Source organism: Empedobacter sp. UBA7620, assembly GCF_002484185.1.
Classification (GTDB): domain Bacteria; phylum Bacteroidota; class Bacteroidia; order Flavobacteriales; family Weeksellaceae; genus Empedobacter; species Empedobacter falsenii_C.
On record NZ_DLJI01000002.1, the window covers coordinates 1 to 57671 of the forward strand.

50 protein-coding genes (1 of these 50 running past the window's edge) are annotated in these 57671 nt (G+C 31.7%); 24 read left to right on the forward strand and 26 right to left on the reverse strand.

Annotated elements, in window-relative coordinates; all coding sequences use genetic code 11:
• Window positions 1-174 precede the first annotated feature (174 nt).
• From B2217_RS00040 to proS, 5 genes are all read right to left on the reverse strand, one after another.
• On the reverse strand, window positions 175-540 hold the full coding sequence (locus B2217_RS00040; protein WP_280052132.1) for a hypothetical protein: 366 nt from the start codon (window positions 538-540) through the stop codon (window positions 175-177).
• Between the two features lie 9 nt (window positions 541-549).
• Window positions 550-3978: a DUF6443 domain-containing protein gene (locus B2217_RS00045; RefSeq protein ID WP_291121915.1), complete on the reverse strand. Its 3429-nt coding sequence runs from the start codon at window positions 3976-3978 to the stop codon at window positions 550-552.
• Window positions 3979-3989: 11 nt separating this feature from the next.
• Window positions 3990-7274, reverse strand: coding sequence for a hypothetical protein (locus B2217_RS00050; RefSeq protein WP_291121918.1), 3285 nt, complete (start codon window positions 7272-7274; stop codon window positions 3990-3992).
• Window positions 7275-7276: 2 nt separating this feature from the next.
• Window positions 7277-8791 carry a T9SS type A sorting domain-containing protein gene (locus B2217_RS00055; RefSeq protein WP_291121920.1) on the reverse strand — a complete coding sequence of 505 codons (1515 nt, stop codon included), beginning with the start codon at window positions 8789-8791 and terminating at the stop codon, window positions 7277-7279.
• Window positions 8792-9085: 294 nt separating this feature from the next.
• Complete coding sequence (gene proS / locus B2217_RS00060; RefSeq protein WP_291121922.1) at window positions 9086-10564, reverse strand: proline--tRNA ligase; 1479 nt, start codon at window positions 10562-10564, stop codon at window positions 9086-9088.
• A gap of 103 nt (window positions 10565-10667) precedes the next feature.
• Between proS and B2217_RS00065 the strand changes: the two genes are divergently transcribed.
• Together B2217_RS00065 and B2217_RS00070 are read left to right on the forward strand one after the other, a co-directional pair.
• Window positions 10668-11987 carry a hypothetical protein gene (locus B2217_RS00065; RefSeq protein WP_291121924.1) on the forward strand — a complete coding sequence of 440 codons (1320 nt, stop codon included), beginning with the start codon at window positions 10668-10670 and terminating at the stop codon, window positions 11985-11987.
• A 21-nt stretch (window positions 11988-12008) separates the two neighbouring features.
• Window positions 12009-13403: an OmpP1/FadL family transporter gene (locus B2217_RS00070; RefSeq protein WP_180905178.1), complete on the forward strand. Its 1395-nt coding sequence runs from the start codon at window positions 12009-12011 to the stop codon at window positions 13401-13403.
• Window positions 13404-13498: 95 nt separating this feature from the next.
• On the opposite strand, the gene B2217_RS00075 is transcribed toward B2217_RS00070, so the two are convergent.
• Window positions 13499-14254 (reverse strand): head GIN domain-containing protein, encoded by a 756-nt coding sequence (locus B2217_RS00075; protein ID WP_286484956.1) that lies wholly within the window; start codon window positions 14252-14254, stop codon window positions 13499-13501.
• Between the two features lie 113 nt (window positions 14255-14367).
• Between B2217_RS00075 and B2217_RS00080 the strand changes: the two genes are divergently transcribed.
• The 3 genes from B2217_RS00080 to B2217_RS00090 all read left to right on the forward strand — a co-directional run bounded on the left by B2217_RS00080 (window position 14368) and on the right by B2217_RS00090 (window position 16230).
• Window positions 14368-15132: an exodeoxyribonuclease III gene (locus B2217_RS00080; RefSeq protein ID WP_291121926.1), complete on the forward strand. Its 765-nt coding sequence runs from the start codon at window positions 14368-14370 to the stop codon at window positions 15130-15132.
• A 10-nt stretch (window positions 15133-15142) separates the two neighbouring features.
• Window positions 15143-15676 carry a hypothetical protein gene (locus B2217_RS00085; protein ID WP_038332722.1) on the forward strand — a complete coding sequence of 178 codons (534 nt, stop codon included), beginning with the start codon at window positions 15143-15145 and terminating at the stop codon, window positions 15674-15676.
• Between the two features lie 80 nt (window positions 15677-15756).
• Entirely contained in the window at window positions 15757-16230 is a 474-nt protein-coding gene (locus tag B2217_RS00090) for a GNAT family N-acetyltransferase (protein ID WP_291074118.1), read from the forward strand.
• Window positions 16231-16269: 39 nt separating this feature from the next.
• Here B2217_RS00090 and B2217_RS00095 read toward each other — a convergent pair whose 3' ends face one another.
• From B2217_RS00095 to kdsB, 11 genes are all read right to left on the reverse strand, one after another.
• Window positions 16270-16842: a hypothetical protein gene (locus tag B2217_RS00095; RefSeq protein WP_291121928.1), complete on the reverse strand. Its 573-nt coding sequence runs from the start codon at window positions 16840-16842 to the stop codon at window positions 16270-16272.
• Between the two features lie 180 nt (window positions 16843-17022).
• Window positions 17023-17547: a DUF4136 domain-containing protein gene (locus B2217_RS00100; protein WP_291121930.1), complete on the reverse strand. Its 525-nt coding sequence runs from the start codon at window positions 17545-17547 to the stop codon at window positions 17023-17025.
• Window positions 17548-17558: 11 nt separating this feature from the next.
• Window positions 17559-18098 carry a GNAT family N-acetyltransferase gene (locus tag B2217_RS00105; RefSeq protein WP_180905184.1) on the reverse strand — a complete coding sequence of 180 codons (540 nt, stop codon included), beginning with the start codon at window positions 18096-18098 and terminating at the stop codon, window positions 17559-17561.
• A gap of 2 nt (window positions 18099-18100) precedes the next feature.
• Window positions 18101-18613 carry an NUDIX hydrolase gene (locus tag B2217_RS00110; RefSeq protein ID WP_180905185.1) on the reverse strand — a complete coding sequence of 171 codons (513 nt, stop codon included), beginning with the start codon at window positions 18611-18613 and terminating at the stop codon, window positions 18101-18103.
• A gap of 181 nt (window positions 18614-18794) precedes the next feature.
• Entirely contained in the window at window positions 18795-19682 is an 888-nt protein-coding gene (xerD, locus tag B2217_RS00115; RefSeq protein ID WP_038332712.1) for a site-specific tyrosine recombinase XerD, read from the reverse strand.
• Window positions 19683-21266 carry a S41 family peptidase gene (locus tag B2217_RS00120; protein ID WP_291121932.1) on the reverse strand — a complete coding sequence of 528 codons (1584 nt, stop codon included), beginning with the start codon at window positions 21264-21266 and terminating at the stop codon, window positions 19683-19685.
• 7 nt (window positions 21267-21273) lie between these two features.
• Entirely contained in the window at window positions 21274-21717 is a 444-nt protein-coding gene (locus tag B2217_RS00125) for a deoxycytidylate deaminase (RefSeq protein WP_180905188.1), read from the reverse strand.
• 6 nt (window positions 21718-21723) lie between these two features.
• The gene (locus B2217_RS00130) at window positions 21724-23685 is read right to left on the reverse strand and encodes a site-specific recombinase Gcr (RefSeq protein ID WP_280035452.1); all 1962 of its coding nucleotides are present in this window, start codon (window positions 23683-23685) and stop codon (window positions 21724-21726) included.
• Between the two features lie 108 nt (window positions 23686-23793).
• A complete protein-coding gene (locus B2217_RS00135) occupies window positions 23794-24462 on the reverse strand; it encodes a LolA family protein (protein ID WP_260392500.1) in 669 nt (222 codons plus the stop codon).
• Between the two features lie 79 nt (window positions 24463-24541).
• The gene (locus B2217_RS00140) at window positions 24542-25093 is read right to left on the reverse strand and encodes an HNH endonuclease (protein WP_038332702.1); all 552 of its coding nucleotides are present in this window, start codon (window positions 25091-25093) and stop codon (window positions 24542-24544) included.
• Window positions 25094-25237: 144 nt separating this feature from the next.
• Window positions 25238-25981: a 3-deoxy-manno-octulosonate cytidylyltransferase gene (gene kdsB, locus B2217_RS00145; protein WP_180905190.1), complete on the reverse strand. Its 744-nt coding sequence runs from the start codon at window positions 25979-25981 to the stop codon at window positions 25238-25240.
• Window positions 25982-26181: 200 nt separating this feature from the next.
• Between kdsB and B2217_RS00150 the strand changes: the two genes are divergently transcribed.
• The 4 genes from B2217_RS00150 to B2217_RS00165 all read left to right on the forward strand — a co-directional run bounded on the left by B2217_RS00150 (window position 26182) and on the right by B2217_RS00165 (window position 30401).
• Complete coding sequence (locus B2217_RS00150; RefSeq protein ID WP_180905191.1) at window positions 26182-26973, forward strand: DUF3822 family protein; 792 nt, start codon at window positions 26182-26184, stop codon at window positions 26971-26973.
• Window positions 26949-27491, forward strand: a complete 543-nt coding sequence (gene rsmD, locus B2217_RS00155) for a 16S rRNA (guanine(966)-N(2))-methyltransferase RsmD (RefSeq protein ID WP_180905192.1) — start codon at window positions 26949-26951, stop codon at window positions 27489-27491. Before B2217_RS00150 ends, rsmD begins: the two co-directional genes overlap by 25 nt.
• A 134-nt stretch (window positions 27492-27625) precedes the next feature.
• Window positions 27626-29794 (forward strand): TonB-dependent siderophore receptor, encoded by a 2169-nt coding sequence (locus B2217_RS00160; RefSeq protein ID WP_125349772.1) that lies wholly within the window; start codon window positions 27626-27628, stop codon window positions 29792-29794.
• 118 nt (window positions 29795-29912) lie between these two features.
• Window positions 29913-30401 (forward strand): TlpA family protein disulfide reductase, encoded by a 489-nt coding sequence (locus tag B2217_RS00165; RefSeq protein WP_180905193.1) that lies wholly within the window; start codon window positions 29913-29915, stop codon window positions 30399-30401.
• A 68-nt stretch (window positions 30402-30469) separates the two neighbouring features.
• Here the strand turns inward: B2217_RS00165 and B2217_RS00170 are convergent, their stop codons facing one another.
• The 3 genes from B2217_RS00170 to dnaX form a co-directional block, all read right to left on the reverse strand.
• Window positions 30470-31420 carry an FKBP-type peptidyl-prolyl cis-trans isomerase gene (locus B2217_RS00170; protein ID WP_038332691.1) on the reverse strand — a complete coding sequence of 317 codons (951 nt, stop codon included), beginning with the start codon at window positions 31418-31420 and terminating at the stop codon, window positions 30470-30472.
• A 41-nt stretch (window positions 31421-31461) separates the two neighbouring features.
• Window positions 31462-31893, reverse strand: a complete 432-nt coding sequence (locus B2217_RS00175) for a hypothetical protein (RefSeq protein ID WP_115001825.1) — start codon at window positions 31891-31893, stop codon at window positions 31462-31464.
• Window positions 31894-32102: 209 nt separating this feature from the next.
• Window positions 32103-33191 (reverse strand): DNA polymerase III subunit gamma/tau, encoded by a 1089-nt coding sequence (gene dnaX, locus B2217_RS00180; RefSeq protein ID WP_180905194.1) that lies wholly within the window; start codon window positions 33189-33191, stop codon window positions 32103-32105.
• 146 nt (window positions 33192-33337) lie between these two features.
• Between dnaX and B2217_RS00185 the strand changes: the two genes are divergently transcribed.
• Window positions 33338-34198, forward strand: a complete 861-nt coding sequence (locus tag B2217_RS00185; RefSeq protein WP_180905195.1) for a helix-turn-helix domain-containing protein — start codon at window positions 33338-33340, stop codon at window positions 34196-34198.
• Between the two features lie 22 nt (window positions 34199-34220).
• Here B2217_RS00185 and B2217_RS00190 read toward each other — a convergent pair whose 3' ends face one another.
• Window positions 34221-34724, reverse strand: coding sequence for a hypothetical protein (locus B2217_RS00190; RefSeq protein WP_180905196.1), 504 nt, complete (start codon window positions 34722-34724; stop codon window positions 34221-34223).
• Window positions 34725-34873: 149 nt separating this feature from the next.
• Between B2217_RS00190 and B2217_RS00195 the strand changes: the two genes are divergently transcribed.
• From B2217_RS00195 to B2217_RS00235, 9 genes are all read left to right on the forward strand, one after another.
• Window positions 34874-36202, forward strand: a complete 1329-nt coding sequence (locus B2217_RS00195; RefSeq protein ID WP_038332683.1) for an amidohydrolase — start codon at window positions 34874-34876, stop codon at window positions 36200-36202.
• A gap of 43 nt (window positions 36203-36245) precedes the next feature.
• Entirely contained in the window at window positions 36246-36917 is a 672-nt protein-coding gene (locus B2217_RS00200) for an ankyrin repeat domain-containing protein (protein ID WP_038332680.1), read from the forward strand.
• Between the two features lie 6 nt (window positions 36918-36923).
• Window positions 36924-38168 (forward strand): amidohydrolase, encoded by a 1245-nt coding sequence (locus B2217_RS00205; RefSeq protein ID WP_115001831.1) that lies wholly within the window; start codon window positions 36924-36926, stop codon window positions 38166-38168.
• A gap of 64 nt (window positions 38169-38232) precedes the next feature.
• The gene (locus B2217_RS00210) at window positions 38233-38697 is read left to right on the forward strand and encodes a hypothetical protein (RefSeq protein WP_115001833.1); all 465 of its coding nucleotides are present in this window, start codon (window positions 38233-38235) and stop codon (window positions 38695-38697) included.
• A 216-nt stretch (window positions 38698-38913) separates the two neighbouring features.
• Window positions 38914-41487: an FtsK/SpoIIIE family DNA translocase gene (locus B2217_RS00215; RefSeq protein WP_180905197.1), complete on the forward strand. Its 2574-nt coding sequence runs from the start codon at window positions 38914-38916 to the stop codon at window positions 41485-41487.
• Between the two features lie 32 nt (window positions 41488-41519).
• Entirely contained in the window at window positions 41520-42149 is a 630-nt protein-coding gene (locus tag B2217_RS00220) for a LolA family protein (RefSeq protein WP_115001837.1), read from the forward strand.
• Between the two features lie 3 nt (window positions 42150-42152).
• Window positions 42153-43613 carry an LptF/LptG family permease gene (locus B2217_RS00225; protein WP_038332671.1) on the forward strand — a complete coding sequence of 487 codons (1461 nt, stop codon included), beginning with the start codon at window positions 42153-42155 and terminating at the stop codon, window positions 43611-43613.
• 9 nt (window positions 43614-43622) lie between these two features.
• Entirely contained in the window at window positions 43623-44747 is a 1125-nt protein-coding gene (gene ribB, locus B2217_RS00230; protein ID WP_180905198.1) for a 3,4-dihydroxy-2-butanone-4-phosphate synthase, read from the forward strand.
• Between the two features lie 107 nt (window positions 44748-44854).
• The gene (locus B2217_RS00235; protein ID WP_180905199.1) at window positions 44855-46168 is read left to right on the forward strand and encodes an Ig-like domain-containing protein; all 1314 of its coding nucleotides are present in this window, start codon (window positions 44855-44857) and stop codon (window positions 46166-46168) included.
• A gap of 57 nt (window positions 46169-46225) precedes the next feature.
• Here B2217_RS00235 and B2217_RS00240 read toward each other — a convergent pair whose 3' ends face one another.
• The 3 genes from B2217_RS00240 to rpsA all read right to left on the reverse strand — a co-directional run bounded on the left by B2217_RS00240 (window position 46226) and on the right by rpsA (window position 49739).
• Window positions 46226-47233, reverse strand: coding sequence for an EamA family transporter (locus B2217_RS00240; RefSeq protein ID WP_180905200.1), 1008 nt, complete (start codon window positions 47231-47233; stop codon window positions 46226-46228).
• A 14-nt stretch (window positions 47234-47247) separates the two neighbouring features.
• A complete protein-coding gene (locus B2217_RS00245) occupies window positions 47248-47724 on the reverse strand; it encodes an Lrp/AsnC family transcriptional regulator (RefSeq protein WP_038332665.1) in 477 nt (158 codons plus the stop codon).
• Between the two features lie 188 nt (window positions 47725-47912).
• A complete protein-coding gene (gene rpsA / locus B2217_RS00250) occupies window positions 47913-49739 on the reverse strand; it encodes a 30S ribosomal protein S1 (protein WP_180905201.1) in 1827 nt (608 codons plus the stop codon).
• 241 nt (window positions 49740-49980) lie between these two features.
• Here rpsA and B2217_RS00255 point away from each other — a divergent pair, with 241 nt between their 5' ends.
• Complete coding sequence (locus B2217_RS00255) at window positions 49981-51612, forward strand: ABC1 kinase family protein (RefSeq protein WP_180905202.1); 1632 nt, start codon at window positions 49981-49983, stop codon at window positions 51610-51612.
• Window positions 51613-51689: 77 nt separating this feature from the next.
• Here B2217_RS00255 and B2217_RS00260 read toward each other — a convergent pair whose 3' ends face one another.
• Both B2217_RS00260 and smpB read right to left on the reverse strand, forming a co-directional pair.
• Complete coding sequence (locus B2217_RS00260) at window positions 51690-53192, reverse strand: OmpA family protein (RefSeq protein ID WP_180905203.1); 1503 nt, start codon at window positions 53190-53192, stop codon at window positions 51690-51692.
• 65 nt (window positions 53193-53257) lie between these two features.
• Window positions 53258-53710, reverse strand: a complete 453-nt coding sequence (gene smpB / locus B2217_RS00265) for an SsrA-binding protein SmpB (RefSeq protein ID WP_038332657.1) — start codon at window positions 53708-53710, stop codon at window positions 53258-53260.
• 66 nt (window positions 53711-53776) lie between these two features.
• Between smpB and B2217_RS00270 the strand changes: the two genes are divergently transcribed.
• From B2217_RS00270 to B2217_RS00285, 4 genes are all read left to right on the forward strand, one after another.
• Window positions 53777-55399, forward strand: coding sequence for an ABC-F family ATP-binding cassette domain-containing protein (locus B2217_RS00270; RefSeq protein ID WP_115002136.1), 1623 nt, complete (start codon window positions 53777-53779; stop codon window positions 55397-55399).
• 159 nt (window positions 55400-55558) lie between these two features.
• Window positions 55559-56254: a sensor histidine kinase gene (locus B2217_RS00275; protein ID WP_084106856.1), complete on the forward strand. Its 696-nt coding sequence runs from the start codon at window positions 55559-55561 to the stop codon at window positions 56252-56254.
• Between the two features lie 31 nt (window positions 56255-56285).
• A complete protein-coding gene (locus tag B2217_RS00280; protein ID WP_244957972.1) occupies window positions 56286-56945 on the forward strand; it encodes a LytR/AlgR family response regulator transcription factor in 660 nt (219 codons plus the stop codon).
• Between the two features lie 98 nt (window positions 56946-57043).
• A protein-coding gene (locus B2217_RS00285; RefSeq protein WP_291121936.1) for a cation:proton antiporter crosses the window boundary here: on the forward strand, window positions 57044-57671 show its start. The gene runs 1649 nt beyond the window's last position; only the first 628 of its 2277 coding nucleotides appear in the window; the start codon lies at window positions 57044-57046; the stop codon falls past the right edge of the window.

A 57671-nucleotide genomic window follows, 5' to 3' on the forward strand; every position in this document is an offset into this window, starting at 1 on the left:
AGTGGAGCAAAATACTGTAACTATTCATTCTGCTTTTGGGCATTATTTATAAAATAACAAAAGGCAAACCTGAGTTTGCCTTTTTCTTTATTGTGAATTTTTATTTGTAATTAATGTATTATGAAATAACAACACTTTTTATACACTACCCATTTTTAAATAATATCCTTGATTCTATCTTTTTAAAACTTCTATCATTTCTCCATTTGTATTAATTTTAGAATTTATTTTTAAAATATTATTTTTCTTTTTTATTAAAAAAAAATTCGCTCCTTTTACTTTATAAAGAGTATCACCTTTTTCAATAGAATCACTTACGTTAGAAAACCATCTGCCATCCTCAAACGTATCAATTTTATTTGTATCGGGATTTTTTCCGATAATTGTGAAAAAAGCTGATTTAATTCTATCTTCTTTATAACTTTTATTCGAAATAATGTTTACTGAATAATCTAATTCGTATTGTTCTTGTCCATTGGTAAAATCAATTTTACATGAATTAAGAAAAAAAAATAGAGTAAAAATAATAAGGTTTCTCATAATCAAAGTTTAATTATATACTTTACCTGTTATTATAGAAAATGTGTAAGATTTAGATACAGAGGCTCCTGCTCCAATACCTAAAAATTTACCGTCTCCTAATGTTAATGTGTTACTTATAGTTCCTTTATTATCTATACCACCTTTTTCATTTAAACTGTGACCAATAGTGTATCCCATAATTGAGCCATCAATAGTTGCAGAAGCAGAAGTACCAGCTATATTTTTAAGCATATCTCTTTCTATATTATTTTCTCTTCGATCATGAAACCCTACATTTAAACCAGGAACGCCTATTCCAGGTGTTGTCCCAACTCCCATTCCAGAATTAAAATATAATCCTATATCGCCAGGAGCAAAAATAACTCCAGCTTCAAATGTATAACTAGTCCCTTTATTCCCAGTAATAGTTATTCCTGTTCCCATAGTAACAGCGTCAGGATTATACGGACTATAATCAGGATTATAACTTTTGTCATATGCTCTTAAAGCTGAAGCTGTAAAGCCTTCAGTTTTTGCCGATACTACCGCTGTTTCTAGACTTATTTCTCCAGAGTCATAAAAACCTTCAAACTCCCCGTTAACATAACGACTATGTAATTGATTTTGTTCATTATATACGTACTTTCCTGTTTCATCTTCCCAATCGCTTGCCCATCCTGTTGGCGGTTCCGCCATCATCCCATCAGGGTCTATGAAGAAAACAGGATTATTAAACGCGTAGTTGTAAGGCGAGTGTCGTCTCATTTGTTCTGCCAACGGGTCAACATTAAACCAACGTCCAATAGCAGGGTCGTAGTTTCGTGCGCCGTAGTCGTAAAGATTGATGTCTAAGTCTGTTTGTAGTTCTTTACCATTGTATTTGTACTTATAGTTAGTATTTGCAAGATTAGTATTGTTGTATCCCTTATGCTTTAACCCAAACGGATAGTAATTGTTTTCTTCTAATACTTTTAGCGTACCATTTGCTTCTTTTTGGTAACTCAATCGTACATTTCCAAGATGATCAGTGTAATTGTAAACATAATTAAAAGTTGTACCTCCAGTTACATTCACATACCCCTCAGCTGTTGGAAAAAACTGTAAACTGTTATTTACGTACTGAAAACCTCCTAAATAATCGGTTGTGGTTACTGTAGCTCCATCTGTTACGACTTTTCTTAACTTAACTCCACTTGCATCGTACGTGTAATTAATCTTTTTAGATGCATTCCAAAGAACTTCTGTTGGTAAATTTAAGTAATTATACGTAATTGCTGTTATTTCTTTGTTTAAATCTTTGGTAAGATTACCATTAAGATCATATTTGTAATCATTTTTAGGATCTTCAATTGTTGTTCCGCTGTATTTATTCTTATCAGCGAAACCATCTTCTGTTCTGTTGTCAGAAACATTAAGAAGTTTATTCGAATTAGCTTGATAATCGTATGTTAAATCATCGATTGTAAATAGATTATTGTTCAATAAGTTTCCATTACGTGTAAAACCTTTTATATTCCCATTATAATCGTAGCCTTTTACATATTCATTATAAGCACCAACATTGGTAGAACCTCCTATAAAACCAGTTTGTATTACAGCAAAATCTGCCGTTAACAGTCGATTTAATCCATCATAATCAAATCTATAGGTTTTATATGAATCTTGTTCATTGGTTTTCCAAGAAACTCCAGATATATTTCCATTGAAATGAGAACCGTAGTTGATATTAAATGAAAATAATTTTGGTCTAATAGCTTGTTCTACATCGTTTATATCTGTTAACCAACCTCTAATATTATACTTATAATCTACCGTTTGTAATGGATTAGAAGCAACCGTGTTTCCAACTTTCTTACTCGTCAACTGATTGATTTCGTTGTACGAATTTTGAACAATGTATTCTATTGCACCATTATTAATTTGGTGTGTTTGATACTTTAATAATTCATTCTCATAATATTCAAAACCTTCATTGATTGTTATTTCTGCTCCTATATCCGTTGGTTTGTGCTTGGTAACTGTATGCTTAACCTTTCCTCTAAAATCTAAAATAGATGCGGTTGTTTGATATCCTTTCAAATAATTATCTAAGTGAGAAGCTACTGGACGAATATATTTCGAATCATAATATGTATACGCTTTGTTCCACGTTGCAGTACCTAATACATTGGTATAACTTGCAACAGCTAAACCTTTGGTTTTTGTATCATCAACCCCAACAACTTTTTGATTATCTATAGACGAAGGTGTAACACCTAAATTTTGATAATGATCGTAATAATTAACAGATTGAACGGTTAAGCTTCCGTTAGGAAATTGCGCATTGGTATAGAAAATATTTTGTCCATTATTAGCAAATACAGTTGGTACTCTTTCTTCATTATTAGCCGTTTTTTTATTGTTCAAAGCGGTTTGCATTGAACCTCGTGTCGCTGTATTTTTAAAGAAACCTGAATACACCATTCTTCCAAATTTATCGTATTTAAAGAAAGTCCATCCTTTTTCAACTGCCGTTCGTTGATTGATATCTTGTTGTAAGGTTAAACGATCTTGGTTATCATACACCATAAATTCACGTCCTTTTCCAGGAAGTTGTTTTTCAACTAACCTGTTCTTTTCATCATAAAAATATTGATAACCTAATTCGGCAAGATTATTTCTGTAAGAATTGATATTTCCATAATCGGTATTTATTAATTGTGGTGGAAGAACAAAGGTTAAATTACCATAAATATCGTACACGTAATACGTATCATGATTACCAGACGAATTTAAAGGAGCTACTGTTTTTGATTCGATGTGAATTCTTTTCAGAACAACTCTCCCTTCTTTGTCTTTAAATTCCTCAATAGGTTGACCATTCTCATCTGTTGTAATCGTTTTATATAAAGCTCCTCCTGAATATGTTATAGAATTACTTAACGTTAAAGTTGGATTGGTAGTAGGATCTGCTACGCCAAAATTAAAAACTTCTCCATCTGAATTTGTTGCATATTGAAATCCTATCTCATGACCTGCTCCTTTCATCCAGTCTCTTCCTGGAGCAGCCTGAAATAACACTCGGTTTAAAGGTGAATTCTCAAATGTTTTTTCTGAATAAGGAATATAGTCTCCTGTCGTTTCTAAGTAAAAAGTATCTCCTGTTGCTCCAGTATTTAGTTGATTACTTGCTCCAGAAATAGGAAAAGGCAAATATTCTTTGGCTTGACGCCCAAAACCATCATATTCAAATGGTGTTACAATCGTATTACCTGTAGGTGAAGCACCTACTTGCAAGGCTTGTTTTTCACGTCCTAGACCATCAAAATAAACAACAGTTTCTTTCTTTTCAGAACAATCGGCTTTTAAACATTCGACTGTTTTAATGTAATTCTCCGTAGAGGTTTGTGCATATACACTACCACTTCCTAAAGTCAGAAGCGTACCGTATATAAAATTTTTATAAAAGTGTTTCATCTCGCTATAGCTTAAGGTTGTTTGTAGTTGTACTCAAAGGTTTTTAATACTTCTTGTTTATCATTTACGATAGATTGCAAACGGTTAGCTGCATCATAGTTGTAATATTCTGTTTGTCCGTTTGGCCCTGTAATACTCGTGACACCAACAAGAGGTTGATAGATATAAGAAGTGATCATAGCTTGAGGTAATGCTGTTCGTAAACTAGCAAAAGAATCTTTCGTTAAAGTACCATTGTTGCTTGCTATTTCTAAATTTTGAATAAAACTACTAACCTCTGATAAAGAAGCTCCTTCTATTTTAGCGATAGGATATTGACCGCCATATCCCCAAATAATAGAAACAGGAATTCCATTTTCTAAAGTATATTGTGTAAGATTACCTTTAGCATCATAACTGGTGTAAGTTATTTTTCGGTCGGCTGTAGTTTTAATATTGACACCATTTCCTTTCTTTTGATGAACAGCAGCTTTCTGAACGATTCCATTGAATAAATTATATTGATTATGAACTTCAGAAATATATACGCCATCAACACTTTGTTTGACAACAACTGGCTCTGCAATGCGGTTAGCATCGGTTAGTTCTTTCATGTAATCTTCTTGTCCAACTAAATCAGGTGGATATTGGTATTCCGTAGTTAATGTTTCGTTTTTGCTGTTTTTGGTTGTTACACTTGCTGGATACAAATGTTTATAAGTAGGTGAATAGTGATTTTCTGTTGTTATCACTATACTATCATTTGGAAAAAAATCAGTTGTTGTTGTTCTAATATTTTGTATCCATGCATTATCTATTGAAAAAGGAGCATATTCAAATTTAGCAAAAACAAAACCATTCTCATCTTGTACTTTTGTAATATCTAAACCATATTCTATTCCAGAATGATTTGGAAGTGCACTTGATGAAAATCTATTTAAAAATCTATCTTCATTGTAATCAAATATAGTTTTTTTTACTATTGTATTCTCATTATCTTTTAAAACCTCCTCTTTAACTTTTCCTTGTAAAAAAGCTTCATTACATATAGGATATATAAAATTTGATGTTCCATAACCATCAAAACGCGTAGAACATCCGCTATTATTATACATTGTCAGTTTTGTGTAATTTTCACTTTCCTTTTTTAAATTTTTATACGTTTCAGTTACGTATTTATATAATACAGATTTTCCATTTATTGTATTAATTTGCCACCCAGGATTGTTTGTTATTATCCTTTGTTTTCCAGCTAATTTAGTATCTCCTTTAGTAAAATTTGAGGTATAAAAAGTTCTGAATTGATTTTCACCATATAAGGTTCCACTTTCTTTTGTTGTTTCTGGAATCGCATAAGTATAATCTCTAGTAATCGTATTATTATTGTTATCATCAAGAGTAATGTTTTTAACTCTTATAGTTCCTATAGATTCATTATGTTCAGGTACAATAAAAGTTTCTCTTTCAATCCATGATAATGTTGCGTAACAATCAATAGATTTTTCAGTTAAATGATCATAACCTTTTTCAATAGACATTTTAAAACTTTTACCTTCAATATCTGATGCTTTGTAAGGCGTTCCATTTCCCAATGTATATTGATAAGGATTTTTTATTATGTTTTGATTAGTAGATTTATTTAGAACGGATAAATAACAATTTCCAACTGTTTCTACTCCTGAACCATTATCATTATCTCCTGTGAAATTTAGTTTAACATCATATATTCGTATATTATTTCCTTTTCTCGCCTCAAAATCTAAATAATCATATGTAGACCTAGTATTATAAGTTTTTTCTACATGATAAGTAATAGAATCAACACTTTCTTTCTTAAAATATTGATCAGCTTCATATTTAATAGTTAAACTTCCTTTTGTTGGGTATATAATCTTTTTTAGATTTCCTATGATTCCATATTCAAGATTAGGTTTTTTATCAGCTCCTCCATAAAAAGATGTATTCCCTTTAAAGTTAGTTATGGTAGCTGCTGGGATAGAAGACATCTGTCCGCTTTTACCATTATAAACCCCCCAATAATCTTGCGCAAAAGAGAAACGATTAATTAATGGTTTTTCTTCATAATATTCTAATCTATATTTTTGATTAGAAAATATCTCTTCAATCTCTTCTAATTTTAATCGTTTATCAATACCTTTAATTAATCTACTATCAATTAAGTTCATTTGCCTTGTTAAATCTTGATGAATATCAAGCGAAGGAGAAACAAAATAATTTGCGGTTTGGTTTAACTTAAATTTTTTAATAGGTTTACCATTATAGTCTATTACAATAATTTCTTCTAAAAAAACTTCTCCTGGTAAATCTTGTCGTTCTTTTTTACTATTATTTACATTATAATTAAATTCAATTGCATTATTCTCATACTTTATCCTTTTTAATACAGGTTCATTTGAAGATGAATAATACAAGCAAAAAGGCGATATATTAGGACCTGAACCTTGCGAATCATCATTAAAATAATTAACTGCTTTTATTTCATCAACTTTTTTTTGTTCTGAAAAACCAGTAGCAAACATGGTATGCGCAGGATGTTCATATTCATATTTAATTATTTTTTTATTTTTGGTTAAAATTTTTTCTAATATATATGTAGAATTTGAAGCTTCGGCCAAAACTGAGGCACAAGTGTTATAGTTATAACTTGACATTGGACTTGAAAAGAAAAATTCATTTCCTTGATCATCTATAATTATTATTGTACCATCTTGCTTTTTAATTTCAATAGGATAATATGGGATAGTAATTCCTTTTGAATTTTTAGAATCAATAATAAATTTCCCTGAATAGTTTCCAATACTATAAGAATAAATATCTGGTTTATATTCTTCTATTGGTTCCATCCCATTTCCTACTGCGGCCATTGCAATCTGATAAGAAGGATTGTCTGCACTTGTAACATCATTAGGATAAAATGTTCCTGGATCAAATATTTCTCTTGTATTATAGTAATCTTTGGCTCCTACAACTTGCATTGTCAATGATGGACCTGCATTAAGATTCCAACCTAAACCTACTCTTGAAGCTATTTCATCTACTTTAACACCTGCTGTTGAGTAATCTAACTGTATAGGTATAGTTAATCCATCAACCTGAATTGTGTAAATAGGGATATTAAAGTTTGCTACACCTGTATAACTACCTGCAGGAATATCAACGAATTTTGCAAATGCATATGCTTCAGGTGTTTTAGGATATAAATCTATATTATAATTATTACTATTTTCTCCTATACTCACCTGTCCAAAAACATTTCCTACAGCTAATAAAATAAATAGCACTATTTTTTTCTTCATAATTACTTTTTAATAATTTTAATAGATTCGGTTTGGTTGTCGGTTTTGATTTTTAGGATGTAAACACCAGCTGGATAATTCCCTAACGAAATTGGTGTTGAACGATACTTCACCTCTTTAGTTTGCAAATGTTGACCGGTTAAATTATAAACTTCAATTATTGCTTTTTCAAACTCTTTGTTGATTAAAACATTTACAAAATCACGTGTAGGATTTGGGTAAGTTTCAACGTATACTCGTTTGATATCATCTTCTTCTTTTCCGAGTTTCACTAAATAAAAATCCGATTGACCTTTGTTTCCTTTAGCTTGTTGAGTAGAATTTCCAAATAGAATGATTGAGCCATCACGAGTGGTGATTGCTTTTTCGAGATAATTGAAACCTTTTCCTCCAAATTTCTTGTTCCAAATCTCTGAACCATTTTGATCAAAAGATAGCGTGATGTAGTAACTCTCGATAGAATGATTGTTACTTTTTAATTGATCTAAAGAGGTAATTTGATTGGCTGTAAGAAGAAATTTATTATCAATTAATTTAACTTCTGTGATGGCTAAATTATCCTTAATATCTAATTCTGTCGTTTTTTGAACTCTTAAATCAAAATCAGTCTGAATCACTTTTGGTTTAAATATTTTTTCAGTCTTTTCATTCACAGAAAAAATGAAATTATGTTCATTTTCTTGAAATGAAATCAATTGATTTTCTGAATTTAAACCAAGGTTATTCTCTGAAATAATTTCACCTTTTTGATCTACCTGAATAATCCAAGTAGCATTTGATGTTTGATCGGTTGATTTATTTCCTGAAGCAGGTGAATTAGAATTTCCAATTAAAAGAAAACTAGATTTTGTTTCAACAACAGATTTGATTTTATCATCAAAAATTCCTCCATACGATTTTTCCCATTGTAGTTCTCCCTTTTCATTTAGCTTGATAATGTAGTAATCATTTCCTCCAAAATTTTCAGATTTTTTGAATATAGATGGAATAGAATTGGAATTGGAAGCAATCAGATAACCACCATCTTTTGTTCGAATAATATCGACTGGAATATCATTTCCATTTCCACCGAAAGCTTGTTGCCACTGAAGTTTACCTTGTGCATCAAGTTTTATAATCCAAATATCTTCGTTACCTTGATTATCACTTGTTTTATCTCCTGATTTAGAAGAAGTAGAAGCTCCAGCAAAAATGTATCCACCATCAGCAGTAGGTTTAGCCGAATACAAGAAATCAGAACCGTTTCCACCAAAAGAATTTTGCCATTCTTGCTTCCCATTTTCATCCATTTTCCAGATAAAATAATCTAAACTACCTTGGTTTTTCTTTTGTATATCACCTGTTGCATCAGAAGCAGAACTACCCAAGATCAAAAAGCCATAATCAGGAGTAGGAATAGCATTGTAAAGATATTCTGCAAATTCACCTCCTATAAATTTCTCCCACATCACATCTTGTTGTGCTGATAGTCCATACATAGAAAATAAACAGAATACCGACAGTAGAGTTTTTCTCATATATCAATATTTAGTTTTTTTACAAAATTAATCTTTTTTGCTTTATTGACATTATAACAAAAACTATTCTATATCAATAATGTAATTTATATTTTCAATTTTACAAATCTCCAACAATTATCTAAAACCAAATTACGGTTTTACGTAAAATAAAAATCCAAAAAATAATTTTCCTACTATAGTGATTACGTTTAAAAGAATTACACGCTAAAAAACATCAAAATAAAAAAGGAGCTATTAATTAGCTCCTTTTTTATTTTGGAAAGTTTTTTTCACTAATTATTATTTAGCAAATTAATATGCTTTCGCATATAAAACTCTGTATTTTGCAGGTTTTCCAGAAAAAACATCTACTCCTTCTCTTGGCGTTTCAAAAGCTTGAGGAATACAACGAATTGTTGCTTTCGTCGCATTTTTTACCGCTTCTTCTGTTTCTTCTGTTCCGTCCCATAAAGCTGAAACAAAACCACCTTTATTTTCGATAATATCTTTGAACTCTTCAAAAGTTGTTGCTTCTGTTGTATGAGTATCTCTAAAATCTGACGCTTTTTGGAATAAATTTGTTTGAATATCTTCTAATAATTTCTCTACCTCAGTTGACACATTATCCAACGCAATAAATTGTTTTTCTAATGTATCACGACGAGCAACCTCAACATGACCTTTTTCTAAATCTTTTGGTCCAATTGCAATTCGTACAGGAACACCTTTCAATTCGTATTCAGCAAATTTCCAACCTGGTTTCGTTTTATCATCATCATCAAATTTGATCGAAATTCCTTTCGCTTTCAATTCAGACGAAAATTTATCCACCACTTGACGAATTTCTTCTAATTGTTCTTCTGTTTTATAAATTGGAACAACAACAACCTGAATTGGTGCTAATTTTGGAGGTAATACTAATCCTAAATCGTCAGAATGCGTCATAATTAATGCACCCATCAAACGAGTAGAAACTCCCCAAGAAGTTGCCCAAACATATTCTTGTTTTCCTTCTTTACTTGCGAATTTTACATCAAAAGCTTTTGCGAAGTTTTGCCCTAAAAAGTGAGAAGTTCCCGCTTGTAAAGCTTTACCATCTTGCATCAACGCTTCAATTGTGTACGTATCATCTGCACCTGCAAAACGCTCAGAATCTGACTTTCTTCCTTTTACAACTGGAATTGCCATAAAATTCTCTACAACATCCGCATATACTTCTTGCATTTGTTGCGCTTCCGCAATTGCTTCTTCTTTTGTTTCATGTGCAGTGTGTCCTTCTTGCCATAAAAACTCGGCAGTTCTCAAAAACAAACGCGTACGCATTTCCCAACGCACAACATTTGCCCATTGATTAATCAGAATTGGTAAATCGCGATAAGATTGTATCCAACCTTTGTATGTACTCCAAATAATTGCTTCTGAAGTAGGACGAACAATTAATTCTTCTTCCAATTTTGCTTCTGGATCTACAATTAATTTTCCTTTGTTATCAGGATCATTTTTCAATCGATAATGTGTTACAACCGCACATTCTTTCGCAAAACCTTCTGCGTTTTTTTCTTCGGCTTCGAATAAACTTTTAGGAACAAATAAGGGGAAATAAGCATTTTGATGACCTGTTTCTTTAAATCTTTTGTCTAATTCTGCTTGTAGTTTTTCCCAAATAGCATAGCCATATGGTTTGATCACCATACACCCTCTAACCTTCGAATTCTCAGCTAAATTTGCTTTTACAACAAGCTCATTGTACCACTTAGAATAATCCTCAGCACGAGTTGTTAATTTTGCCATAATCTTTTATATTTGTTGATAAGTTTCGTATCTTTACTTGGCATAAAAATTGCCTTTAAATTTATGCAAATTTAATTATTACAAACGATGTAAATTTATAATTATGAACAAAGTTTATAAAATTTCTGCAACTACATTAATTCTTGTGGCTGCATTAGGAATTTCATCTTGTTCGACTTATCAACCAAGTGGTTACGAAAGCGACGGAGTTTACTATAATCCGAAAACAGATAAAACCTATCAACAAGCTCAACCACAATACGGTAACGAGCAAGGTGAACAAGAAAATCAAGGGGAAATAAAAATTGGTAGTCCATACTTCGATGCAGAAGGAAATGGCGCAGAACAATTTTATTACCAAGATGATGTTGATAGCACAAATGATAATACTCAATCTAAATCAGCAACCAAAGTTAAAATTAACGGATATGGTTTAGGTGGTTACAATTATTTTGGAAACAACGACTATACATTAACTTATAACGGATCGAGTAATTATAACTGGGGACGTAATGATGGTGTAGAAATTAATATCTGGAACAACTATCCTTGGTACAGCTACGGATGGGGAGGTTTCTATAATCCATATCGTTGGGGATATTACAATCCTTGGTATGGTGGATGGTACGGAAACGGATTTGGTATTTCATTCGGATGGGGATGGAACGATCCATGGTATAATGGATATTATGGTTGGGGTTGGAATAGACCTTACTACGGTGGATATTACGGAGGTTACTACGGATGGAACAATTGGTACGGATATCCTGGTTATTATGGATATGGATATGGATACAATCGTCCAAGAGGAATTTATTCTCAACCAGGTTACAGAAATGGTGGTCGTTTAAATAACACGATTAATTCTACTCGTCCTGTTGGAAGTTTAAATGGTAGAAACAACCAAATCTCTACAGGTTTAAGACCAACTCGTGATAATACAATTAACAATACAACACGTCCAACTCGCGAAGTAAGACCAGGTGCAGACCAAAGTCAAATTAACGGAACTCGTCCTACAAGAGAGGTTAGACCTTCTGTTAATCAAGGACAAATGAACAACACGCGTCCAACTCGTGAAGTAAGACCAAGTGTAGACCAAAGTCAAATTAACGGAACTCGTCCTACAAGAGAAGTTAGACCTTCAATTAATCAAGGACAAATGAACAACACGCGTCCAACTCGTGAAGTAAGACCGACACAAACACAACAGCCTACTTACAACACAAGACCGACTCGCGAAGCTCAACAATACCAACAACCAACGAGAAGCTATGACAGAACAAATAGCATGAACAATTCTCGCCCATCATATTCTACACCTTCTCCAAGTAGAGGTAGTAGTATGAGTAGCGGAAGCATGGGAGGTGGTTCTCGCGGAAGTAGCACAGGAGGAGGCTCTCGTGGTGGAGGAAGAAGATAACTAGATTTAGATCATATAAAAATGAAAAAAATATTATTAAGCCTTTGTACCTTAGCTGGTACATTGGCTTTTGCACAACAGAACAAAGGATACGAAACTCAGTATTCTACAAATGCTATAAATTTATATTCGCAAGATATTAACAGCGGAAATGCTAAATATATTGGTGTTGGTGGAGCTGTTGGTGCATTAGGAAGTGACATTACTTCTGTCGAGCAAAACCCTGCTGGATTAGGAGTAGCAATTAACTCTGATGTCCAAGTAACAGCTGGTGTTTCTACTTTTAGCAACAAAACTAATTTCGGAACAAATATCAAAGAATCTGAAAGCAATTTTGATTTCCAACAATTTGGAGGAACATTTGTTTTTGCAAATGAAGCTTCAAAATGGAATCGTTTTACAGTTGGTGTCGCTTATCTTAATCAGCGTTTAGACAATTATTCATCAATTGGAACAAATGAAGGAATTAAATTTGATAATCCAAATGGAACTTTCAATGGTTACATTAAAGATATAGATGGATACAAATCTAAATTCTCTGTTAATTTAGGAACTAGCTATGACGACAAAGTCTACTTAGGATTTGGATTAAACTTCCACGAAACTAACTATTCGGGATACGAACAATATGCAGAGCGTGATGACGACAATGGAAAAACTTATGTATACAATGCAGATGGAGCTCCATATAGTGAAATTGGGCAAGGATTTTCTTTCTCTTTAGGTGCTATTTACAAAGTGAATCACAATGTACGTTTAGGAGCGGCTTATCATTCTCCTGTTTGGTACAATGTTTCGGAAGATTATTATGCAGCAAACTTCATCAATAACGGAACTGCTGTAGATTCTTATTATATGTATTCTTCTGATTACGATATGACACGTGGTGGTCGCCTTGTAGGAAGTTTAGGTTTTGTTGTTGGTAAAAATTTATCACTTGGTGCTGATTATACGTACCACATGAACAATGATACAAAATTAAAACCATCACAATATTTTAATTCTTCTAATAATTTCATCAATGATTTTGTAAAAAATTCAAGTGAAGTTAGAGTTGGTGCAGAATACCGTGTAGATCGTTTCAAAGTAAGAGCGGGTTATAATTATGTAACTTCTCCTTACAAAGATTTTACAATGGATATTGCAAACGAAAACAATGTTGTAACAAATGCAGCTGTTTTATCGAAAGCATTTCAAGGAGATATTAATCGTGCAAGTTTTGGTTTAGGATATGATTTTGGTGGATTCTATATAGATGCGGCTTATCAATATCAAACTCAAAAATATCAACAATTGATTGGTGGAACAGATTATATTAATACTAATAATGAATTTGTTTCTTTACCTAACACTTATGCTCCAAAAGTTAAATTAAACAACAATTTATTCTTATTGACATTAGGTTGGCAATTCTAATAAAAAAAAATAGATATTAAAAAATCGGATGAAATTAATCCGATTTTTTTTGTAGTACTAAATATTAACGTAATATAGTTTTAAACAAAAAACTATTAGTTTATTCTTTTGATAGAAGACATTCCCGAAGTACTCACTTTAGTTTTCAAGCCATTTTCGTCTACATAACGAACAGAACTCGCTCCAGAACTATCAGCAGTCAAACTATTCACAGCCCAAACTGTTGTAGAACTTGCTCCAGAACAATCAACAACTACATTCGCAGCTTTCAATTCTTTTCCAACAAATGAAGAAGCTCCCGAAACTGAAATGTTTAAATCCTGTACATTTCCAGAAATTTTCATACTTGAAGCACCAGAATTATCTACCGAAATAGAATTAGAAACTACATCTAATTTCAAATTACTTGCTCCTGATAAATCAACCGCCATTTTTTCTACTTTTTGTGTTGGTAAAACGGTTACATTCGTTGCTCCAGAAAGATTAAATGAACGTAATTTTTGATGAGGGAATTTAATTTTAATAGAAGAATTTTTCAAATTTACGGTTCCATTAATTTTCATCACCAAAACACCATTTTTCACTTCAGTCGTGATTCTATTCATAATATTATCTGGCGCTTCAACAGAAATTTGACCATTATAATTACCATCCTCAACTGTAACACTTATTGCGCTACTTACGTCAATCCCTTCAAAAGAAGCAACTTTACGCGTTTCCGTAACTGTATTACTACTCGCTTCTACTCGATCTAAATAATTAGAAGCAGGTGATTTAGAATTTAAATCGACCGAACAACTCGCAAATCCTAACGAACTGAATATTAAAATTGGAAGAAAAATGTATTTCATATAGATGTCTTTTATTATATAGACGCATTAACTTCTAAAAAGTTACAAAAAATATTCACTTTATTTATCATTCTAAATCAATCCGTCATAAATATTTAGTAATTTCGCTAACTATGAAAATCATCAGTTACAATGTAAATGGAATTCGCGCTGCGATGACGAAAGGTTTGGTTGAATGGTTAGAAGCTGCACAACCAGATGTTTTATGTATTCAAGAAACAAAAGCAATGCAAGAACAAGTGGACACAAAACCTTTTGAGGAATTGGGTTATCACATTTATTGGCATGCAGCAGAGAAAAAAGGATACAGCGGAGTGGCTATTTTCTCTAAAATAAAACCAAATCATGTACAAATAGGAACTGGTATAGATTATATTGACAGAGAAGGTCGCGTTTTGAGACTTGATTTTGACAATGTTTCGGTAATTAGTTTGTATTTGCCAAGTGGAACAAATATTGATCGATTAGATTTTAAATTACAATTTTGCGAAGATTTTAAAGACTATATCAAAGAGCTTAAAATCTCTCATCCAAACATTGTAATTTGTGGAGATTATAACATTTGTCACGAAGCGATTGATATTCACGATCCTGTTCGTAATGCAAAAGTTTCTGGTTTTTTACCTATCGAAAGAGAATGGATGACTGCTTTTCTTGATGAATGTAATATGATTGATTCTTTTCGTTATTTTGTAAAAGAACCTCATCATTATTCGTGGTGGTCTTACCGTGCAAATGCGCGCAATAATAACAAAGGTTGGAGAATCGATTACAATATGGTGAGTAATACATTAGAAAAAAATATGACGCGTGCCACGATTTTACCAGAAGCAAAGCACTCAGATCATTGTCCTGTTTTATTAGAATTAGACGTTTAAGATTATATAAATGAAAAAAATTGTACTTTGTTGTTTAACACTTTTTGCAATTGCAAGTTGCGTTCCTCAGAAACAACACCAAGAATTGGAAGCTAATTATTACAGAGCTTTAGACGATCAATCAAATACATCTAAAGATTTGACATTAGCTAATTTGAAAATCGAAACTCTTGAAAAAGATTTAGCAAAAGCTAAAAGCGAATTATACATTAAAGATACAGCTTTGACAAATGCACAAGCTATGATTAGAATGGCTCAAAAAGAACATGATACTAATTTGCAAGAATTGTATTCTGCATTGAATAGTTCTGGAGAAAAATCAAAACTTTTCTATACTCAATTAAACGAAAAAGAAAAGCAAGTTGCAGAATTAACGCAAAAAGTAAAAGATTTAGATGCTAAGATTGATCAAAAAGATACAGAAATCTTCAATCTAAAAAGACAAATCTTAACACAAGAGATTAACCAAAAGGTTTCGGAAGCAACAGCTACGCCTCCTAAAACAACAACTCCAGCAAAACCAAAAACAACAACAAAAAAGTAAATATAAAAGTCTTATCATAATTGGTAAGACTTTTTTTATTCTTTAAATCGAAGTAACTTTGCAAGAACTAAAAAGTTTTAATGAAAGTTATTTGCGAAACAAAAAGTTTGGTATTACGAGAGTTTTTCGAAATTGATGCATTCGAATTATTTCAATTAAATTCTGACAAAGAATTGATGAAAATTGTCAACGAAAAACCATATAAATCTGAAGACGAAGCGAAGTTTTTTATCGAAAATATGGAGAAACATTACCAAGAACATGGTTTTGGTCTTTGGGGTGTTCACGAGAAAAAAAGCGGACGATTTGTTGGTTGGGGAGGTTTGCGTCAAACAAAATACGGTGCAGTTATCAACATTCGTTTGAAACGTAAATTTCAGAACAAAGGTTACGGAACAGAAGTTTTGAATGCGATTGTAGATTATGCAAAAAATGAATTGAAATTAGATAAAATTGCTGCTAAAGCAAATGCAAATCAACCTGAAACATTGAAACTTTTACAAAAATCTAAACTTGAACAATCAGAAGAGAACGAATTAATTTTCAAATTATAAAAAATAAAAAAAGCCTTGATAATGATTTACCAAGGCTTTTTATTGAAAAAAATCTCTTTCTGCAATCAATGTCTTTTTTCCATCAACTACTCTATACTTTTTTATCCATAGTTGTTTCTGATTATAAACATACTCAAACTCTTCAGTTCGATGTTTATTATAACCTCCAATCATAATTATTGGATATTCTTTTTCTGGAATACTTTTCCTTTCAAGTTTGACTACATTTTGAAATTTATCATACTGATATTGTTCAATATCAACTTGTAATTGATTTTGGGTATAATAATAATTTTTAACTGATTTTACATTTCCCAAATCATCATATAAAAATTCTTTTTTTAAACTAAAAGCAGAATCTTCAACTTCAGGATAAAGAGTTGTTATTTTTTCTGGTAATTCAGAAGCTCCTTTATAAATATAACTTTTTTTATCTTTCTCTAAAATCCTACCTAAATCATCATACTTCAAGATATAATTTGTTTGAAACAAAAGTTCATTATTAGCTATATTATAATTATTTACGCTTATTAAATTACCTATCGTATCATAAATAAAAGATTCTTTTCTAACTATATTATCTTTAGAAAAATAAAAGATTAAATCTGTCACTCTACTTTTCTTTAAATTATATTCAGTAGTTGACCCCATAAAACTTTTGAATACAACTTGACGATATGATGAATAATCCTCATGATTCGAAAGACCTTCAAAATCATTAATTTGACCAAAACAAAACTGAAATATTAAACAAAGAAATACCGTATAACAAATTTTCATCAAACTATTGTTTTATTTCTTTTTAGGTGGGAATTTTTGCAACAATTTCGTTACACCTTTCTGAATATTCGCTGCACGAACTTCCGGAGAAGCTTTCAAGGGCATTTGAATTTTCAAGGTTCCTTCCCAAACTAATCTTCCTTCATCCTTCATCGAAATCGTATAATTTTGATTTAATTTTTGAGACATAATCGGAATTCCAACCGAAACTCCACCTCCAAAACCATAGCCTCCCGTTCCCATTCCAATTCCTACATTAGAATTTTGTTGCTTCGAAACATATTCTTCTGGCTTCACGTCTAGCGTTAAAACTCCATCATTCGAATTTTGAAAACCTCTATACAACATTCCTTTTTCAATAGACGAATATAATCTGGCAGAATCTAAATCATTCAAACCTAAATTTCCAGTTTGCGTAAAAGAATATGTTCTATTTGTTTCAAAATCAAAATCTCGATCATAATCTACCGCTATATTTTGCGTGCTACACGAAACAATTGTTAAAAATAACGCACTTAGTAAAAGTATTTTTTTCATAATAAATTTTATTAATCAGTTTTCAATTTCGAATAGATATCTACACTAAGAAATTGATTATCTTTTATTTCACAATCCCTCATAGAACCTTCAAAAATGAAGCCCATTTTTTCGATTGCTTTTTTACAAGTTATATTTCTCGAATCAACATAACCTTCTATTCTATGCAAATTCAACGAATTATACGCAAAATCACAAATAAGAGGAAATGCTTCTTTCATAAATCCTTTGTTCCAAAAATCAGGCAATAACCAGAATCCAATTTCAGCTTTTTTGTTCTTTTTATCTAAATTATTCAACCCTCCAACTCCGTAAAAAGTAGAGTTATCAACAGAACAGATCGCCCAATAAATTCCTGTTTCGTTTTCTTCTAATCCTTTGTACCAATCAATTTGTTCCTGAGTTTCTTCTAAAGTTTTATAACTTACTCCATAATATTTTATCACTTCTGGATGCGATAAGCCTTTAAAAATATCATGAATATCTTCTTGAACAATTTGTCGAAAAAGCAATCGTTCAGAATTCAATATTGGAAAAGAATCAGAATTCATTTTTATTGATTTTTAATATAAGTTTCCACCACTTTTCTCAACGAATCAAAACCTATTTCATCTAAATTAATTTCGTTGATAGGAACCCACTTTACTTCTGCAATTTCATCTTTTTCAAGCGTAATTTCTTCATCTGGAAAATCAGCAATAAATGCTAAATCACACGTTTTATATGGAACTTCTTTGTACTCATATGTATTGGGTTGAGATAAAAAATACTTGAAATTCTCTAATGGAATTTTAATTCCTAATTCTTCCTCAATCTCTCGTTGACACGTTCTTTCTGCCGATTCATTTGGGTCTGTAAAACCTCCAGCCAAATCCAACATTCCTTTCTTTGGTTCTCTATTTCGAACTGTAAAAAGAATTTTATCTTCTTTTTTTAGAATAACCGCAACAGCAGCTGCCACATTTTGATAATAAACCAAATCACAATTTTTACACGACATTTTTCTAAAATCAAAATGATCGATAGAATGTCCACAATTTGGACAAAATTTAAACGATTTTATCATCTTTTTAGGTTAATGATTATTATTTATTTTGAGTATCCGTCATGTCATGCTGAATTTATTTCAGCATCTCATAAACAAGTGTGATTCTGAAACGAGTTCAGAATGACTATTTTCATCGAGAAATCTATAACTAAAAAAGATTCTTCAATTTCACAATCGCTTCATTCGGAATGACAATTTTCTATTTATTTCTTGGATGAAATTTGATAATCGCATCTCGAATAAATTCTTGATCAACATGCGTATAAATTTCAGTCGTCGTAATACTTTCGTGTCCCAACATTAACTGAATTGCACGAAGATCTGCTCCATTTTTCAATAAATGAGTCGCAAAAGAATGACGAAATGTATGCGGACTAATTGTTTTTTTAACTCCAGCAATTATCGATAATTCTTTCACGATTGTAAAAATCATTACTCGTGTAAGGTTTTTACCTCGTCTATTTAAGAACAAAAAATCTTCAAATCCAACTTGTATAGGAAGATGAATACGAATACTTTCTTTGTACAAGTTAATATATTTTATCGTATAATCGCTAATCGGAACCAGTCTTTGTTTGTTTCCTTTCCCAATGACACGAATAAAACCATCATCAAAAAAAAGATCAGAAATTTTGAGATTTATCAATTCCGAAACACGCAAACCGCATCCATAAAGCACTTCTATAATCGCACGATTGCGCTGTCCTTCTGGTTTTGATAAATCAATTACTTCAATCATTTTATCAATTTCTTTTTCAGAAAGTACATCAGGAAGTTTCATCCCAATTTTTGGAGTTTCGAGCAAAGAAGTTGGATTATCTTCTCTAAAATCTTCGAGTTGTAAGTACCCAAAAAAGCTTTTCAAGCCAGAAATCACACGTGCTTGCGAACGCACGCTATATTCGCTAGATGCAAAATCGTGTACAAAATCCCTTAAATCATCTTGTGAATAATCTAAAGGTTGTTTATCAGAATAATTAATTAATTTTTGAATATCGCGTAGATAACCTTCAATTGTATTAGCAGAAACTCTTTTTTCTAATTTCAGATACATTTGATAGTCATACAAAGCATCTTTCCACAGCATTTACTTCGTTATTTTTTCAAGTTCAAAAATACGCTTTATCATTTCATCTTCGGGCATCCAAACTTGATAAAATGCACGAGAACCATATAAAGTTCCAGCAATTGTGGCTTTCATGTAGTTATCAACAGTTGTTGAAAAGACAGGGTTAAACTCATTTGAAGGAATTCCTAAAACACCTAAAAACTCATTTCTATACATCCCAGCACTAAAATATTTTAGATAAATTGCTTCGTTATGAAACATGAAAAAATCGTGAATTGAATAAATTTTCTTGAATAAAAAGTCATTAAAATAATTTGCATCTTGATTATAATACAACCAGTTCGAAACCGAATTTGTATCTAATGCAACAAACTCATCAGGAATAATTCCACCACCGCCGTAGACTTTTTTACCTGAAGGCGCTGTAAACTCTAAGTCTTTATTGATTTTAATTGAGTCTTTACTATATAATTCACCCGATTTTAAACGTTTGTATAAATCGTCGCTGTATTTTGCCGTTTTTTTATCAAAAGGTTTTTGAATAGATCGTCCAGAAGGTGTGTAATAATTTGCAACCGTTAAACGAACTTTAGTATCATCGCCTAAATTAATTTCACGTTGCACCAAACCTTTACCAAACGAACGACGACCAACGATAATTCCACGTCCGTAATCTTGCAAAGCTCCCGCAACAATCTCACTCGAGGAAGCAGAATTTTCGTCCATTAAAACATAAATTTTCCCTTGCTCGAAAAGACCTCTATTTGTGGCGTAAATATATTTTTTACGTTTTTGTTTGTCTTGAGTGTAAACAATCAATTCGTTTTTCGTCAAAAATTCATCTGCAATTTCTTCGGCAATATGCATGATTCCTCCAGGATTTCCACGTAAATCAAACACCAAAGTTTTCATTCCTTGATCCAATAAATTTTGTAGACCTTCGTGAACTTCATTTGCAGAATTTTCTGAAAAACGAGTCAATTTAAGATAACCAATATCTTTCGTTAACATATGTTTTCCAGTAACCGTAGGAATTGGAACAATAGTACGATTTAGCGTAACAGAAATTGGTTTTCGATCGCGAATAACAGATAGTTTAACTTCCGATCCTTTCTTCCCCTTCAATAAACCTTCTATTGTTTTATTATCTTTTGCAACTAAAGATTGATTGTCTGCAGCAACTAATTGATCTCCAAATTCTAGTTTACCATAATTTTTCGTTCCAGGTAAAGTACGTTCAACAACAATGGTGTCATTCATTGTGCGAAATTGAATTCCAATTCCAACAAATTCACCTTTCAATTGCTCTTCTGCCTTTTGTACAGAAGCTTTGTCGATATATGTACTATGTGGATCTAGCTTGGCAACCATATAATGAATCGCATCATCAACCAAACTATCCGAATTAACATCGTTCACATATTCATTGTCAATCAAAGAAACTAATCGACGAATTTTTTGTTCGTTATCCGAATATTGCAAACCTACAATATCCTTGTTTTCATCGAACGCAAAGTCGTATTTTTTCCCAACCATAAAACCGATTAAGAAAATAATCATCACAACTAATACGATATTAATAACCTTGAAAAAACTTCTCATTAAAATGCTAACTGTATAATTCTTCTTCTGTAATTTGTCGAATTGTAATTCCTGATTTTTCTAAAAACTCTAACCCAGAAAGGTCTTTGTATTGTTGAATGTAAACGATGCGCTTTATACCTGCTTGCAGAATAAGTTTGCTACAATCTGTACAAGGCGAAAGTGTAATATACAACGTCGCTCCTTCTGCAGATTGAGTGGAAGTTGCACATTTTAGAATTGCATTTGCTTCAGCATGCAAAACATGCCATTTTGTATTCCCCTCTTCATCTTCGCATTTGTTCTCAAAACCACTTGGCGTACCATTGTAACCATCAGAAATAATCATTCGATTTTTAACAATAATTGCACCAACTTTTTTGCGTTCACAATAGGATAGATTCGCCCATTCAAAAGCCATTTTAAGATAAGCTTTATCGTAACGTAATTGTTTTTCAAAGTTTGTTTCCATTTCTAACTAAGCTTCTTCTTTGTTTTTTGTCCATAAAGGCGGAATAAAAAATGGTAATGGATTTCGGAAAAATGCTTTTAATGTATGCGAAATCATCGTAAAAATCTTATAAAAAGGAATATTATTAGATCGCATTGCCATTAATAATGATAAGATAAAACTAACTAAGAAGTTGCTCCAACCTACCATAAAAATTGCAATAAAACCAATAATCATTGGTCCAATATCAAAATGATAACCCATTCCTCCAATACCAATCGCGAAGTTTCCTGAAACGAAAGTAATGTGTCGAATATCGAAAGGTTGACCAGTAAAATCACCAATCAAAAAAGCACATCCCATCATAAAACCGAATGCAACATTACCTACAACTCCACCCATATTTTTCTCAAACCAATTCGAAATTCTTCTTCTTCTACGTTCTGAAAATGATTTCTTCAAAATGGGATGATTATAAATACGTTCTGGAATATTATGAAAACGTTGATTATTAATTGTAATTCCCGAAATTAATCCTGAAAGGAATAAGAAGACTCCAGCAATTGCTCCAAAGTAAAAAATATGCCAATCCATTGTCACCACTTCTTCCCAATAATGATAAGCTTTAGAATATTTTAAAACTTCTAATCCTAAGATTTCGTTCAGTAAATAAAATATTCCTAATGAAACCACAAAACCTGCAACAACATTTCCTAAAAAAGCAATCATTTGGCTTCTTACTAATTGCGCAAATAAAGTTGTAAAATCTTTCACATTCAGTTCAGAACCAGAAGTCGGCACAAGCGAACGAGCTAAACGAGCCGCTGTCATTGAAGGCTGTTTTGTTGCAAGTGTCATATGTGTCAAATAAATCGTACAGAAACCAACAGCGTAATTAATACTAAAGAAAAACGCTTTAAACAGTGGCGATGTATCATGTATATTTCCAATTCCGGTTTTGATAAAACACAAAAATGAAACGATAAAACCACCTCCACAAGCTGTCCAAAACATTTTGTTGTACTCTTTGGCTGTTTGCGTGATATATTTTTCTCCCGTTTTACCATTATGATAAGTCACTAAGAAAGTGATTAAATAAACCGTAGAACCTAACTGATTACTCATAAAGTTTTTCGGGGCATAAAATTCAACCCATTTCTTTGTTGCAAGACTATAGAAAGAAATTATTCCGTGTAATCTTAGTTCATTATAACTGTTTAAAATTGTTTGTAAACGAACTAATTGTTGTTGCAAACGATTGATTTTTGATGCAACTTTCAATGAAATTCCTTTGTAATCTTTTTGCGTTAAAATATCATTTAACAAATGTTTACACTTAGAAATACTTTCTTTGATTTCTAACATATCAAAGCCAGCTTGTGGATTTTCGATAATGTTACTAATCTGCATCGAAAGTTTAGAGAATGGATTGTCAAGATAATTAACTTCGTTGCTGTAACGCATCATTTCTTTATCCGAAAATCCACCAGTAATACGAACCGTCAAAATAGAAATTGCTTGTAAAAGCTGATTCTGAATATTGTTAACGTTTCCTTTAAAATTATCTGGTTCGATATCTTGATACAATACTTCGAAAAATTTTCGCCAACGATCTCTTGGAATAATTCGGATTGCTGATAAGTTTTTCGAATTATAAAAAATCTCATTTACCACAGAAGTTAATTCATTATTATCTTCGATATCTGGTAAAAGAGAATCCATTATTTTCTTTCGAAAAATGGATAATAAATTATCTTCCAGATGAATTCCACTATCTACTAAATAGCTAACAAAATTGATTTTCCCGAATGTATTTTGAAGTTCTTCGCGAAAAATTAATCGATATGTAGGGTTATTTTGAAGTTTAGAAATTAGATCATCTATAAAAGAAATTGAATCTGGATAATCTTTTCTTGCTTTCTCTAATAATCTTAGAAAAAAGCTCTTCTCGTATTTTTTATTTTGATCAAATATAGAGTCTAAAGCCATATTTTAATTTCTTCATTCAGAGTACAAAAGTAAAAAACTTATACTACCTAAGCAGTATAAATCAACAGAAATAAAAAAGTGATTCTTGATGAACCACTTTTTATATATTTAGAATTTAAAATTTTTCTTATCTATTGCTGGGTTGATTTTTATGTCATTAAATTTAATCACATATTCTCCTCCCTCTGTAGGTTTCCCCACAACTTTGGTAGCGAAAGATAATCCATTGTAATTTTTGAAATTAGAGTAATAAAGTGTTTCATCTTTATTTTTCTCCATTACAATTTCGTAAGAATTTTTGTCAAAACAATAAACTGTTGAATTCGCATTTTTTGTTAATTCGATTTTATAACAACTATTATTTTGATCGTATTTATCTATACCTAAGTATTTTACCTTAAATCCTTTTTGTTTGTATTTCAATACATCAGAGTCAAAAGAGTCTGGTTTATAATCTTTTACAGCTACATTTTTCTTCGCAACTTCGCTGTATGTCCATCCCATTCTACCATCATATCCTTCGTTCAAGATTTCTTTTCCATTCATCACAAACACTACTTTTTTGTTGTAAGGGCGTTGATGATAAACAATCATTGGGTAAGAATCTCCAACATTTATAATGGCTTCTCCTTTTAGGATAATACTGTTCAAATTATTCCAAGCTGCTTCACCTCCTGTTTTTTGAATATGAGTTTCGATTATTTTCTCTGCATTTTGTGCAAATGTAGTCACAGAAAATAATGAAATCATAAGCGCACTAAACGTCAATTTCGACATAAGAACTTTTTTAATTTTTAACAATCTGTCGAACAAGATATAAAAACTAATTTAAAGTTCTGTAAAGAAATATTGTCTTTTAGTCTTTTTTAACTTCTATATGCGCCCAATTTTCTCCTCTTAAGATACGGTAAACCTGACCTTGAGAAATATTAAATTGTTTTGCTAGTGTAGAAATTTTTGTTTTTCTATTTGGATCAATTAATTTCTTTTTCAGACGAATTACTTGTGCTTCTGTCAACTTACTATTTGGAATACTGTCTAAACGAGAACGTCCTTTCATCATTCTAAATAAATCCTTATTGTGCTCTTTCCATTCGTCCAATGTTGCCCATTTCAAATTATCCATTGCGTTGTTTAATTTGTTATGATCCAAATGCACTACATATTCTTTATTATCTTTATTTGGTAAAAAAGTTTCGGCAACCATTTTATGTACATATTTAGCCGTACGTTTTCCGTCTGCTTTTGTTACCCAAATCGCACGATAACCGTTGTTAATCGCTCCTTCTAAGATTTTGTATTTATCTTGTCCTGTGTATAATTTTTTTACAAGACCATCTTTTGAAACTAAAAAGGATCTTTTTTCAATTAATCCTTCTGCTTCGTATTCTTTCCATGAATCACTCATAATCACTATTTTACTTATTTACTCCATTTTACAACAACATTCATACCGAAATAATTTTTTAAATATTAATTAACTTAATTATTTCATTTACACGTCAAGTATAGCTGATTTTAGGGCAAATATAAATCATAAAAAGTTTAAAGATTATTTTTTAACAATAGTGGATAAGTACTTTTTTGCACGTTCTAAATCTTCTGGAGTATCAATTCCAACTCCTATCGATTCGGTTTCAATCACTTTAATCTTCATTCCGTATTCCAAATAACGCAATTGTTCTAATTTTTCTGCACGCTCATTTTGACGCATTTCAAGTGTTGAAAACTTCAACAAAGCTTCTTTTCTAAACGCATAAATCCCTAAATGACGAAAATAATTTGGTGTAAAATTAGTTTCACGTGCAAATGGAATTGCTGAACGCGAAAAATAAAGTGCAAAATCGTTAATATCAGTGACCACTTTTACAAAATTAGGATTGTTAATATCTTCTTCCTTTGTAATGGATTCTTTTAAAGTCACCACATCTACAGTTTTTCCCAATTCTCCATCAAAAGAGGATAAAATATCTGCCAAAGCTTTTTCGTTCACAAATGGTTCATCGCCTTGCACATTCAAGATAATATCACATTCTATATCTTGTATAGCTTCAGCAATTCTATCACTTCCTGTTTCGTGATCTTTGATACTCATGATTGCTTTTCCGTTGTGCGAAACAATTTCATCAAAAATTAAATCAGAATCTGTCACCACAAAAACATCGTCAAACAAATTAGTAGCGACAACATTTTCGTACGTCATTCTTATCACAGTTTTATCGCCCAATTGTTGCATCAATTTACCTGGAAAACGTGTTGCTGCATAACGAGCTGGAATTACGGCTATTTTTTTCACAATTTTTAATTTCAAATTTCTGTAAATTTAAAATAGATTCGGCTGAAATGCTTCTTTAATCAACAAAATAATTATAGTATCTTTGCTAAAATAAATTTTCTGTATGAAGATTGCTTTCAAAATTTTGTTATTTTTGATTTCATTAGGATTAATATATATCTTAATCAACGAGTTAAAAATTCAAGGATAAAGAAAAATTTATGTCAAAAACAACTCAACATTCGTTAGCGATTTTACTATCTCACGATATGCTTAGTTATATTACCAAAACAACCGACGGAGAAACGACTTCGTACTCGGATGTGTATGACTATTCGGTAGATTTTACAAATCTTAACAAAACGGAAATTGAGATTGAACATGAATTGCGTTCTAATTTGACTTTGCTACAAGAATATGATTATGTGCATATTTGTTTTTTGTCGACAACTGTAAATGTTGTTCCAAATCACTTTGCGCACAAACCTTTTGAGGAATTGTTATCACTTTCTAACTATAGTCCTGTAAAATTAGCGATCGATTGTCCTTTGGAAAATGTAGATGCATCAATTATCTACAATATTCATTATCCACTAAAAGATATTTTGCTTTCATTACCGAATTTGCAAAATGCGCGTTTGTATCATTCGGGCAAATTCTTGGTAGATTATGGAATGATTAATTCTAAAAACGATGAAATTTATATCAATTTAATGCATCAAAAATTAGAAGTTTGCGTGTTGAGCAATGGAGAATTTATTTTTTATAATCTATTTGAAACAAAAACGAAAGAAGACTTTTTGTTTTACATTTTGTATACATTAAATCAATTAAATATTAGTCCAAATACCGTTTCATTGTATGCTTTTGGTGATATCTTAAATTCGCCAGATTTTTACGAAACTTTACAAAAATATGTGCGTCATATTTCGTTTAACGAAGCAGACAAACAACTTGGGCAATATTTTACATTATATAAATTATTCGAATGCGAATCATTTCAGGAACATTAAAAGGAAAAAGAATCACAGCACCAACCAACTTGCCGGTGCGCCCAACAACAGACTTCGCGAAAGAAGCTTTATTTAATATCTTAAACAACGAATGGTATTTCGACGAAATTACCGTTTTAGATTTATTCTCTGGAATTGGAAGTATTTCATTAGAATTTGCTTCACGTGGAGCAAAAAAAGTAACTTCGGTTGATAATTTCTACGGTTGTGTAAAATTTTTGGACGAAACAGCGAAACAATTAAAATTAGATGATATTATTTCTACTGTAAAAAGTGATGTCATGAAATATTTGGACAAGCAATCAATCAAAAAGTTTGATATTATTTTTGCTGATCCTCCTTACGATTTGGATGTAGAAACTTACAAAAAAATCCCAAATTTGGTTATCGATAATCAATGGTTAGAAGAAGGTGGAAATTTTGTTTTAGAACATCCTTCAAGCATTTCTTTTGAAGAGCATCCAAACTTTGTACAGCACAAAAAATACGGAAACGTACACTTCTCTTTTTTCGAGTAAACATCCATTTTCTTAAAATATTTAACAAAATCGACTGATAGATGATATCTATCAGTCGATTTCTTTTTTTTATTTATACTAAGTCTAATTAAATTTGCAGCATTAATTTTATTTAGAATAAATATACATAACATATGAAAAGGAATAAACTTTTACTAGCTACACTTACTATACTAAGTTTTTCTACTGCGTTCGCACAAGAAACAACGAAAGAAAAAAAAGATTCAATTAGCAATCTACAAGAAGTTGAAATTTTTGGAGATCGTAACAAGAATCAAAGAGGTTTAGAAACAATTACACGTTTTCCTGCAAATCCTCAAGATCAAGTTCAATCTATTTCAATTATTTCTGAAAAGTTAATTGAAGAACAAGGTGCACAAACAATCACGGATGCAACTCGTAATGTACCAGGTGTTACGTTATTTGGAAATTATGGGGGTATTCGCGAATCGATGTCTATTCGTGGATATAGAGGAGTTCCTGTCTTAAAAAATGGTGTTCGTATGGACTCTGATTTCCGTACAGGATCTGCTGTTATTGATATGGCTGGTGTAGAATCTATTCAAGTTATTCGTGGTTCTGCTGCGGTTACACAAGGAATTGGAAATGGATTAGGTTCTGCTGGTGGTGTAATTAACGTTACAACAAAAACGCCACGTTATATTAACCAAGGACATATTTCTGCACAATATGGAAGCTGGAATACTTTCCGTTCTACATATGATATTCAACGAACAGTTACAGAAGATAAAAATTTAGCTTTCCGTTTAACAGGTTCATATAACAATGGAGATAGTTATAGAGATGTTATTAACAGTAATTCTTTCTATGTAAATCCATCTATGGCTTGGAAAATTGATGATAAAACTGAATTTGTTGCTGAGTTTGATTATTACAAAGGAGATAAAACGCCAGATCGTGGAACTATCAATTTAGGAGATAATTTTACTGAAGCTTTATACGATATCGGTGATAAATTTATGGGATATGATATCGATAATACCGAAATCAAAAACTATTCTTACGCTGCTCGTATTACAAGACAGTTAACAAATAATATTAGTGCTAGAGTTGCTTACTTTAGTAACTTCTACAACAGTGACCAATTAGGAGCAACGTTAGCTTTACCAAAAGGAAGTACAGAATATAACATTCGTAATCGTGGATTAGGTCGTTCTTTTAGAGATGATAGAAACTCGACTTTACAAATTGACTTGATTGGTAAAGATATGAGATTTGGTGATTTCAAATGGAATTGGCAAGCTGGATATGATTATACAATCAACCGTTTAGAAACAAGAACTGCAGATGGTATCGGAACTATTGATCAAATTGATGTTTTCAAAGATATTAACCATTCGATCAACTTAACTCCTGAGCAAGAAGCTAAATTAGCTTGGAACAAAGACAAAACAAATCTATCAAGAGGTTATTCTTACGGATTTATGACACAACATCATTTCTCTTATAAAGATTTAATCACATTTGTTGGAGGTTTACGTTATAGCTATTTAATCGATAACCACGATGGTGTTGTAGATCCTGTTGTTGGTTTAGTTGTTTCTCCTTGGAGAAATGTAAATGCTTACATTACTTATGCAACAAACACAAGTTTACGCTCTGCTTTAAACATTATGACTGATGGAAGCAAAGCTGGACCTTCTGTTACAGATCAAGTAGAAGTTGGTGTTAAAACACAATGGTTCAACGACCGTTTACGTGCAAACGTAGTTTACTTCAACATGAACAACGATAACTTAACATTCGAAACATACGAAAATCAAACAGCAACTGGTTTATACGAAAAAGCTGGTAATTTGAGACGTAAAGGTATCGAGTTTGAAGTTGCTGGTCGTCCATTACCAAACTTACAAGTTATGTTAGGATATGCATACTTAGATGCTGGTTACCACGATTCTCCTCAATATGTAGAAGATTCAAGACCATCTAATGCGCCTTACAATACAGCAAATGCTTGGGTTCAATATAAATTTATTGAAAATAATTTCTTGAATGGTTTCACTGTTTCTGCTGGTGTTTACTACGTAGGTTCAAGACCATCTAACGAACAAAGTTTAGATCGTGATGCTCATGGTAATTTCTACGGAGGAAGCAAACCTTTCTTATTGCCAGATTATTATACATTAAATGCGCAAGTTGGATATTCTATGAAAAGATTTGACTTCCGTTTATTCTTTAATAACATTACAGATCAGTTAGGATACAATTCTTACTTCCGTGGAGGTTACATCAACCAAATCGATCCATTTAATATGGCTGCACAAGTAAATTTCAAATTCTAATTTTCTCAGAGTTAAACATATTTTTAGCATTTATTTAATAGGAAAACGACAGTTTTATAAACTGTCGTTTTTATTTTGGATAGAATTGACTAACTTTCGTCAAAATTTTTCTTAAAACATGAAAACAAAAATTACTGCTTTATTGATATTCTTTTGTTCGATTTTTACATTTGCACAAACAGAAAATACGCTAAAATCTATTCCAGAATTTTCTTTTGTAAAAATGCAATCCGAAGGAATTTTCAGTTCAAAAGATATCAAAAAAGGAAAACAAACGTTAATCGTTTTATATTCGCCAACATGTATTCACTGCCAATTAGCCTTGAATCATTTTAGCAATAATTACGAAGAACATTTAAAAAATACTCAGATTATTTTGGTTTCTGAATACGAAGCAAAAGACGCTATCCCTTTCCTAAAAGAGCACGCACCTAATTTTGTAAATAATAAAAATGTAGAATTATTATATGATTCTAATTACGAATTTGGTCCAATTTTTCAACCAACTTCTATTCCTACATTTTATTTATTCGACAAGGATCAAAATCTTGTTACCATCAAAAAAGGTTCTGTAGAAGCAAATCAAATTTTTAAATATTTGAAATAATTTAAAAATTAATCCATAAAAAAATTCCACTCAATTGAGTGGAATTTTTTGTTATATCTAATCGATGATTATTTACCTTGTTGTGCTTGAGCTTCAAATTGTTTTTGTAATTCTTTGATTTGCTCTTCAGATAAACCTTGTCCCCCTTGCGCACCTGGTTGTCCTTGTGGAGCTGGTTGACCTTCTTTAAAGTCTACTAATTCTACTTCGAACTCTAATGCTTGGTTTGGTCCAATTTGTCCTCCAGGAGCTCCCATTTCACCGTAACCTAAGTTAGCAGGAATATAGAATTTGTATTTTGATCCTTTAGACATTAATTGTAAACCTTCTGACCATCCTGGAATAACTTGATTCAAAGGAAATTCTACACCTCCTTTAGCTTCAGGGTTTTTATCCGTACTATCAAAAGTTTTACCAGTAGCTAAAATTTTACCAGTATATTTTACTTTAACAATACTATTAATGTTTGGTTTAGCACCTGTTCCTTCTTTTTCTACAACATAAACTAATCCAGAAGCAGTTGTTTTAGCACCAGAAGCTTTTTTCTTCTCGTCTACTAATTTTTTAGACTCGTCTGCATTTTTCTTAACCAAGTTTTGTTGGTGATTTTTTGCATACGTATCTAAAATTCCCATTCCCGCTTCTTGTGTAATCAACAATTTTTTGTGACGTACAACATCCATAATCCCTTGAACAATGATATCCTTGTCCATTTGATCTAATTGTTGTTGATTAATAACCGTCTCAATTTGCTGACCAACTTGTTGACCAATAGCGTAAGACTCTCTACCTTCTTTACCTGCTTTTAAGTAATCACGGATCCCTTTTTCTAATTGATCGTAGTTGATACTATCAGTTTCAACTAAACGTCCTCCAAGACCTTTGATTTGCTCACCAAGACCAGTTCCGAAAGCATAAGAAGCTTTTTGATCTTCGCTTTCTAATTTGTCTACAGATTTTCCTTTGTTACAAGACACTAACGACGCAACAACAAAAATCCCTAAAAGAACTTTTTTCATTATTTATAAAAATTTATTGCAAGTTTAATAAGAAACTTTCATTAATCATACAAATCTAACCCAAATTCTTCTTTTAATTTTAACAAAATCGGGTTTTTATCTGATAATTTCTCAAATTTCTCTTTGTTTGATAAGATATGATTCGTTGCTTCCTTCTCCGAAAACTTAATCTGAATACTAAAATAGTGATTCTTAAGGAATGCTCTCAAACTATTTCTGATTCGATCGCGGTATTCCTCAAACTCTTGTTCCGATGAATGTGAAGTAAATTCGAAAATAATTTCATCACCTTCCAAACCAAGTTCAGTTGTCATCAAAGCATTATAAGACGGAATATTATGTTCGATTTTTAATCGATCCAAAAATCTTTTCCAGCCTTCTTTTACTTGATCCAATGTAAACTTTTCTCGAGGCAAATCATTTCGTAAAATCTCTTCCTGATGTTCTTCAACTTTTGCTCCAGGCAAAGCCATCTTAAGACTAAACGACGAATTACCATTTGTTCTAATTGGTTTTGAGGCACGCGTATATTCTTTGACTTCTTCCGAAATCGAAGTTTTAACGTGTTGCGTATTTACCTGCTGTAGAGTTTGTCCATTTTGTGGAATAGAATTATTTTGCTGAACTTGAGGAACTTCAATTTTAGAAGTTTGTTGTTCAGAAAAATAAAACGTTGGCGGAACTATCCTATACTTTTTTTTTTAAGCCCGTTTTCTTCTGCCGTTAACGAAGCCAATTGCATCAATGCAATTTCAACTGTTAAACGTGGATTTTTACTCGATTTGTAGTTTAAATCTGCTTCATTACAAATTTCGATTGCGCCAAATAAAAACGTTGCTGAACATTTTTGCGCGTGCTCCAAATATTTTGCTTTTATACGCTCACCAACTTCCAACAAACTTACTGTATTAGCTGTTTTCGCCATCAATAAATCTCGGAAATGAGCGCCCAAACCACAAATAAATAAATGAGCATCAAAACCTTTGTTCAAAATATCATTAAATTGCAACATCGCTTGCGGAATATCATTTTCCAAACACGCATCTGTCATCTTGAAATAGTAATCGTAATCTAATACATTCAAGTTTTCTGCAACAGCAGAGTACGTCAAATTTTTATTCGTAAAAGTTGCCATTCTATCAAAGATTGACAAAGAATCGCGTAACGCACCATCAGCTTTTTGAGCAATCAAATGCAATGCATCATCTTCAAAAGTTACTTGTTCTTTTTCAGCAACATTTTTCAAATGTCCTTTGATATCTTCAACTCCAATTCGTTTGAAATCATAAATCTGACAACGAGAAAGAATCGTAGGAATAATTTTATGTTTTTCTGTAGTTGCCAAAATAAAAATAGCATGCGCTGGTGGCTCTTCTAACGTTTTCAAAAACGCATTGAAAGCCGCTGTTGACAACATATGAACCTCATCAATAATGTAGACACGATATTTCCCAATTTGAGGAACAATACGCACTTGATCGATTAAATTTCTGATATCATCAACCGAATTATTAGATGCTGCATCCAACTCAAAAATATTGAAAGCAAAATCTTGATCGCCTTCTACTCCATTTTCTTCGTTGATTTTACGCGCTAAAATTCGAGCACATGTTGTTTTCCCAACACCTCTTGGTCCACAAAATAAAAGAGCTTGTGGCAATTGATTTGACTTTATCGCTTGCTCCAAAGTATTTGTAATAGACGCTTGTCCAACTACATCTTCAAAATTTAGCGGGCGATATTTTCTGGCTGAAACAACAAAATTTTCCATACAAATGCAAATATAATAGTTTTAAGTTTCTAATAAAAATTCTTTCAAACCTCATCAATTAATTCTATTTTTATTTATAAATTACACAAGTCAAAAAAAGTAATATCTCTAACAATTCATTTGATTGTTGAACACATTTTTATTTTATGCAAAATTCAGAAAACCAAGATTCAGTACCTATTATCAGTATACAAAGTTTTCGAAAAGGACAATTAGCTGGTCGCGACGAATTGTTGTTTAATGAATTGCATGGCGAACGACATATAGATAAACCTCACAAGCACGATTTTTTTGTAATTATTCTTTTCGATAAAGCTTCTGGAACGCATAATATTGATTCGAAAGATTATCCAATCGATGACAAAGAAATTCATATTTTGTTTCCTGGACAGATGCATAAATGGCAAATAAATGATGGAACAATTGGTTATCAATTGATGACAGAACGTTCATTTTTCGAACAATTCGCGCCTTATTTTCGCTTTTCATTTACCAATTATCAAAATCATCCTGTTATAAAATTATCGGACGAAGCTTTCTCGAAATTGATGTATGAATTCAATGCAATAAAAGAAGAATTAAAATCTGAAAATTCATTGGTTCATTTGATTAATGCTCGTGCAGCGGTTATTGCGGCAATTGTGAGTAAAGAAGCGGAACAAATTTTTACAGAATTTAAAGTTTATCAATCCAATCCGAGATTAGCGAAATTTAATATGTTGATTGATGAATTTTACAAAGGAGAAAAATCGGTTGTTTTTTATGCAGAAAAATTACATATTTCGGCTAATTATCTGAATATTTTATGCAAAAAACATCTGAAAGTTTCAGCTACACAACTTATTCAACAACGAATTATTATCGAAGCAAAGCGACTTTTAAAATCGGGAGATTTATCCATCAAAGAAATCGCTTTTGACTTAGGTTTTACAGATCATGCCTATTTTTCGAACTTTTTCAAAGCTCAAACCAATATTACTCCATCAGAATTTCGAAATCAAAAATAGTATTTTCAAACATTATACTCTCTTATATAAATTGCTCAATTTTTTGCTTAAGTAAATGTTCATCTTGACTATCTATTTCTTCAATTTGATTTTTTAATTTGATAAGTTCATTCAAATATTCTTCTTCAAACTCCGGTTCACAATGAAAACATTCATGAAATATTCGATCTAAAACATTCCAAGTAAAATCAAGAATTTCATCACTATAATACTTATTTGATATAGCAATATTCAGACTCTTGATATATTGTAAAAAATAATTTGAAAAAAAAGTAGATTGTGATTCATCAAATCCATCTTCAAGCAAAAACAATGCATAATAATCCTCTATTTTTATAGTATTATTTAATAGATCTTTTTGTAAATTCTCGAAATAAGATTCAACTATTTCTTTTCTATTTTCTATATATTCTTCGTGCAATTTTTTATTAAAGTTACTGAATACTAAAATGTTATTTTTTAGTTGAAACTCTTCTTTGATTTCCTTAAAATTATTGATAATTAAAAAGTCTTTGTATGTATTCATACTTTTAAAGGATTACATAATAATCAAATATACAATCAAAACTCTCATAATATTTAAGAAAAAGATAAATTCTACAAGCATAAGCAGTTTTTATGATAGTTTAGTGGACATAATTTCAAGTACTTTGTTTAATACAAATAAAGGCAATAATGAATAACAATATATCTCGCAAAGATTTTCTTAAAAATTCAGCTTTAGGATTAGCAGGATTTTCACTTTTACCAGGATTTTCACAAGCTGCACCAGATTTTCAATTAGATAAGACGAATGTAACAAAGCCAGGAAATTTCATCCTAAAAAATGTTCGTTTAGAAACAGGTTTCGAATATGAAAACGACGAAATCATTGGTACAAAAACAGATCTTTTTACAATTGAAATTTCTAACGGAAAAATCAAAAAAATCAGCCCAAATCAACCGAATGCAAAAGCTATCGATGCAAAAGGTTTGTTGATGTTACCATCTTTCAAAGATATGCACATTCATTTAGATAAAACCTTATATGCAGATAGATGGCGCTCAGTTCGTCGTTCTGGAGGAATCAAAGGAATGATTGAATTAGAACAAAAAGTTTTGCCTGAAATGTTGAAAAAATCTACCTACAAAGCAGAAAAACTGATTGAATTATTACAATCGTACGGAACAGGTTTTGCGCGTAGCCATGTGAACATTGAACCAACTTCTAAATTAGATTCATTGAAAAATTTAGAAATTGCTTTGGCGAATAAAAAAGATTCATTTGGAGCTGAATTGGTTGCTTTTCCTCAACATGGTTTATTCTACACCGATTCGATGCCGTATATGAAAGAAGCTGCTAAAATGAACATCGATTTTATTGGAGGTTTAGATCCTACAAATGTTGATGGCGCAATCGAGAAAACAATGGATGCAACAATTCAATTAGCGTTAGATCATAACAAAGGAATTGATATTCATTTGCACGAATCAGGAAAATCTGGTCATGATACCATTGACTATTTAATCAAAAAAGTAAACGAAAATCCACAATTAAAAGGAAAAACATTCGTCAGTCATTCTTTTGCATTAGCAACTTTAGATAAATCAAAACAAGAAGCCATTGCCGAACAATTGGGTGCAGCGCAAATCGGAATTGTTTCTACGATTCCTTTCGGAAGCTTAGTTATGCCAATTCCAACTTTATTAAAACATGGTGTAACCGTAATGACAGGAAACGACAGCATTGTGGATTATTGGAATACGTTTGGAACAGGAAGTGTTTTACAGAAAGCAAATCTTGCAGCACAGTTATACGGACAAAGTTCTGAATTTGGTTTATCAAGAATGTTGAAATTAGCAACCGCAGGACCAATTCCATTGAATGATAAAGGTGTACAACAATGGCCAAAAGAAGGCGATGATGCAAATATTATCTTGATTGATGCAAGTTGTTCTGCAGAAGCGGTTTCGAGAATATCACCTGTTCGTTCCTTAATTGTAAAAGGAAATATTGTCTATTAATTCAAAACTTCGTCATTCAAAATCATTCAAACTATAAATCATTATGAAATCAGTTTTAATTTTAATGTTTATGATGACAACGGTTACAGCATGTCATTCAACTCCAACAGAAGATTCAAATACAGAAATTATGAATGAAAAAGATATTGTAAAAGCAGTTAAAAATAACAATTTACAATCTGTTAAAAACTTATTAGAAAGTGGTGAAGATGTCAATAGCATTGATAGTAGCAAGCGTTCGTTATTGTTAATTGCAACTAATAATTCAAATATAGAAATCGCAAAATTATTGGTAAAACATGGCGCAGATGTTAATCAGCAAGCCGATAATCAAGATAGTGCATTTTTATATGCAGGCGCAAGTGGACAAACAGAATTAGTGAAATTATTTTTAGATCATGGCGCTCGTTTTGATGTATTTAATCGTTACAATGGTTCTGCTTTAATTCCTGCTTGTGAGCGCGGACATGTAGAAACGGTACGATTATTAGCCAATACCAAAAATTATCCTGTAGATCATGTGAATCGTTTGGGTTGGACTGGATTAATGGAAGCCATTGTTTTGGGTGACGGAAGCAAAAAATATCAACAAATTGTTCAGATATTAAAAGATGCAGGTGCAAAAATGGATATTCCAGATTCTGATGGAGTAACGCCTTTGCAACATGCACAACAAAGAGGTTATAAAGAAATTGTAGCCATTATTAAATCATAAATCATCATGCAAACAAATTATAAAACAATCGCAAAAGGAAATTATACCTTAAAAAATGTACGATTAGAAACAGGTTTTATTGAGGATGAATCTGGAATTATCGGAACAAAAACCGATTTATTTTCGATTGAAATAAAAGATGGTAAAATAGCAAAAATAAGTGCTAAAAATCCTCAATTAACAGATGCAATTGATGCAAAAAGATTGTTAATGTTGCCTTCTTTCAAAGATATGCACGTTCATTTGGATAAAACATTGTATGGCTTACCTTGGCAAGCGCTTTCGCCAAAACGAAGAACAGTTGCGGATATGATTGCGTATGAGCAAGAAATTATTCCAGAATTGTTAAAAACTTCAGTTGAGCGTGGCGAGCAATTAATCAATTTATTACAACATTACGGAACTACTTATGCGCGTACACATTTCAATGTTGACACAACTTCTGGGTTGAAGTCTTTAGAAAATTTAGAAAAAGCCTTAGAAAATAAAAAGGAAACATTCAGTGCCGAATTGGTTGCTTTTCCTCAACACGGTTTATACTATACCGATTCTGCTTCGTTGATGAAAGAAGCTGCGCAATTAAAAAGCGTTGCTTTTGTTGGTGGATTAGATCCTTTCAGTATTGATAAAAACATCGAAAAAGCAATTGATTTTACGGTTCAATTGGCTTTGGATCATAATAAAGGAATCGATATTCATTTGCATGACACAGGAAAAGAAGGAATGCGTACAATTGAATATTTAGCTGAATTAACGATAAAAAATCCTCAATTAAAAGGAAAATCATATGTAAGTCACGCCTTTGCTTTAGCACATTTATCAAAAAATGAGGAACAAGAAATTGCAGAAAAATTAGCCGAAGCAAAAGTTGGAATTGTTTCTTCTGTTCCTTTCCGCAATAAAGTCGCCATGCCAATTCCTACTTTGGTAAAAAATGGTGTTGAAGTTTTAATAGGAAATGATAATGTACAAGATTACTGGAGCACGTTTGGAACGGGAAATATGTTGCAAAAAGCAAATTTGATTTCAGAATTATATGGTTTAGAAACTGAATATGATTTATCGAGAAATTTAGGTTTTGCAACAAAAAACATTACGCCATTAGACAACAAAGGAAGTCAACAATGGCCAAAAACTGGTGATAATGCTGATATCGTTTTGATTGATGCAAGTTGCTCTGCTGAAGCGGTTGCAAGAATGTCGCCTGTTTTAGCTTTAGCGCACAAAGGAAATTTAGTTTGGAAGAATTAATCAGAAAGAAACAATCGTTATATTTTACTATATTAGTACATTGTTTAAAATTAATGCGATTAAGATGAAGTTTACTTTTATAATTTTTATTTTACTACTATCAATAAATAATTACGGACAACAAACTATTTCGAAAAGTGAGGTTATAGATGCTAAGATAGAATTGTATGAAAATAAAATTGATTCTAAGCTAAGAGAACTTGATTTGAAAGAAGATAATTTAGAATTAAGCAAACAAAATGTCGCTGATATTATCAATTTTCATAAAGAAGGAATGGAGGAATTTCATCGAACTTTGAATTATTTATTGGTTGTGATGGGAATTATTGTTTCGGTTGTCATCGCTGCTGCAGGTTATTATCTAGAACGTTTTAACAAGAGAAAATCATTAGAACTCAAAAAAGATATTGATGCCTTGAAACAATCGATGGAAGAAAGTCTTGAAAAAATTAAGAAAGAATCTGAAATAGAATTAAATCTAATTCGTGCAGAAGCCAAACGTCAAATGAATCATTTCAAAAATGATTAAGCAAAAAAACAGACTAAATAATCAAATATTCAAAACTGAGTTAGATACAATATCTAACTCAGTTTTTTATTTTTTCTAAATCATTTCTAATAATAATCAATCATAGATAGCAAATTGAGTTAAAATTGATTGCGATTTTAGTAAATTTAAATACTTTTCGTTAGATTCGTCTGTCAAAGATTTATTATTTTTGCCTCAATTATACTCAACCTTAAAATGGCTATAAAAAACACGCAGGAAGCACCAAAAACTCCTAAAAAACAAATCGTCAAAACAATTATAGGTATACTGTTTTTAGTAATCGGTTTATTACTATTAGCTTCGTTTATCTCTTATTTTTTTAATGGTTTTATGGATCAGAGTCAAATCTCTGATTTATTAGACAAAAGTCAAACCGCCGAAAATATCTTCGGGAAGTTTGGCGCATTATTAGGCGAAACATTCATTTTGCAAGGAATTGGAATCGTTTCATTTTTTGTCCCAGTTTTCTTTATTCTTTTAGGAATTAAAGTAGCTACAAATTGGAAAAAAATTAAACCTTTCACAACGCTTTATCAAAGCATTTTCTTCATGATTTGGTTGCCAATATTTTTTGGTTGCATTTTACCAACTCAACACATGCTTTCTGGCGTAATGGGATTTGAAATTAATGATTTCCTAAATAGCTTTATTGGTAAATGGGGTGTGATTTTATTGCTTTTCGTTAGTTTATTGATTTATTGTGTGATTCATTTCCGAATGACGTATCAATCAATCCAAGAAAAAATGGAAGAACGTGCGAAACAAAAAGAAATTGAGCGCATAGAAAAAGAGCAAGAAAAAATCAAGAAAGAACAGCTTGAATTAAGAAAACGCAAGGAAAAAGAAGAACAAGAAAAGATAAATAAATTCAATCAAGATGCCGAAAAGCAACAAGAAGATAGTTTATCGCAAGAATTAGAATTAATAGAACAACAAGAGAAAGAAGCAATTCAATCTCATAAAGTAAATCCAAACGAAGCGTTTCATCAAGAATTTAAAATTAATCAACCAAAAGAAGAAGAAATAATCGAAGAAACTCCACTTAATATTACAGAATTAGTGGTTGAAGATTTGGCTGATGAGGAGGAAGAATATGATCAAGTAGATTTTTTATCAATTAATGATGAACAAAATTTCGAAACAGAAATTCAACCTGCTCAACCAACTCAAAATTCTTCTGAAAATGGATTAGAATTAAAAGTTCAACATGTTGATGAGGAAGAAGAATTTGAAGCGGCTTCTGCTCGATTGGTGCAAGAACAAGGTGAATACAATCAACGTTTAGATTTGCCAAATTATCAATTTCCTCCTATTTCATTATTGAAAAAATATGACAACGGAAATACGTTAATTGATCAAAAAGAATTAGAAACGAACAAAAATAGAATTGTCGAAACCTTAGGAAACTACGGAATCGGAATCGATGAAATTTCAGCAACAATCGGTCCTACAGTTACATTATACGAAATTGTACCAAAAGCTGGAGTTCGTATTTCTAAAATCAAAAATCTTGAGGATGATATTGCCTTAAGTTTGGCAGCGCTTGGTATTCGTATTATTGCGCCGATTCCTGGAAAAGGAACAATTGGTATCGAGGTTCCAAATTCTAATCCTTCAATGGTTTCTATGCATTCGGTTATTGCTTCACAAAAGTTCCAAAATGCTGATATGGAATTGCCAATTGCTTTCGGGAAAACAATTACGAATGAAACCTTTGTTGCCGATTTAGCGAAAATGCCTCACTTGTTGATGGCTGGTGCAACTGGACAAGGTAAATCGGTTGGTTTGAATGCAATTATTGCTTCATTAATCTATAAAAAACATCCATCTGAATTAAAATTTGTGATGGTCGATCCGAAAAAAGTTGAGCTTACTTTATATTCTAAAATAGAGCGTCATTATTTAGCAAAATTACCAGATTCGGAAGAAGCAATTATCACAGATAATACAAAAGTAATTAACACGTTAAATTCACTTTGTATTGAAATGGATGATCGTTACGAATTATTAAAAAATGCTTTCGTTCGAAATATCAAAGAATATAACGCGAAATTTAAACAACGCAAATTAAATCCAGAAGTAGGTCATAGATTCTTACCGTATATTGTATTAATTGTGGATGAGTTTGCAGATTTGATTATGACAGCTGGTAAAGAAGTTGAATTACCGATTGCTCGTTTGGCTCAGTTGGCTCGTGCCGTTGGTATTCACTTGATTGTTGCGACTCAACGTCCATCTGTAAATGTGATTACAGGAACAATTAAAGCCAATTTTCCAGGACGTGTCGCTTTCCGTGTAACGTCAAAAATCGATTCGAGAACAATTTTAGATTCGCAAGGAGCCGATCAATTAATTGGTAAAGGTGATATGTTGTACACAACTGGAAACGAATTAATACGTTTACAATGTGCGTTTGTGGATACACCAGAAGTAGATAAAATAACCGAATTTATTGGTGAACAACGTGGTTATCCAGATGCGATGCATTTGCCAGAATATGTTGGCGAAGAAGGTGGTTCTAATTTAGATATTGATTTATCTGATCGTGATGTACTTTTTGAAGATGCTGCAAGATTAATTGTAATGAATCAACAAGGTTCCGCGTCTTTATTACAACGAAAATTAAAATTAGGATATAACCGTGCCGGACGATTGATTGATCAATTGGAAGCTGCCGGAATTGTTGGTCCTTTCGAAGGAAGTAAAGCAAGACAAGTGTTGATACAAGATGACATGAGTTTGGAACAGTTGTTGAATAATTTGAACTAAAATTTATTAAAAACAGATAGAAATTAAATTGTATGAAAAAGATAATCTATTCTTTCATACTCTTATTAGTAGGGGTTGGAACATTAAACGCTCAATCAGCAAAACAAATCTTAGACAAAGTTTACGCTAAATATACCAACGCAAACTCGTATTACATCAAATTTGATTTTAGCCATAATGCAAATGGAAAATCAACAAGTCGTTCGGGAGAAGTTTTTGCAATGAAACAAAAATTTAACTTGAATGTAGGCGACATCAACCAAATTTTTACAGGAACTAAATTATATACAATTGCAAAAGATGACAAAGAAGTCACTATTTCTGATGCATCTAACACAGATGATTTCTTAACACCAACTAAAGTTTTGAACACATATCGTACTGATTTCAGCTACGCTTTAACAGATAAAAAAACCGTTGGAGGAAAAACAATTCAGTATATAAAATTAACGCCAACTAAAACTTCTACAATCAAATATTCGGTTTTGGGAGTGAATACAGCGAATAATGAAATCTACGATTACAAGGAATATGGTAAAAATGGCGACACAACATCAATCATTGTAAAAGATTACGTTCAAAATTTACTTATTCACAAAAGTTACTTTAACTTTGACCAAAAGAAATATAAGTCGCAAGGCTATATGATTACTCAATTATAATCAATGTTAAAAAAACTTGACTGGTATATAATCAAGACCTTTTTAGGTCCATTTTTTTTCATATTTAGTGTTCTATTTTTCATCTTTATCGTGCAATTTGCATGGCAACAAATGGAAAAATTTGTTGGAAAAGGTTTAGAATGGTACACTATTACCGAATTACTTTTTTGGTTAGGAATTAACGTTATTCAGCTTGTATTACCGCTTACAATCCTTTTGGGGTCTATTATGACCATGGGAGGTTTTGGAGAACGATACGAATTAGCTGCAATGAAAGCATCTGGAATTTCACTTACCAGAATCCTTGCTCCATTATTTACGTTAGTCGCTTTAATGTCTGTCGGATTGTATTTTTTCGGAGACAAAGTGATGCCTTATTCCCAACAAAAAGCGCGAACAATGTACTTCAATATCTTACAAACCAAACCAACGGTAAGTATGAAAGAAGGTGTTTTTATCGAAACCGTTCCCGGATTTCAGATGAAAATTAATAAAGTTTCGGGCGAAAATTCAGAAAAATTAGAAGACGTTTTTGTCCATCAAAATGCACCTTTTGGTGAAAATACGATGACAATTATTGCGAAAAAAGGAAATCTTGCTCCAGACAAAAATGACAACCATTATCTAAAAATGGAACTTTTTGATGGAATTGCTTATACCGATAATATCAAAAATAAAAACTTTGATCAACGTAAACGTCAAGAAAATCAATATACTAAATTTGATACATTAAACTATTATATTGACATTTCAGATATTCTAAATTCTGGTAAAGACGAAGATCCAGGAAACTCTTACAAATACTTGGACGGAAAAGGTTTAAGACATCTTATCGATTCATTAAACACAGATTATAAGAAGTATTACAAAGATTTGAAAACGAATATGTTTAATCAAAACTATTTCTATTCAATCAAAGTAAAAGATATTGATACGGTAAAAACAAATATGATTTTTGACTTGAAAGAGCGAAATCGTCAAGAACAAGATCAAGTTCTTAATCAAGCCGTACAAATGGTAAATCGTGATCAAGAAAATATGACGTTTTCTGAACAAGAAATTGTAAACAGAGAAAAGTTATATTCAAAAGTAAATATTCATTACCAACGAAATTTCTCGTATGCAGTAACATGTATTATTTTCTTTTTGATTGGATCATCATTAGGTGCAATCGTAAAAAAAGGAGGAATCGGAATGCCAGTTGTCATTTCAATTATCATTTTCGTTATTTATTTTATCCTTAATTTCTCGGCAGAAAATATGGCGAAAAACGGAAAATTAGATCCAACTTTTGCCGCTTGGGCAGCGAATATTATCGCGCTTCCTTTCTCTATTTTGTTTAGTTACAAAGCCAATCAAGATTCTGGATTATTTGACATCAGTATTTACGTTGATCCAATTGTAAAATACTTTAATAAGTTTAAGAAAACAAACAAAAACGAGGAGCATTCTCGTTATCAATAACATAAAACAATGGAAAATAGATCATCTCAATTAAACACAATTGAAGAAGCTTTAGAAGATTTAAAACAAGGAAAAGTTATCATTGTAGTTGACGATGAAGATCGTGAAAATGAAGGAGATTTCCTATGTATCGCCGAATTTGCAACACCAGAAGTCATCAACTTTATGGTTACGCACGGACGCGGATTGGTTTGTACGCCACTTACACAACAAAGATGTAAAGCATTAGGTTTGGACCTTATGGTTGGACACAATACGGCTATTTACGAAACTAATTTTACTGTTTCTGTGGATTTACAAGGTCACGGATGTACGACAGGAATTTCGGCTTCGGATCGTTCTAAAACTATTCAAGCTTTAATTGACGAAAATACAAATCCAGATGATTTAGGAAAACCAGGACATATTTTCCCATTAATTGCAAAAGATGGTGGAGTTTTAGTTCGCATGGGACATACAGAAGCTGCTGTTGATTTGGCACGCATGGCGGGACATTATCCTGCTGGATGTATTGTCGAAATTTTAAAAGAAGATGGAGAAATGGCTCGTTTGCCAGAATTGTTAGAGATTGCGAAGAAATTTGATCTTAAAATTGTTTCGATTGAGGATTTGATTGCTTACCGATTAGAAAACGAATCATTAGTAAAACGTATCGAGCAATTTCCAGCAAAAACAAGATTCGGAGAATACGAATTAATCGCTTATCAACAAACAACAAATAATCAAGTTCACTTCGCTTTAAAAAAAGGAAAATGGACAAAAGATGATGTAGTTCCAGTTCGTGTAAAATCAACAAATAGCTATTATGATTTGTTTAGCGCTTTACAAAACGGCGAAACACCATTGTTAGAAAAAACAATGAACATCATTAATGAAGAAGAAAGAGGTGTTGTAATTTTTATTAATAACATTCAAAGTTCTGAGTTGATTGAACAAAAATTAGAGATTTTCAAAAGTTTTTCTGAAGGAAAATCAAAATCTGGTGTTTTACCAGCCGATGAAAAAGATCACGGAATTGGTTCTCAAATCATCAAAGATTTAGGCATCCAAAAAATGAATTTGATTACACGTACTTTAGAAGAACCGCATACTACACAATATGGTTTGGAAATTGTAAAATGCACTCAGTTATAAAATAAATTAAACTTTATACTAACGAAAGCAGTTCTGAAAAGAGCTGCTTTTTTTTTGTATCGTTCTGTAACCTTTTCGTTATATTGTAGTCTTATAATAAACACTATATGCGAAATAAAACGTTAGTTCTTGTACTCTTTATCATTTCAAGTATTGGATTTGGGCAAAAAACGAATTCAAAAAATATCTACATATCAGATATTGATAATTTTTGGGTCGCTTATGATAGTATTCAATCAACAAATGATTATTCTCAAAAAATAAAGTTTATCAACACTTTATACATCGACAAAGGAACAAAAGGTTTAAAAACTTTTATGAAAGTAAGAGATTATAGTGACACTATTTACGTTAAACTTATTGATAGTTATCCTAAATTTTGGAATTCAGTAAGACCAAATACACTTACCATAAAGAATAAAACAAAAGAGTTAACTAAAACTGTAAAAAAACTCAAAAAACTATATCCAGAACTAAAAGAAGGTGAAATGTATTTTACAATTGGAGGTTTACGCTCGGGTGGAACTTTATATGAAAATATGGTTTTAGTTGGTGCTGAAATTGCAACAGGAACTCCAAAAACAGATGTTTCAGAATTTGAAAATAATTGGCTAAAAAATGTTTTTGCGAAGCAATCACTTGATAATATTATTTCACTAAATATTCATGAATATGTACACACGCAACAAAAACCAAATGAAAACAACTCATTATTACATCATACATTAAAAGAAGGTTCGTGCGATTTTATTACAGAACTTGTATTAGGAGAACCAATCGAAAAACAATATATTTTTTATGGAAAACAACATTTCGATGAATTGAAAAAACAATTTAAAGAAGAGATGTTTGTAGATGATTTTTCAAATTGGTTATACAATGGAGGACAAAAGGGTAAAGCTGCTGATTTGGGATATTTTATTGGATATGAAATATGTAAATCATATTATAATCAAGCTAAAAATAAAAAACAAGCGATAAAAGATATTATAGAACTGAATTATCAAGATGAAAAAGCAGTTGAAAATTTTCTTCGAAAATCTGGTTTTTATGAAGAAGGTTTTGATAAAAATCGATTATTAAAAGAATACGAAAAAAAACAACCTTATATCGTAAAAATTGAACCTTTCGGAAATGGTTCAACAAATGTAGATTCATCTATCAAAGAATTTAGAATTACATTTTCTAAACCAATGAATCCAAAAGAATATTCAATACAATTCTCAAAAAAAGGAAAAGAGTATAGTCCTAAGATTACAAAAGCTAATTTCTATAACAATAATACTACATTCGTTTTAAGTTTGGAATTAATTCCAACTAAAGAATATGAATTTGTAATTTCAAATCGTTTCAAATCAGAAGACGGATATGCTTTAAAATTAGATAATAATGAACTAATCGTAAATTTTAAAACTAAATAAAACAAAAAAAAGCTTCTCGGGATCGAGAAGCTTTCTTATTAATAATCATCATAATATTTAATGCGCATAATGTTTACGAGAAACAAAATGCAGAATTTTCTGAACTAATTTTGTGTTTTTATAAAGATTCCAGTTCATTAATAAAACACTGAACAAAATTACTGCCAAACCGTAAATTTGCAAATGAGTTACGACATCATCTGTAAAAAAATAACTCAATGCAACGGCTACAATAGGGTTTACATACGCATATGTAGAAACTTCCACAGCTGGACGATATTGCAACAACCAAACATATGATCCGAAAGCAAGAATAGAGCCAAAAGTTGTTAAATAAGCCATTGCCAACCAATCTTCTGTCGCTACATTCGCAAAATTGAAATTAGCATATTCTCCATTGAAAATTGCAACTGTATTAAACAAAACTCCAGCAGTAATCATTTGCCAAGCCGTTTTGACCATAATGTTCAAATCTTCTTTTGGTTTCGTAACTTCTTTTTTCTGCTTTTCTGTTACATATTTTGAATACAAAGAACCTAACGTCCAAGCAATCGAACAAAAGATAAGAACAATCAACCCAATCATGTTTAGGAACTGTTGATCTACATCTGCGTGCACAGTGGTTGTCTGTTCATAAAACAACATCAAAACACCAACAAAACCTAACAGAACACCTAAAACAGTAGGAATACTTGAAAAATTTTGTTTCCATTTCGGTTTATCTAACACAATAAACCAAATTGCTGCCGATGCTGCCATAATTGCAACAATTCCACTTGGTAAAAATTGTTCGGACCAAATAATCCCAGCCATATCAATAAACAACAACATAAACCCTGTAAACATACATTGTTTCACAATTTGTTTATCCCACAGCTTGTAACCTTTCAGTTTACAATATCCCATCAACATTGTGCTCGCCGCAATAAAGCGAAACGAACCCAAAATAAACGGACTAAAACCATGTAAAGCCTTATCTATAAAAAAATAAGTTGATCCCCAAACTACATAAACCACGAAATACGCTGCAATAATCAGCCACTTACTTGGTTGATTCCCTTTCATTCAATCTCTATTTTTTAAATCGTTGGTATAACGATATTTTGTTCTTCTTTTATTGTTTGTAAAACTATAGTTGTACGCGTAGAAGTGATTCCGCCAATTTTACTCAAATGTTTGCGCATCAATTCTACCAAACCTTCGTTATCAGAAGTTCTCACTTTGATTAGATAACCATCTTCTCCAGCAATATCATGAACCTCTAAAACTTCTGGAATTTCGGCAAGTTGTCTTCCTACTGTTTCATCACCGATAATATCTACGGTTTTGATAAACATATACGAAAGTAATTTTTGTCCAACTGCCACTGGATTTATTTTTGCGTGATAAGCCAAAATAACTTGCTTATTTTCAAGCTTTTTCACTCGTTCTAATATTCCAGAAGGAGCCATTCCCAATTCTCTTGCGATGTCTGCATTGTTAATGCGTGCATTATCTTGCATTAATCGCATGATTTTCAAATCAGTAGCATCTAAATTAAATTCTATCTTTTCCATTTCGACTGCAAAATTAAGACTATTTTGAATAATATTCAAAAAATATATCAAAAATTGTATGTTATTCTTGATATTATTTTAAACTATAAATTAAATTCATTTTATACTAAATAAATTTAATCATTATTCATAAAAAAAGCTGCCCATTACTGGACAGCTTATGTTATTTAAAAATTTCGGTTAGAGAATTAGTTTCCTCCTTCTTCCATTTTCTTTTTCAATTCTGCTAATGAATCGATATCTCCTAAAGTAGAAGTTTCGATTGTGTTAGATGAATTGTTGTTATTGTTGTTAGATGATCTCTCAGATTTAACTTCTTCCTCACGGAAAGTAGCTGTGTGAGAAACTACTACACGACGGAATTCTTTGTTGAACTCGATAACTTTGAAAGATGTTTCTTCACCTTTTTTGATACGAGATCCGTCTTCTTTCTCTAATGTACGAGCTGGAGCGAAAGCTTCAACGTCAGCATCTTCGAATTGTACTGTAGCACCTTTGTCAAATACGTCAACTGCTTTACCTGTGTGAACTGTACCTACAGCATATTTAGCTTCGTACTGATCCCATGGATTTTCAGTTAATTGTTTGTGACCTAAAGATAAACGACGAGCTTCTACGTCTAATTCTAAAACTACTACGTCTAAGATATCATCAACTGCACAGAATTCTGATGGGTGTTTGATTTTCTTAGTCCAAGATAAGTCAGAGATGTAGATTAATCCGTCAACACCTTCTTCTAATTCTACGAATACACCGAAGTTAGTGAAGTTACGAACTTTACCTTTGTGAGTAGAACCTACTGGGTATTTAGTTGTAATATCTGTCCAAGGATCTGGAGTTAATTGTTTGATACCTAAAGACATTTTTCTTTCTTCTCTATCTAAAGTTAAAACTACTGCTTCAACCTCATCACCTACTTTTACGAAATCTTGAGCAGAACGTAAGTGAGTAGACCATGACATTTCAGAAACGTGGATTAAACCTTCTACACCTGGAGCAACCTCAACGAATGCACCGTAGTCAGCTAAAACAACTACTTTTCCTTTAACTTTATCACCAACTTTGATATCAGCATCTAAAGCATCCCATGGATGAGCCTCTAATTGTTTAATACCTAATTGGATACGAGATTTATCTTCGTCGAAATCTAAGATTACAACGTTGATTTTTTGTCCATCTTCTAAGATTTCAGATGGGTGGTTGATACGAGACCAAGATAAGTCAGTGATGTGGATTAAACCATCAACACCTCCTAAGTCTACGAATACACCGTAAGATGTGATGTTTTTAACTTCACCTTCTAATACTTGTCCTTTCTCTAATTGAGCAACGATTTCTTTTTTCTGAACTTCGATATCAGCCTCGATTAACGCTTTGTGAGAAACTACTACGTTTTTGAATTCTGGGTTGATTTTAACAACTTTGAACTCCATAGTTTTTCCTACGAATTGTTCGTAATCACGAATTGGTTTAACATCGATTTGAGAACCTGGTAAGAAAGCTTCAATTCCGAATACGTCAACGATCATACCACCTTTAGTACGAGCTTTGATGTAACCGTTAACAATTTCTTGAGAATCGTGTGCTTTGTTAACAGCATCCCATGCATTTAATGTACGAGCTTTTTTGTGAGATAAAATTAATTGTCCATTTTTATCTTCACGTTGATCAACCATTACTTCAACGATATCCCCAACTTTCAAGTCTGAGTTGTAACGGAATTCGTTTAATGAAATAACACCTTCTGATTTGAAGTTGATGTCAACGATAGCTTCTTTATCTGTAATACGTACAACTTGTCCTTTGAATACTTCATTCTCATGTAAGTCTTCTAAAGTTGTATCGTACATTTGCTCTAATTCAGCTTTTTCTTTACGATCTTCTTCGTTTAATCCTGATTCGAAAGATTCCCAATCAAATGATTCTGGCGCTACGTTTGCATTTGCAGACGCATCTAATACTGGAGTGTTTAATACAACTTCTTGTACTTCCTCTTGTTTTGTTTCTTTAGACATAATTCTAAAAATTTGTATCTCAATCTATTTTATTTCGGAATCTTCAAATGCAAATAAATGACCGAGAGATGTTTAACTTAATAATTAATCGCTTGATTCCTAAACCATTTTAGCGAGTGCAAAGATAAACAATAATATTTTAATATTTGGAATAATTTTAGATTCAACTCAAAGAAATTTAAGATTTTATAAACGAATTACACTCTTGTTTATTCGTAACTTGTAATCGAATCTCAACTTTATGGATAGTCTAAAGAAAATAAAACGATTTTCTAAAATCGTAAAAGTCGTTTCGAAATATGGTTTTGAAGAAATACTTTCTCGCGGAAATGATTTGTTCCATTCTGACCAAAACAACGAATTTTTCAACCAATCATTCAATCAACGTTTCCGAATGGCTTTGGAAGAACTTGGTCCTACTTATATCAAATTTGGACAATTATTGAGTAATCGAAAAGATTTGGTTCCTGAATCTTTGGTAGAAGAATTAAAAAAATTACAAGATAATGTTCCTCCAGAAGAAATTGACATCAAACAAAAAATTAGAGACGAATTTGGAATTGAGCCTGACGAGCATTTTCTTTTTATAGAAGAACAACCTTTTGCGGCAGCAAGTATTTCGCAAGTTTATCGCGCAACTTTATTGAATGGAGAAAAAGTTGTGTTCAAAGTAAAACGATCTAATATTCAGAAAATAATTGAGTCTGATTTAGCCCTGATTCGAGATATTGTTCATTTTTTAGAAAAAAAATATGAGAAACTTCAAAAATTATTCATTTCTGAAATCGAAAAATCATTTGAAAATTCAATTCTGAAAGAACTTTCATTAACCAATGAATTTCAGAACATCGAACGTTTCAGAAAAAATTTCGAGAATAGTAAAGATGTTTATGTTCCGAAAACATATGAAGATTATTCCAACAATAATTTTCTTTGTATGGAATTTATCGAAGGTTTTAAAGTAAACGATGTTGAGCAATTAGAAGCTTTGGGACTTGATCCGAAAAAAATCGTACAGAAAGGTTTTGATATTTATTTGAAACAATTACTTGATGATGGATTTTTCCATGCTGATCCACATCCCGGAAATATTTTTATTTTAAAAGATGGACGTTTAGCTTTTATTGATTTTGGTTCGATGGGAATTCTAGCCATCAACGAAAAAGAAGCTTTAGAAAATGTTGTAATTGATTTTGGATTAAAAAATCCGAAACGCATTGTTCGTTCACTCAAAAAAATGGCGATTAAACATTATATCGAAAACGAAAAACAATTAGAACGTGATATTGCAGATATTTTTGATTATTTAGAATACAATACAGTTGATACGATAGAAGTTCAAATTATCATCAAGAAATTCAACAATATTCTACAGCGAAATCATGTTTTATTACCCGAATATGTTTATATTTTACTACGCGGAATTGCGCTTATAGAAGGAATTGGACAACAATTACACGCTGATCTTAATGTACAACGTTCGATGCGCCCTTATGCAGTAAAATTGGCTCGACAAAAATTTCATCCTAAATATTTGAGTAAAAAAGCAATTGATAATTTTAAAGATATTCAGGATTTAATCAACGATTTACCAGAAGATACCTTGAAATTAATCGAAAAAGTAAACAATGATAAATTGGCTTTAAACTTTAAGATTGATCAAATAGGTAATATTCAGAAATTAATAAAAGACAGCATTAATAAACTGGTTTTAGCGATACTTACTTTAGCTTTTGGAATTGGAGCAAGTATGTTAGCTAATACAACTGTTCGTCCTGTGATTCTAGACATGCCACTACTTTCTTGGATTGGTTATTTATTATCTATCTTTACAGCTGGATGTATTATTATATTAGTTTTTAGAAAGAAATAATAAAATTAAAATTAATAAAAATAAAATAGCCACCTCAATGAGGTGGCTATTTCTATTGTAAGCTATTCAAAGAATTATTATTTCTTTTTTGTAGCTGTTTTTTTGATAACTTTTGTTTCAGTTACTACAGCTGTTCTAGGTAATACCTCAACACGTCTGTTTCTTTGGTAACACTCTTCAGTGTTTTCAGTACATAACAATTGAGATTTTCCTAAACCACGAGCAGTTAAACGAGCTTTATCCACTCCACCTCTTTCAACTAAAATATTAACTAACGCTTGAGCACGTTTTAAAGATAATGTTTTGTTATAAGCGTCTTTACCTCTTTGGTCAGCATGTCCGTCAATGTAGAAGCTTTTTTCTTTTAAATCATCAGAATTTAAAATTTGAGCAGCTACACGTACATCTTCGTAAGAAGAAGGAACAATTTTATCAGAGTTGTATTCGAATAAAATATTAGATAAACGTTTTGCTACGTGAACTTCTGTCCATGGACATCCATTATTTTCTTTTGGTCCTTTTACTGTTGGACAAGCATCATCTTTATCTGGAATACCATCTCCATCTGTATCTGGACAACCTTGGAATTCAGCTAAACCATATTCGTTTGGACAAGCATCATCTTTATCAAAGATTCCATCACCATCTGTATCTGGCCAAGGACATCCATTATTTTCTACTGGACCTGCAACTGTAGGACAAGCATCATCTTTATCTGGAACACCATCACCATCTGTATCTGGACAACCTTGGAATTCAGCTAAACCAAATTCTGTTGGACAAGCATCATCTTTATCAAAGATTCCATCACCATCTGTATCTGGACATCCGTTTGTAGATGGATCATTTGTAGCGATACCTGGAGTATCTGGACATGCATCTTCGTCATCAGGAATACCATCACCATCTCTATCTTGTTTTCCGAAACGGAAAGTAACACCTACTGTGTGTTGGAAGAAATCGAAATAATTGTTTCCTCCGTAAGCTGGTAACCAGTTGTAATCAGAAGCAACGTTTAAACCAAAGTTTTTAGTAAACCATAAGTTAAATCCAGCACCTAAAGAAGCTACAAAGTGATTTTTCTCTAAATCTTCAACTTCTGTTAATTGGTAAGTTTCATTTCCATCACCATTACCATAGTAAGCTGTTAATGGAAATTGTAATCCTGTGTAGTCGTATCTGTGGTAACCAGCACCTACACGGATATATGGATCAAACCAAGAATCTTCTTTTAAGATATAACCATTAGCTAACTTATAACGTAAACCTAAACCAGCATTGATGAATAATTCATCTTTGATACGTAATCTGTTGTTATCAACTTCACCTACTGAAGCAGTTAAATCAACATCAAAAGATCTGTTTAAGTTACGGATGATAGATAATTTAGATAAAGGAGGAACGATATCCCAATTATCTGTTTTGAAATACTGGTTGAATGGTCCAGTCACTGAGTTGTGATCAACTGCGTGAGCACCAACTGTAATTGCCCAAGGATTCTTAGAATTCTGAGCATCTACAAAAGAATTACCCGCTAGGAATAATACTACTGCAGATAATAATAGATTAAACTTTTTCATTATCAAATATTTAGCGTTTTAAATATATTAAATTTTACTTAATTTTATACAATTATAAGACAAATTTAAGAATTCTTTATCATTCTATCCAAATCTCTTTTCAAATCTTTTCCTTTTATTGTGTTTCTTTTGTCAAAAAGTTTCTTCCCTTTTGCCAAATATATCTTCAATTTTGCCAACCCTTTATTGTTTATAAATAGCGTGGTTGCTACAATCGTTAATCCAGTCTCTTTCGTTTTGCGTTCTAATTTTCTCAACTCAGATTTTTGTAATAAAAGTTTTCTGTCTCGTCTAGTTTTATGATTAAAGTATGTTCCCCAATCATATTCGTCAATAAACATATTGACAATATAGAGTTCTCCATCCTTCATTTGACAAAAACTTTCGGTAATCGAAGCTTTTCCCATTCGGATAGATTTTATTTCAGTCCCAAATAATTGGATGCCGGCTTCGTAAGAATCTAATAATTCATACTCAAACCTTGCACGTTTATTCTTAATCGTAACTTCTTTCTGCACTTTATTTTATTCCAATTAAAATTTGTAACTTTGCCGGAAGGTCAAACAAACATCATACCAAAAATTATGTTAAATGTTTCTAATTTATCGCTTCAATTCGGCAAGCGTGTACTTTTCGACGAAGTTAATATAAAATTTACAAATGGCAACTGTTACGGGATAATTGGTGCCAATGGAGCAGGAAAATCTACTTTCTTAAAAATATTATCAGGTGAAATCGATCCAACTTCAGGACAAGTTAGTCTTGAAAAAGGAAAACGTATGTCTGTTTTAGAACAGAATCACTTCAAATATGACGAATATACAGTATTGGATACTGTTTTACGTGGAAATAAAGTATTATACGATATTAAAGAACGTATGGATGCTTTATATGCTAAACCAGATTTTTCTGAAGAAGATGGTATCAAAGCAGGAGAATTAGGTGTCGTTTATGAAGAAATGAACGGATGGAATGCAGAATCTGATGCTGCTACATTATTATCGAATGTAGGAATTGATTCGGATATGCATTATTCATTAATGGGAGATTTAGATAATAAAGCGAAAGTTCGTATTTTGATTGCTCAAGCTTTATTTGGAAATCCTGACGTGTTAATCTTAGATGAGCCTACCAACGAATTGGACGTTAATACAATTCAATGGTTAGAGGATTTCTTAGGTAATTTCGAGAATACTGTAATCGTTGTATCGCACGACCGTCACTTCTTAGACGCAGTTTGTACGCATATTTGTGATTTAGATTTCTCTAAATTAAACCTATATTCTGGTAACTACACATTCTGGTACGAGTCTTCTCAGTTAGCTGCAAAACAACGTGCGCAACAAAACAAAAAAGCAGAAGAAAAGAAAAAGGAATTACAAGATTTCATTGCTCGTTTCTCTTCTAACGTTGCTAAAGCAAAACAAACGACTTCTCGTAAAAAAATGATCGAGAAATTAAATATCGAAGATATCAAACCTTCTTCTCGTCGATATCCAGCACTTATCTGGGAACAATCGCGTGAGGCTGGTGATCAAATCTTAGAAGTAAACAATTTATCTGCTTCTGTAGATGGAGAAGTTTTATTTAAAGATGCGAACATCAACTTGAAAAAAGGTGATAAAATTGGTATTTTCTCTCGTAACTCGAAAGCAGTTTCTCAATTTTTCGAAATTCTTTCAGGAAAAGCTCAGCCAGATTCTGGAGATTTTACTTGGGGAATTACAACAACACAAGCGTATTTACCTTTAGATAATACAGATTTCTTCAAAGAAGATATCAACTTGGTTGATTGGTTACGTCAATATACAGAATCAGACGATGAACGTCACGAAGAATTTATGCGTGGTTTCTTAGGGAAAATGTTATTCTCTGGAGACGAAGCTCTTAAAAAATCTTCTGTTTTATCAGGAGGTGAAAAAATGCGTTGTATGTTCTCTCGCATGATGTTATTACGTGCAAACGTATTATTGTTAGACGAGCCAACAGGTCACTTAGACTTAGAATCGATTACAGCATTGAATAATTCTTTGGTTAATTTCAAAGGAACAATTTTAATGGGTTCTCATGACCACGAATTGATTCAAACAACTTGTAACCGTATTATCGAGTTAACTCCAAACGGAATCATCGATCGTTATATGACGTATGATGAATTCTTAGATGATCCAAAAGTAAAAGAATTAAAAGCAAAATATTACGCTTAATAATTTCTTTCACCATATTTCTAAAAATCCAGAAGGTTCTACTTTCTGGATTTTTTTATTCATAAATTATTCTATCTTTGAGTTAGAATTTTTCGCATGATTCAACTTCCTACCATATTACTTTATCTCATTATTGCATTGATTATTTTTCTAATCATTATGATTACATATTTAATCCATTCATTAAAATCTGAGAAAAAAATAAGTCATGAGCAAACGCAACGTTTAGACAATTTATCTACAAAAGTTGATGAGTTAAAATTGGAGTCATACGAAGCTAAACTGAATCCTCATTTATTCAAAAACATACTTAATTCTATTCAGTCAAATGCTTATCAAACCTATTATACGATTGATAAATTGGCAAATGTGTTGGATTATATTTTGTACGAAAGCAAAGACAATTTTGTGACGATAAAAGATGAAATAGATTTCACTAAAAACTTTATTGAAATTAATAAAGTAAAAGTTTCGCCTTTGTTTGATTTTCAAGTTAAAACGAAAATTGATGAAACTTCACCTTATTATCAAGAAAAAATTATTTTACCTTTATTAAGTATTGATTTTATTGAAAATGCTTTCAAACATACCGACTTTCAACAAGCCAATTCATTTATAAAAATTTTGCTTGAACTGAATAATAAATCATTTCAAATTCAGGTAATGAATAAAATTTCACCAAAAAATAGTTTAAAAAAAGAAACTGGCGGACATGGAAGTCAATCCTTAGAACATCGCTTGAAAATGGTTTACGACGACGATTTTTCACTTTCTAAAACTATTGAACAGGATATTTTTGTAGCCAACTTAAAAATAAATCTACATGAGTTTTACACTAAAATGCATACTAATTGACGACGAAATTCTTGGGTTAAAATACCTGAAAATGTTGTGTGAACAAATGGAGGACATAGAAGTTGTGAAAGCTTATGTTGATCCTGAATTATTCATTAACGAAATTGAAAACTTAGATTTTGACTTTTGTATTTTAGACATCGAAATGCCTAAAATAAATGGTTTACAAATCGCTAATTTATTAAAAGAAAAACCGTTTATTTTTTCCACTGCTTATAAGGGATATGCTGTTGATGCTTTTGATTTAGATGCGACAGATTATATTCAAAAACCAATCAAAAAAGAGCGTTTACAACAAGCTGTTGACAAAGTAAAAAAACGTTTGCAAAATAGTTTTTCGACGCCAAATAATTTTGTACAATTAAATTCGGATAAAGGAAAAATTTTGTTGCAGTTTAATCAAATTTTGTACATTACAACTTCTACCGTTGACAGCCGTGATAAAGTGGTTTATTATCAAGATTTATCATTCTTGATTTTGAAAAATATCACACTCGATGCATTATCAGAAATGTTACCCGAAAAAGATTTTGTTCGTATCAATAAACGAGAAATAATCAGCTTACATCACATCAAATATTTCCACTCAGACAACGTTACTTTAGACGTTTTATCAAAAGAAAATAAAGAAATCAATTTGGTATTAAGCGAAGTTTACAAAGCTAATTTTATTGCTCAAATTTCAATTTGATTACAAAAAAAATCCATTTCATTACATTTTACTCAAGTTTAAAAAATATTGATATTTTTCTGTAAATTAATTTCTGACTTTTGTTGAAAATTAACGCCATGAAAAAATCGACAAGAAATTCAATTTTTTATATCGTAACCATTCTACTTTGTTCAATCATGATGTATTTTATTGTGATAAGAGCAGAAGAAATGGAAACTGGAAAACATGTTGTTCACGCTGCAAACGGAAGCAATTACTTCAATGACTTCATCAACAGTATAACACATAATATTGGACACCCTCTTGCTATTTTATTAGCACAAATTGTGACCATTATATTTACCGCAAGAGTTTTTGGATGGATTTTTAATAAAATTGGACAACCAACTGTAATTGGAGAAATTATTGCGGGTATTTTCCTTGGTCCTTCTTTTATTGGTATGCATTTCCCAGAGTTTTTTGGTGATCTTTTCCCAAAAGAATCGTTAGGAAACTTAGAATTTATCAGTCAAATCGGTTTGATTCTATTCATGTATGTCATCGGAATGGAGTTAGACCTGAAAGTGCTAAAGAAAAATGCACAAGACGCCATAGTTATTAGTCACGCAAGTATCATTATTCCATTTACACTTGGTTTGGCTTTGGCTGGATTAATTTATATGGAATTTGCTCCAGAAGGAATTAACTTTTTATCATTTGCCCTTTTTATCGGAATTTCGATGAGTATTACAGCCTTTCCCGTTT

Coding starts and splice junctions, on each gene's coding strand:
- B2217_RS00205 (WP_115001831.1), top strand. CDS start 36,924: ATGCAAACAAATTATAAAACAATCGCAAAAGGAAATTATACCTTAAAA.
- B2217_RS00140 (WP_038332702.1), bottom strand. CDS start 25,093: ATGAGTGATTCATGGAAAGAATACGAAGCAGAAGGATTAATTGAAAAA.
- B2217_RS00075 (WP_286484956.1), bottom strand. CDS start 14,254: ATGAAATACATTTTTCTTCCAATTTTAATATTCAGTTCGTTAGGATTT.
- B2217_RS00190 (WP_180905196.1), bottom strand. CDS start 34,724: ATGAATACATACAAAGACTTTTTAATTATCAATAATTTTAAGGAAATC.
- B2217_RS00130 (WP_280035452.1), bottom strand. CDS start 23,685: ATGGCTTTAGACTCTATATTTGATCAAAATAAAAAATACGAGAAGAGC.
- B2217_RS00195 (WP_038332683.1), top strand. CDS start 34,874: ATGAATAACAATATATCTCGCAAAGATTTTCTTAAAAATTCAGCTTTA.
- rpsA (WP_180905201.1), bottom strand. CDS start 49,739: ATGTCTAAAGAAACAAAACAAGAGGAAGTACAAGAAGTTGTATTAAAC.
- B2217_RS00170 (WP_038332691.1), bottom strand. CDS start 31,420: ATGAAAAAAGTTCTTTTAGGGATTTTTGTTGTTGCGTCGTTAGTGTCT.
- B2217_RS00220 (WP_115001837.1), top strand. CDS start 41,520: ATGAAAAAGATAATCTATTCTTTCATACTCTTATTAGTAGGGGTTGGA.
- B2217_RS00225 (WP_038332671.1), top strand. CDS start 42,153: ATGTTAAAAAAACTTGACTGGTATATAATCAAGACCTTTTTAGGTCCA.
- B2217_RS00160 (WP_125349772.1), top strand. CDS start 27,626: ATGAAAAGGAATAAACTTTTACTAGCTACACTTACTATACTAAGTTTT.
- B2217_RS00100 (WP_291121930.1), bottom strand. CDS start 17,547: ATGAAAAAAATACTTTTACTAAGTGCGTTATTTTTAACAATTGTTTCG.
- B2217_RS00045 (WP_291121915.1), bottom strand. CDS start 3,978: ATGAAACACTTTTATAAAAATTTTATATACGGTACGCTTCTGACTTTA.
- B2217_RS00215 (WP_180905197.1), top strand. CDS start 38,914: ATGGCTATAAAAAACACGCAGGAAGCACCAAAAACTCCTAAAAAACAA.
- B2217_RS00240 (WP_180905200.1), bottom strand. CDS start 47,233: ATGAAAGGGAATCAACCAAGTAAGTGGCTGATTATTGCAGCGTATTTC.
- B2217_RS00105 (WP_180905184.1), bottom strand. CDS start 18,098: ATGAATTCTGATTCTTTTCCAATATTGAATTCTGAACGATTGCTTTTT.
- dnaX (WP_180905194.1), bottom strand. CDS start 33,191: ATGGAAAATTTTGTTGTTTCAGCCAGAAAATATCGCCCGCTAAATTTT.
- B2217_RS00090 (WP_291074118.1), top strand. CDS start 15,757: ATGAAAGTTATTTGCGAAACAAAAAGTTTGGTATTACGAGAGTTTTTC.
- B2217_RS00200 (WP_038332680.1), top strand. CDS start 36,246: ATGAAATCAGTTTTAATTTTAATGTTTATGATGACAACGGTTACAGCA.
- B2217_RS00110 (WP_180905185.1), bottom strand. CDS start 18,613: ATGATAAAATCGTTTAAATTTTGTCCAAATTGTGGACATTCTATCGAT.
- B2217_RS00040 (WP_280052132.1), bottom strand. CDS start 540: ATGAGAAACCTTATTATTTTTACTCTATTTTTTTTTCTTAATTCATGT.
- B2217_RS00055 (WP_291121920.1), bottom strand. CDS start 8,791: ATGAGAAAAACTCTACTGTCGGTATTCTGTTTATTTTCTATGTATGGA.
- B2217_RS00235 (WP_180905199.1), top strand. CDS start 44,855: ATGCGAAATAAAACGTTAGTTCTTGTACTCTTTATCATTTCAAGTATT.
- B2217_RS00255 (WP_180905202.1), top strand. CDS start 49,981: ATGGATAGTCTAAAGAAAATAAAACGATTTTCTAAAATCGTAAAAGTC.
- B2217_RS00245 (WP_038332665.1), bottom strand. CDS start 47,724: ATGGAAAAGATAGAATTTAATTTAGATGCTACTGATTTGAAAATCATG.
- ribB (WP_180905198.1), top strand. CDS start 43,623: ATGGAAAATAGATCATCTCAATTAAACACAATTGAAGAAGCTTTAGAA.
- B2217_RS00275 (WP_084106856.1), top strand. CDS start 55,559: ATGATTACATATTTAATCCATTCATTAAAATCTGAGAAAAAAATAAGT.
- B2217_RS00210 (WP_115001833.1), top strand. CDS start 38,233: ATGAAGTTTACTTTTATAATTTTTATTTTACTACTATCAATAAATAAT.
- B2217_RS00070 (WP_180905178.1), top strand. CDS start 12,009: ATGAAAAAAATATTATTAAGCCTTTGTACCTTAGCTGGTACATTGGCT.
- B2217_RS00125 (WP_180905188.1), bottom strand. CDS start 21,717: ATGGAAACAAACTTTGAAAAACAATTACGTTACGATAAAGCTTATCTT.
- B2217_RS00165 (WP_180905193.1), top strand. CDS start 29,913: ATGAAAACAAAAATTACTGCTTTATTGATATTCTTTTGTTCGATTTTT.
- B2217_RS00065 (WP_291121924.1), top strand. CDS start 10,668: ATGAACAAAGTTTATAAAATTTCTGCAACTACATTAATTCTTGTGGCT.
- B2217_RS00260 (WP_180905203.1), bottom strand. CDS start 53,192: ATGAAAAAGTTTAATCTATTATTATCTGCAGTAGTATTATTCCTAGCG.
- B2217_RS00185 (WP_180905195.1), top strand. CDS start 33,338: ATGCAAAATTCAGAAAACCAAGATTCAGTACCTATTATCAGTATACAA.
- B2217_RS00270 (WP_115002136.1), top strand. CDS start 53,777: ATGTTAAATGTTTCTAATTTATCGCTTCAATTCGGCAAGCGTGTACTT.
- xerD (WP_038332712.1), bottom strand. CDS start 19,682: ATGCTGTGGAAAGATGCTTTGTATGACTATCAAATGTATCTGAAATTA.
- proS (WP_291121922.1), bottom strand. CDS start 10,564: ATGGCAAAATTAACAACTCGTGCTGAGGATTATTCTAAGTGGTACAAT.
- B2217_RS00120 (WP_291121932.1), bottom strand. CDS start 21,266: ATGAGAAGTTTTTTCAAGGTTATTAATATCGTATTAGTTGTGATGATT.
- B2217_RS00135 (WP_260392500.1), bottom strand. CDS start 24,462: ATGTCGAAATTGACGTTTAGTGCGCTTATGATTTCATTATTTTCTGTG.
- rsmD (WP_180905192.1), top strand. CDS start 26,949: ATGCGAATCATTTCAGGAACATTAAAAGGAAAAAGAATCACAGCACCA.
- B2217_RS00085 (WP_038332722.1), top strand. CDS start 15,143: ATGAAAAAAATTGTACTTTGTTGTTTAACACTTTTTGCAATTGCAAGT.
- B2217_RS00280 (WP_244957972.1), top strand. CDS start 56,286: ATGTTGTGTGAACAAATGGAGGACATAGAAGTTGTGAAAGCTTATGTT.
- B2217_RS00050 (WP_291121918.1), bottom strand. CDS start 7,274: ATGAAGAAAAAAATAGTGCTATTTATTTTATTAGCTGTAGGAAATGTT.
- B2217_RS00080 (WP_291121926.1), top strand. CDS start 14,368: ATGAAAATCATCAGTTACAATGTAAATGGAATTCGCGCTGCGATGACG.
- B2217_RS00150 (WP_180905191.1), top strand. CDS start 26,182: ATGTCAAAAACAACTCAACATTCGTTAGCGATTTTACTATCTCACGAT.
- B2217_RS00175 (WP_115001825.1), bottom strand. CDS start 31,893: ATGGCTTTGCCTGGAGCAAAAGTTGAAGAACATCAGGAAGAGATTTTA.